Annotated in this window: 50 protein-coding genes and 8 pseudogenes (1 of these 58 running past the window's edge); 23 read left to right on the top strand and 35 right to left on the bottom strand. The window is 63.8% G+C overall.

Annotated features, from left to right (window positions below; translation table 11 throughout):
• Window positions 1-200 precede the first annotated feature (200 nt).
• Window positions 201-887 carry a L,D-transpeptidase gene (locus ACQ86E_RS22760; protein WP_431201897.1) on the top strand — a complete coding sequence of 229 codons (687 nt, stop codon included), beginning with the start codon at window positions 201-203 and terminating at the stop codon, window positions 885-887.
• A gap of 46 nt (window positions 888-933) precedes the next feature.
• Here the strand turns inward: ACQ86E_RS22760 and ACQ86E_RS22755 are convergent.
• Window positions 934-1,997, bottom strand: a pseudogene (locus ACQ86E_RS22755) (extensin family protein); the annotation flags it as partial.
• A gap of 64 nt (window positions 1,998-2,061) precedes the next feature.
• On the opposite strand from ACQ86E_RS22755, the gene ACQ86E_RS22750 reads away from it, so the two are divergent.
• Together ACQ86E_RS22750 and ACQ86E_RS22745 are read left to right on the top strand one after the other, a co-directional pair.
• Complete coding sequence (locus tag ACQ86E_RS22750) at window positions 2,062-3,690, top strand: fatty-acid--CoA ligase (RefSeq protein ID WP_431201896.1); 1,629 nt, start codon at window positions 2,062-2,064, stop codon at window positions 3,688-3,690.
• A 246-nt stretch (window positions 3,691-3,936) separates the two neighbouring features.
• Entirely contained in the window at window positions 3,937-4,791 is an 855-nt protein-coding gene (locus ACQ86E_RS22745; RefSeq protein ID WP_431201895.1) for a DUF1499 domain-containing protein, read from the top strand.
• A 114-nt stretch (window positions 4,792-4,905) separates the two neighbouring features.
• Here the strand turns inward: ACQ86E_RS22745 and ACQ86E_RS22740 are convergent, their stop codons facing one another.
• The 4 genes from ACQ86E_RS22740 to ACQ86E_RS22725 form a co-directional block, all read right to left on the bottom strand.
• Window positions 4,906-5,826, bottom strand: a complete 921-nt coding sequence (locus tag ACQ86E_RS22740; RefSeq protein WP_431201894.1) for an MBL fold metallo-hydrolase — start codon at window positions 5,824-5,826, stop codon at window positions 4,906-4,908.
• Window positions 5,827-5,970: 144 nt separating this feature from the next.
• A complete protein-coding gene (locus ACQ86E_RS22735; RefSeq protein ID WP_431201893.1) occupies window positions 5,971-7,185 on the bottom strand; it encodes an acyl-CoA dehydrogenase in 1,215 nt (404 codons plus the stop codon).
• A 138-nt stretch (window positions 7,186-7,323) separates the two neighbouring features.
• Window positions 7,324-8,400 (bottom strand): 3,4-dihydroxy-2-butanone-4-phosphate synthase, encoded by a 1,077-nt coding sequence (gene ribB / locus ACQ86E_RS22730; protein WP_151643068.1) that lies wholly within the window; start codon window positions 8,398-8,400, stop codon window positions 7,324-7,326.
• A gap of 177 nt (window positions 8,401-8,577) precedes the next feature.
• Window positions 8,578-10,308 carry a cation:proton antiporter gene (locus ACQ86E_RS22725; protein ID WP_431201892.1) on the bottom strand — a complete coding sequence of 577 codons (1,731 nt, stop codon included), beginning with the start codon at window positions 10,306-10,308 and terminating at the stop codon, window positions 8,578-8,580.
• Between the two features lie 67 nt (window positions 10,309-10,375).
• Between ACQ86E_RS22725 and ACQ86E_RS22720 the strand changes: the two are divergent.
• Window positions 10,376-10,902: pseudogene (locus tag ACQ86E_RS22720) on the top strand (DUF3124 domain-containing protein).
• Window positions 10,903-11,175: 273 nt separating this feature from the next.
• Window positions 11,176-12,407: pseudogene (locus ACQ86E_RS22715) on the top strand (PLP-dependent aminotransferase family protein).
• A gap of 6 nt (window positions 12,408-12,413) precedes the next feature.
• On the opposite strand, the gene ACQ86E_RS22710 reads toward ACQ86E_RS22715, so the two are convergent.
• A complete protein-coding gene (locus ACQ86E_RS22710; protein WP_431201891.1) occupies window positions 12,414-12,686 on the bottom strand; it encodes a helix-turn-helix domain-containing protein in 273 nt (90 codons plus the stop codon).
• A 158-nt stretch (window positions 12,687-12,844) separates the two neighbouring features.
• Here ACQ86E_RS22710 and ACQ86E_RS22705 point away from each other — a divergent pair, with 158 nt between their 5' ends.
• The 4 genes from ACQ86E_RS22705 (at window position 12,845) to ACQ86E_RS22690 (ending at window position 14,982) form a co-directional block, all read left to right on the top strand.
• A complete protein-coding gene (locus ACQ86E_RS22705; RefSeq protein ID WP_431201890.1) occupies window positions 12,845-13,297 on the top strand; it encodes a hypothetical protein in 453 nt (150 codons plus the stop codon).
• Between the two features lie 96 nt (window positions 13,298-13,393).
• Window positions 13,394-13,609 carry a hypothetical protein gene (locus tag ACQ86E_RS22700; protein WP_431201889.1) on the top strand — a complete coding sequence of 72 codons (216 nt, stop codon included), beginning with the start codon at window positions 13,394-13,396 and terminating at the stop codon, window positions 13,607-13,609.
• Window positions 13,610-13,902: 293 nt separating this feature from the next.
• A complete protein-coding gene (locus tag ACQ86E_RS22695) occupies window positions 13,903-14,544 on the top strand; it encodes a hypothetical protein (RefSeq protein WP_431201888.1) in 642 nt (213 codons plus the stop codon).
• 159 nt (window positions 14,545-14,703) lie between these two features.
• Complete coding sequence (locus tag ACQ86E_RS22690) at window positions 14,704-14,982, top strand: hypothetical protein (protein ID WP_431201887.1); 279 nt, start codon at window positions 14,704-14,706, stop codon at window positions 14,980-14,982.
• Window positions 14,983-15,110: 128 nt separating this feature from the next.
• On the opposite strand, the pseudogene ACQ86E_RS22685 reads toward ACQ86E_RS22690, so the two are convergent.
• From ACQ86E_RS22685 to ACQ86E_RS22665, 5 genes and pseudogenes are all read right to left on the bottom strand, one after another.
• Window positions 15,111-15,928, bottom strand: a pseudogene (locus ACQ86E_RS22685) (aldo/keto reductase).
• Window positions 15,929-16,156: 228 nt separating this feature from the next.
• Window positions 16,157-17,722 (bottom strand): alkaline phosphatase D family protein, encoded by a 1,566-nt coding sequence (locus tag ACQ86E_RS22680; protein ID WP_431201886.1) that lies wholly within the window; start codon window positions 17,720-17,722, stop codon window positions 16,157-16,159.
• A 119-nt stretch (window positions 17,723-17,841) separates the two neighbouring features.
• Entirely contained in the window at window positions 17,842-18,261 is a 420-nt protein-coding gene (locus ACQ86E_RS22675; RefSeq protein WP_431201885.1) for a hypothetical protein, read from the bottom strand.
• Between the two features lie 109 nt (window positions 18,262-18,370).
• Entirely contained in the window at window positions 18,371-19,372 is a 1,002-nt protein-coding gene (locus tag ACQ86E_RS22670; RefSeq protein ID WP_431201884.1) for an NAD(P)H-dependent flavin oxidoreductase, read from the bottom strand.
• 62 nt (window positions 19,373-19,434) lie between these two features.
• A pseudogene (locus ACQ86E_RS22665) lies at window positions 19,435-20,173 on the bottom strand (SDR family oxidoreductase).
• A gap of 159 nt (window positions 20,174-20,332) precedes the next feature.
• Between ACQ86E_RS22665 and ACQ86E_RS22660 the strand changes: the two are divergent.
• Complete coding sequence (locus ACQ86E_RS22660) at window positions 20,333-20,800, top strand: winged helix-turn-helix transcriptional regulator (RefSeq protein ID WP_431201883.1); 468 nt, start codon at window positions 20,333-20,335, stop codon at window positions 20,798-20,800.
• Here ACQ86E_RS22660 and ACQ86E_RS22655 read toward each other — a convergent pair.
• The 4 genes and pseudogenes from ACQ86E_RS22655 to ACQ86E_RS22640 form a co-directional block, all read right to left on the bottom strand.
• Window positions 20,797-22,301, bottom strand: a pseudogene (locus ACQ86E_RS22655) (DHA2 family efflux MFS transporter permease subunit). The gene ACQ86E_RS22660 and the pseudogene ACQ86E_RS22655 sit on opposite strands and share 4 nt — an antisense overlap.
• A 104-nt stretch (window positions 22,302-22,405) precedes the next feature.
• Entirely contained in the window at window positions 22,406-23,566 is a 1,161-nt protein-coding gene (locus ACQ86E_RS22650; protein WP_431201882.1) for a biotin/lipoyl-binding protein, read from the bottom strand.
• A 188-nt stretch (window positions 23,567-23,754) separates the two neighbouring features.
• Complete coding sequence (locus tag ACQ86E_RS22645) at window positions 23,755-23,913, bottom strand: hypothetical protein (RefSeq protein WP_431201881.1); 159 nt, start codon at window positions 23,911-23,913, stop codon at window positions 23,755-23,757.
• A gap of 27 nt (window positions 23,914-23,940) precedes the next feature.
• On the bottom strand, window positions 23,941-24,315 hold the full coding sequence (locus ACQ86E_RS22640) for a PRC-barrel domain-containing protein (RefSeq protein ID WP_431201880.1): 375 nt from the start codon (window positions 24,313-24,315) through the stop codon (window positions 23,941-23,943).
• Window positions 24,316-24,482: 167 nt separating this feature from the next.
• Between ACQ86E_RS22640 and ACQ86E_RS22635 the strand changes: the two genes are divergently transcribed.
• Window positions 24,483-25,034, top strand: coding sequence for a DUF4142 domain-containing protein (locus ACQ86E_RS22635; RefSeq protein WP_015687834.1), 552 nt, complete (start codon window positions 24,483-24,485; stop codon window positions 25,032-25,034).
• A gap of 94 nt (window positions 25,035-25,128) precedes the next feature.
• On the top strand, window positions 25,129-26,127 hold the full coding sequence (locus ACQ86E_RS22630; protein WP_431201879.1) for an SDR family oxidoreductase: 999 nt from the start codon (window positions 25,129-25,131) through the stop codon (window positions 26,125-26,127).
• A gap of 16 nt (window positions 26,128-26,143) precedes the next feature.
• Here ACQ86E_RS22630 and ACQ86E_RS22625 read toward each other — a convergent pair whose 3' ends face one another.
• Together ACQ86E_RS22625 and ACQ86E_RS22620 are read right to left on the bottom strand one after the other, a co-directional pair.
• Window positions 26,144-26,266, bottom strand: coding sequence for a hypothetical protein (locus ACQ86E_RS22625; protein ID WP_431201878.1), 123 nt, complete (start codon window positions 26,264-26,266; stop codon window positions 26,144-26,146).
• A gap of 55 nt (window positions 26,267-26,321) precedes the next feature.
• Window positions 26,322-26,480, bottom strand: a complete 159-nt coding sequence (locus ACQ86E_RS22620; RefSeq protein ID WP_431201877.1) for a hypothetical protein — start codon at window positions 26,478-26,480, stop codon at window positions 26,322-26,324.
• Window positions 26,481-26,654: 174 nt separating this feature from the next.
• Between ACQ86E_RS22620 and ACQ86E_RS22615 the strand changes: the two genes are divergently transcribed.
• A complete protein-coding gene (locus ACQ86E_RS22615; protein ID WP_431201876.1) occupies window positions 26,655-26,909 on the top strand; it encodes a hypothetical protein in 255 nt (84 codons plus the stop codon).
• A 174-nt stretch (window positions 26,910-27,083) separates the two neighbouring features.
• Here the strand turns inward: ACQ86E_RS22615 and ACQ86E_RS22610 are convergent, their stop codons facing one another.
• Window positions 27,084-27,290, bottom strand: coding sequence for a hypothetical protein (locus ACQ86E_RS22610; RefSeq protein WP_431201875.1), 207 nt, complete (start codon window positions 27,288-27,290; stop codon window positions 27,084-27,086).
• 321 nt (window positions 27,291-27,611) lie between these two features.
• Window positions 27,612-27,806 carry a hypothetical protein gene (locus ACQ86E_RS22605; RefSeq protein ID WP_431201874.1) on the bottom strand — a complete coding sequence of 65 codons (195 nt, stop codon included), beginning with the start codon at window positions 27,804-27,806 and terminating at the stop codon, window positions 27,612-27,614.
• A 95-nt stretch (window positions 27,807-27,901) separates the two neighbouring features.
• Here ACQ86E_RS22605 and ACQ86E_RS22600 point away from each other — a divergent pair.
• From ACQ86E_RS22600 to ACQ86E_RS22590, 3 genes and pseudogenes are all read left to right on the top strand, one after another.
• Window positions 27,902-28,412 (top strand): annotated as a pseudogene (locus tag ACQ86E_RS22600) (DUF4142 domain-containing protein).
• Between the two features lie 213 nt (window positions 28,413-28,625).
• A complete protein-coding gene (locus tag ACQ86E_RS22595; RefSeq protein WP_431201873.1) occupies window positions 28,626-34,919 on the top strand; it encodes a HAMP domain-containing protein in 6,294 nt (2,097 codons plus the stop codon).
• A 14-nt stretch (window positions 34,920-34,933) separates the two neighbouring features.
• Complete coding sequence (locus ACQ86E_RS22590) at window positions 34,934-36,424, top strand: sensor histidine kinase (protein WP_431201872.1); 1,491 nt, start codon at window positions 34,934-34,936, stop codon at window positions 36,422-36,424.
• On the opposite strand, the gene ACQ86E_RS22585 is transcribed toward ACQ86E_RS22590, so the two are convergent.
• On the bottom strand, window positions 36,421-36,642 hold the full coding sequence (locus tag ACQ86E_RS22585; RefSeq protein WP_431201871.1) for a hypothetical protein: 222 nt from the start codon (window positions 36,640-36,642) through the stop codon (window positions 36,421-36,423). The genes ACQ86E_RS22590 and ACQ86E_RS22585 overlap by 4 nt on opposite strands.
• Before the next feature lie 192 nt (window positions 36,643-36,834).
• On the opposite strand from ACQ86E_RS22585, the gene ACQ86E_RS22580 reads away from it, so the two are divergent.
• A complete protein-coding gene (locus ACQ86E_RS22580) occupies window positions 36,835-37,038 on the top strand; it encodes a hypothetical protein (protein ID WP_431201870.1) in 204 nt (67 codons plus the stop codon).
• A gap of 77 nt (window positions 37,039-37,115) precedes the next feature.
• Here the strand turns inward: ACQ86E_RS22580 and ACQ86E_RS22575 are convergent, their stop codons facing one another.
• Window positions 37,116-37,337: a hypothetical protein gene (locus tag ACQ86E_RS22575; RefSeq protein WP_431201869.1), complete on the bottom strand. Its 222-nt coding sequence runs from the start codon at window positions 37,335-37,337 to the stop codon at window positions 37,116-37,118.
• Between the two features lie 115 nt (window positions 37,338-37,452).
• Between ACQ86E_RS22575 and ACQ86E_RS22570 the strand changes: the two genes are divergently transcribed.
• Window positions 37,453-37,647, top strand: a complete 195-nt coding sequence (locus tag ACQ86E_RS22570; RefSeq protein WP_431201868.1) for a DUF3072 domain-containing protein — start codon at window positions 37,453-37,455, stop codon at window positions 37,645-37,647.
• 69 nt (window positions 37,648-37,716) lie between these two features.
• Complete coding sequence (locus ACQ86E_RS22565; RefSeq protein ID WP_431201867.1) at window positions 37,717-38,019, top strand: DUF6496 domain-containing protein; 303 nt, start codon at window positions 37,717-37,719, stop codon at window positions 38,017-38,019.
• 7 nt (window positions 38,020-38,026) lie between these two features.
• On the opposite strand, the gene ACQ86E_RS22560 is transcribed toward ACQ86E_RS22565, so the two are convergent.
• Together ACQ86E_RS22560 and ACQ86E_RS22555 are read right to left on the bottom strand one after the other, a co-directional pair.
• The gene (locus ACQ86E_RS22560) at window positions 38,027-38,389 is read right to left on the bottom strand and encodes a hypothetical protein (RefSeq protein WP_431201866.1); all 363 of its coding nucleotides are present in this window, start codon (window positions 38,387-38,389) and stop codon (window positions 38,027-38,029) included.
• A gap of 269 nt (window positions 38,390-38,658) precedes the next feature.
• Entirely contained in the window at window positions 38,659-40,194 is a 1,536-nt protein-coding gene (locus ACQ86E_RS22555) for a Do family serine endopeptidase (protein WP_431201865.1), read from the bottom strand.
• Between the two features lie 210 nt (window positions 40,195-40,404).
• Between ACQ86E_RS22555 and ACQ86E_RS22550 the strand changes: the two genes are divergently transcribed.
• Window positions 40,405-41,241: a universal stress protein gene (locus ACQ86E_RS22550; RefSeq protein WP_431201864.1), complete on the top strand. Its 837-nt coding sequence runs from the start codon at window positions 40,405-40,407 to the stop codon at window positions 41,239-41,241.
• A 25-nt stretch (window positions 41,242-41,266) separates the two neighbouring features.
• On the opposite strand, the gene ACQ86E_RS22545 is transcribed toward ACQ86E_RS22550, so the two are convergent.
• Window positions 41,267-42,154 carry a transporter substrate-binding domain-containing protein gene (locus tag ACQ86E_RS22545; RefSeq protein ID WP_431201863.1) on the bottom strand — a complete coding sequence of 296 codons (888 nt, stop codon included), beginning with the start codon at window positions 42,152-42,154 and terminating at the stop codon, window positions 41,267-41,269.
• Window positions 42,155-42,264: 110 nt separating this feature from the next.
• Here ACQ86E_RS22545 and ACQ86E_RS22540 point away from each other — a divergent pair, with 110 nt between their 5' ends.
• From ACQ86E_RS22540 to ACQ86E_RS22530, 3 genes are read left to right on the top strand one after another with little or no spacing between them, the layout of a single operon-like run.
• Window positions 42,265-42,954: a GntR family transcriptional regulator gene (locus ACQ86E_RS22540; protein ID WP_431201862.1), complete on the top strand. Its 690-nt coding sequence runs from the start codon at window positions 42,265-42,267 to the stop codon at window positions 42,952-42,954.
• Between the two features lie 41 nt (window positions 42,955-42,995).
• Complete coding sequence (locus ACQ86E_RS22535) at window positions 42,996-43,451, top strand: FAD-dependent oxidoreductase (RefSeq protein ID WP_431201861.1); 456 nt, start codon at window positions 42,996-42,998, stop codon at window positions 43,449-43,451.
• Window positions 43,448-44,362, top strand: a complete 915-nt coding sequence (locus tag ACQ86E_RS22530) for an NAD(P)/FAD-dependent oxidoreductase (RefSeq protein ID WP_431201860.1) — start codon at window positions 43,448-43,450, stop codon at window positions 44,360-44,362. Before ACQ86E_RS22535 ends, ACQ86E_RS22530 begins: the two co-directional genes overlap by 4 nt.
• 20 nt (window positions 44,363-44,382) lie before the next feature.
• Here ACQ86E_RS22530 and ACQ86E_RS22525 read toward each other — a convergent pair whose 3' ends face one another.
• The 11 genes and pseudogenes from ACQ86E_RS22525 to ACQ86E_RS22475 form a co-directional block, all read right to left on the bottom strand.
• Entirely contained in the window at window positions 44,383-44,595 is a 213-nt protein-coding gene (locus tag ACQ86E_RS22525) for a hypothetical protein (RefSeq protein ID WP_431201859.1), read from the bottom strand.
• Window positions 44,596-44,780: 185 nt separating this feature from the next.
• Window positions 44,781-45,701 carry a putative bifunctional diguanylate cyclase/phosphodiesterase gene (locus tag ACQ86E_RS22520; protein WP_431201858.1) on the bottom strand — a complete coding sequence of 307 codons (921 nt, stop codon included), beginning with the start codon at window positions 45,699-45,701 and terminating at the stop codon, window positions 44,781-44,783.
• Window positions 45,670-46,638, bottom strand: coding sequence for a diguanylate cyclase domain-containing protein (locus ACQ86E_RS22515; RefSeq protein ID WP_431201857.1), 969 nt, complete (start codon window positions 46,636-46,638; stop codon window positions 45,670-45,672). The genes ACQ86E_RS22520 and ACQ86E_RS22515 overlap by 32 nt, the downstream gene beginning before the upstream one ends.
• Window positions 46,639-46,903: 265 nt before the next feature.
• Window positions 46,904-47,641 (bottom strand): ribulose-phosphate 3-epimerase, encoded by a 738-nt coding sequence (rpe, locus tag ACQ86E_RS22510; RefSeq protein WP_431201856.1) that lies wholly within the window; start codon window positions 47,639-47,641, stop codon window positions 46,904-46,906.
• Window positions 47,638-48,552, bottom strand: coding sequence for a CbbX protein (gene cbbX / locus ACQ86E_RS22505; RefSeq protein ID WP_431201855.1), 915 nt, complete (start codon window positions 48,550-48,552; stop codon window positions 47,638-47,640). The genes rpe and cbbX overlap by 4 nt, the downstream gene beginning before the upstream one ends.
• A 96-nt stretch (window positions 48,553-48,648) precedes the next feature.
• Window positions 48,649-49,056 carry a ribulose bisphosphate carboxylase small subunit gene (locus tag ACQ86E_RS22500; RefSeq protein WP_431201854.1) on the bottom strand — a complete coding sequence of 136 codons (408 nt, stop codon included), beginning with the start codon at window positions 49,054-49,056 and terminating at the stop codon, window positions 48,649-48,651.
• 11 nt (window positions 49,057-49,067) lie between these two features.
• Window positions 49,068-50,528 (bottom strand): form I ribulose bisphosphate carboxylase large subunit, encoded by a 1,461-nt coding sequence (locus ACQ86E_RS22495; RefSeq protein ID WP_431201853.1) that lies wholly within the window; start codon window positions 50,526-50,528, stop codon window positions 49,068-49,070.
• Window positions 50,529-50,577: 49 nt separating this feature from the next.
• Window positions 50,578-51,664 (bottom strand): annotated as a pseudogene (fba, locus tag ACQ86E_RS22490) (class II fructose-bisphosphate aldolase).
• A gap of 14 nt (window positions 51,665-51,678) precedes the next feature.
• Window positions 51,679-53,700, bottom strand: a complete 2,022-nt coding sequence (tkt, locus tag ACQ86E_RS22485) for a transketolase (protein ID WP_431201852.1) — start codon at window positions 53,698-53,700, stop codon at window positions 51,679-51,681.
• Window positions 53,701-53,714: 14 nt separating this feature from the next.
• Window positions 53,715-54,590, bottom strand: a complete 876-nt coding sequence (locus ACQ86E_RS22480; protein ID WP_431201851.1) for a phosphoribulokinase — start codon at window positions 54,588-54,590, stop codon at window positions 53,715-53,717.
• Between the two features lie 11 nt (window positions 54,591-54,601).
• Window positions 54,602-55,537, bottom strand: the 3' portion of a protein-coding gene (locus ACQ86E_RS22475) for a class 1 fructose-bisphosphatase (protein WP_431201850.1). Its footprint extends 102 nt past the window's final position; only the last 936 of its 1,038 coding nucleotides appear in the window; its start codon lies off the right edge, out of view; the stop codon is at window positions 54,602-54,604.

Below are 55,537 nucleotides of genomic sequence, written 5' to 3'. Positions count from 1 at the left end.
AATCGACAGTCCGCTCGAAAACCGGCCCAAGGCCGCGAAACTTGCGGCATAAAAGCCACAGCTGGGACCTCGCAGCGCGGGAAAAGGTCCGAGACGCTGGAATTGTGGCAGATTTCAACGATAATAGGGACCAACGGAGTCGTGGCTTGGGCTTGGCTCAAGCTCCGCGAAAGCTTGTTATTGTCGATTGGAACCAAATCATGTCGTCGCTGAAAGTTATGCTGGGTGTTTTGGCCGCTGGCCTGATGCTGTCGGGCTGCATGCAGGCCACGCGTTACGAAGCGACCGACACCAAGGCGTTCAAGCCGAAGGACAAGGAACTCCTCGCCAAGGTCAGGTACGAGAATACTGCGGTCGCAGAGCCGTTCCGCCGCGCCATTGTCGACTACCACCGCAAGGAATCGCCGGGCTCGATCGTGGTCGATTCCGACAACCACTACCTCTATTACGTTCTGGATGGCGGCAAGGCGATCCGCTACGGCATCACCGTCGGCGAAGAGGCCATGGCCTGGTCGGGTATCGCCAAGGTGGGCAGCAAGACCGAGTGGCCGGCCTGGCACCCCACCCCCGGCGAAATTTCGCGCCTGGGCGTACCGACCTATGTCGCCCCCGGCCCGGACAATCCGATGGGCTCCCGCGCGATGTATCTCTACTCCGGCGGCAAGGACACGCTGTTCCGTATCCACGGCACCAACCAGCCGGAATATATCGGAGCCTCGATCTCGTCGGGCTGCATCCGCCTGACCAACGAGGACGCGATCGATCTCTATGACCGCGTCAAGGTCGGCACCCTCGTCGTGGTGCTCGAGCCGAAGCATGGCGACTCGCCCTACAATTCGCGCCTTGCGCTCGGCAGCAGCCAAACTGGCCAAGCGGGCAGCTTCTGATCGCTCCCTGATACCTGACATTCAAAGCGCCGGTTTCACCGGCGCTTTTTGTGGCGGGCTTGCCTTTGCCGCCCGCAGCCGCCGGCTCGTCGGCGGGCGCAGCGGGCTTCGGAAGTGCCTGATCGTCGGACTCCTCCGTCGCCTGCGGCTTGGCCGCGACCACGCGCGGGGAGCTTCTTCCGGCCGTTCCGCCGGCAGCAGCGGAGCGACCTGCGGCAGGGGATCCCAGACGTTCCACTGGCAGATCCGGTAGTCGTTGCGCCGCTGCGCGAGGTCGAGGTGGATATGGTCCTCGTGGTACCAGTCCGAGCCCGGCCCGAGCACGGTGGAAAAGCGCGCGCAAACCGAATGCAGCACACGTTCGCGGATGTCGCGGGACATCGCGCGGTCGGTGAGGCCGATCGACTGTCCATTGGCAAGCTTGATGGCACGGACGTCGAGCGCGTTGGCCTTGCCGTGCTCGGACAGCCGCGCACCGGCGACGCGGTTGCGGCCGCGGCACTCGAAGCTATCGAAATTGTCGAGATCGCTGATCGCCGAGCCGAGGCTGCCGGCCAGCGGCACCATGTCCTTGCGGATCCAGTCGGCGATCGCTGAAGCCATGGTGCAGCGGAGGATCGCCGCGGGCTTGACCGCCACCGTGCGCCTGTCCGGCAGCACGATGGCCTCCAGCCGCACCAGATCCTCGCCGCCGCAGGCGCCGGGGCCGCGGATATCCGGAATGGACGGGGCCACCGCGATCTCCTCGGTCAGCGCGAGGCGGCAGGCCGAAGCCTGCTTCTCGGGCGGCGGCGCGGCCTCCGCGGGCTTGCTGGCGTTGGACTTGTCGGGGGCAGGTGTCCCTTCGGCCTCCGGAGCAGGCTCGTCCGATGCCTTGGGGGCCTCTGCAGGACGGGGTTTCGGTAGCGGGATCCTGGAGGAATGAATCGTCGGGCGCGGTCGTGGTGTACCAAGGCCGAAGATATCCAGCGGCGCAGCATATTTCCGCGCCTCTGCCCGCTCCGGCAGCACGATCGACAGCCCGATCGCAGCGGTAACCATTGCCGCGCCGGCGGACATATAGCCGCGACAAGACCATTTGCGGCGAAAGTCCAGCAGGCTAAAACCCATGACAATTCTTTGGCCCAGCGCTGAGAGCGATAACAAGTCCAGCCCATCTCGGAGGAACGACGGAATGCTTGGTTTGATGCAAGATTGGCCCCTGCTCTGCCACCGGATCATCGAGCACGCAGCCAAAATTCATGGCAAGCAGGAGGTCGTCACGCGATCGGTCGAGGGACCGATCCATCGCACCACCTATGGCGAAATCCACCAGCGTGCCCTCAAGGTCTCGCAGATGCTGGACCGCGACGGCATCAAGTTCGGCGACCGCGTCGCAACGATCGCCTGGAACACCTGGCGCCATCTCGAAGTCTGGTACGGCATCATGGGGATCGGCGCCATCTGCCATACCGTCAATCCCCGCCTTTTCCCCGAGCAGATCGCCTGGATCGTCAACCATGCTCAGGACCGCATCGTGATGACCGACATCACCTTCGTTCCGATCCTGGAGAAGATCGCCGACAAGCTCCCGAGCGTGGAGCGCTACGTCGTGCTCACCGACAAGGCGCATATGCCCAAGACCACGCTCAAGAACGTCGTCGCCTACGAAGACTGGATCGCGGAGGCCGACGGCCAATTCAAATGGAAGGACTTTGACGAGAACACGGCAGCCGCGATGTGCTACACGTCCGGCACCACGGGCGATCCGAAGGGTGTGCTGTACTCGCATCGCTCCAACGTGCTGCACGCGCTGATGGCCAACAATGTCGATGCGCTCGGCACCAGCGCCTCCGAGACAATGCTTCCGGTGGTTCCGTTGTTCCATGCCAATAGCTGGGGCATCGCCTTCTCCGCACCCTCGCAGGGTACCAAGCTCGTGATGCCCGGCGCCAAGCTTGACGGCGCCTCGGTCTACGAACTGCTCTCGACCGAGAAGGTGACGCATACCGCGGGCGTGCCAACGGTGTGGCTGATGTTGCTGCAGCACATGGCCGCCAACAATCTGAAGCTGCCGGACCTGAAGATGGTGATCTGCGGCGGCTCTGCGATGCCGCGCTCGATGATCAAGGCCTTCCTCGACATGGGCTCGAACGTGCGCCATGCCTGGGGCATGACCGAGATGAGCCCGATCGGCAGCGTCGCGGCGTTGAAGCCGCCATTCACCGACGCGACCGGCGAGGCGCGGCTCGACGTGCTGCAGATGCAGGGCTATGCGCCCTTCGCGGTGGAGATGAAGATCACCGACGATGCCGGCAAGGAGCTGCCCTGGGACGGCAAGACCTTCGGTCGCCTCAAGGTCTCGGGCCCAGCAGTCGCCAAGGCCTATTACCGGGTCGACAGCAACATCCTCGACGAGGACGGCTTCTTCGACACCGGCGACGTCGCGACCATCGACGAGGCCGGCTACATGCGGATCACCGACCGCTCCAAGGACGTGATCAAGTCCGGCGGCGAGTGGATCTCCTCGATCGACCTCGAAAACCTCGCTGTGGGCCATCCGGCGGTGGCCGAGGCTGCCGTGATCGGGGTCTATCATCCCAAATGGGACGAGCGTCCGCTGCTGATCGTGCAGCTCAAGCAGGGCCAGCAGACCACGCGCGAGGACATCCTCAAATACATGGACGGCAAGATCGCCAAATGGTGGATGCCCGACGACGTCGCCTTCGTCGAGGGCATCCCGCACACGGCGACCGGCAAGATCCTGAAGACGGCACTCCGCGACCAGTTCAAGGACTATCGCTTCCCGAACGCGGCGGCGTAGGGCTCCGTGCCTCCCCAGGGGGCCGCGAGCGTCGAATGCACTGAAGCCTCCACACCGTCATGGCCGGGCTTGTCCCGGCCATCCACGCCTTGCTCCGCGGCACAGAGAACGTGGATGCCCGGGACAAGCCCGGGCATGACGAACTGGGCACTGCGGAACTCTTGAATTTGCCTCCGGGCCGTGGTCTCAACGGCCCTTCGTCGCGCCGTTTCGCGCGGCACCGTCTCAAAACCAGAGCTCCACCCGATGGCCCGCAGGTTTTCCGCTCCCTATCAGACGGAGCCCGTGTCCAGCCTCGCGAGCTGGGCACGCAACCTCGCCGTGTTCGCGGTGGTGGCGGTGGTGGTGTCGATCCTCATCGTCCGCTTCGGCTTCCTGGAGCCGAAGCCGGCGCTCGTCACCTTCTTCGGGGGTCTCGCAATCGCCGCACTCTCGATCCTGTTCGGGCTCGCTGGCTTTGCGGCGATCTGGCAGAACGGCTCGCGTGGCATGGCGCGCATCCTGCTCGCCTTCCTGATCGACGGGACGATCCTCGCCTACCCCGCCTATCTCGGCCTGCAATATCGCAAGCTGCCGGCGATCCACGACATCACCACCGACCCGATCGACCCACCCCGCTTCGACGCGCTGGCGCGTCTGCGCACCGGCGACGGCGCCAACAGCGCGGTCTATGCCGGCCTCTATTCGGCCGAACAGCAGCGCCAGTTCTATCCTGATATCGAGCCGATCGAGCTCGAGATTCCGGTCGACCGCGCCTATGCGATCGCGCTCCGGCTCGTCAACAAGCGCAAATGGCTCGTCATCGACGAGCGCGCGCCGCAGCCGCCGCGCCGCATCGGCCGCATCGAGGCGGTGGCGCGCTCGCCGATCATGGGGTTGCGTGAAGACGTTTCCATCAGGATTGCACCCGATGGCGAGGATTCCCGCGTCGATATCCGCTCGGCCTCGCGCTATTTCGACAGCGACCTCGGCAGCAACGCCGCGCGCGTGACCAAATTCATCGACGATCTCAACACCGCCGCGGACGCCGATGCGCTGAAGCCGGTGAAGAAGACTCCGGTGACGCCGCCGAAGGCCCCGGCGAAGACGGTGAAGAAGTAGCCCGACTGTCATTCCGGGGCGCCCACAGGGCGAGCCCGGAATCCATTGATCCATTAACGCCGCCGCCCGATGGATTCCGGGTTCGCGCTACGCGCGCCCCGGAATGACGAGAGGTTAGCCCGCCATCCGGTACGTCCCGCCGATCACGGGATCGCCGTCCGTCGCCACCACGCCGCGCCCGACAAGGTCTTCCAGATGCGCCAGCACGGAATAGCCCGCCGCCGTCGCCAGCCTCGGATCGATGCCGATATAGATCGCGCGCACCATGGTCGGAATGTCAGTCTCGCCCTTGGCGAGACGGTGCAGGATCGAGGCCTCGCGCGCCTTGCGGTGACGGATCAGGAAGCGCACGAAGCGCGGACCGTCCGGAATCTCGGGACCGTGGCCTGAGAAATACAGATCCTCCTCGCGCCCCGCCAATCGATCGAGCGACTCCATGTAGTCGATCATCGAGCCGTCGGGCGGCGCCACGATCGAGGTCGACCAGCCCATCACGTGATCACCGACGAAGTTGACCTTCCGTTCGGGCCAGGCGAACGCGAGATGATTGGCGGTGTGGCCGGGCGTCGCCACGGCCTCCAGACGCCAGCCGTCACCCTCGACGATATCGCCATGGGCGATTCTGACATCGGGCACGAAGTCGCGGTCAGAACCGGATTCCGGATTGTGCTTCTCGCTCTCGAAGCGCGGTCGCGAGGCCCGGTGCGGGCCCTCGGCATACACCGGCGCGCCGGTCGCCTGCTTGATCCGCGCGGTGTTCGGCGAATGGTCGCGGTGGGTGTGGGTGACGAAGATATGGCTCACCGTCTCGCCGCGCACGGCATCGAGCAGAGCAGCGGCATGCGCCGCATCGTCCGGGCCGGGATCGATGATCGCGACGTTGCCGGTGCCTACGATGTAGCTGACGGTGCCGGTGAAGGTGAAGGGGCTCGGATTGTTACACAGCACGCGCCGCACGCCGGGGCGGACTTCCTCGACGAGGCCGGGCTGAAGCGGAAAATTGCGGTTGAACGGGACGTCGTCGTTGTCGGACATGGCTTGCTCATACCTTGCTGACTTCGTCATGCCCGGCCTTGTGCCGGGCATCCACGTTCTTCGCTGGAGCTAGAACGTGGATGGCCGGGACGAGCCCGGCCATGACGGAGTTGGAGAGTTCTGTCGCCTCGTACCCGTGCGCGCTCAGAAGAACGCCTGAATGCCCGTGATCGCGCGGCCGAGGATCAGGGCGTGGACGTCGTGGGTGCCCTCGTAGGTGTTGACCGTCTCGAGGTTATGGACGTGGCGCATCACGTGGTACTCGGCCGAGATGCCGTTGCCGCCATGCATGTCGCGCGAGACGCGGGCGATGTCGAGGGCCTTGCCGCAATTGTTGCGCTTCATGATCGAGATCATCTCGGGGGCGAACTTGCCCTCGTCCATCAATCGGCCGACGCGAAGCGAGCCCTGAAGGCCGAGCGCGATCTCGGTCTGCATGTCGGCGAGCTTCTTCTGTACCAGCTGGGTCGCGGCGAGCGGCCTGCCGAACTGCTTGCGGTCGAGCGTGTACTGGCGGGCCCGGTGCATGCAGTCCTCGGCGGCGCCGAGCACGCCCCACGAGATGCCGTAGCGCGCACGGTTGAGGCAGCCGAACGGGCCCTTCAGGCCGGAGACGTTCGGCAGCAGCGCGCTTTCCGGAACCACAACGCCGTCCATCACGACTTCGCCGGTGATGGAGGCACGAAGCGAGAGCTTGCCGCCGATCTTCGGCGCGGACAGGCCCTTCATGCCCTTCTCCAGCACGAAGCCGCGGATCTGGTTGTCGTGCTCGGCCGACTTGGCCCAGACCACGAACACGTCCGCGATCGGCGCATTCGAGATCCACATCTTGCTGCCGGTCAGGCGGTAACCGTCCGAGACCTTCTCGGCGCGGGTCTTCATGCCGGCCGGATCGGAGCCGGCGTCCGGCTCGGTCAGGCCGAAACAGCCGACCCACTCGCCGCTGGCGAGCTTGGGCAGGTACTTCTTGCGCTGGTTCTCGTCGCCATAGGCGTAGATCGGGTACATCACCAGCGAGGACTGCACCGAGTTCATCGAGCGGTAGCCGGAATCGACCCGCTCGATCTCGCGCGCCACGAGGCCATAGGCGACGTAGCTCGCATTGGCGCAGCCATATTCTTCCGGCAGCGTGATGCCGATCAGGCCGAGTTCGCCCATCTCGTTGAATATCTCGCGGTCGGTCTTCTCTTCGAGATAGGCCTTGGTGACGCGCGGCAGCAGCTTGTCCTGGGCGTAGGCGCGGGCGGTGTCACGCACCATGCGCTCGTCTTCGGTGAGTTGCTCGTCGAGCAGGAACGGATCGTCCCACTGGAAAGAAGCCGCAGCCGGCTTGTCCTTGGCCTGGGGGCGCGCGCTCATGAAACGTCCTTTCGCATCTGGTTCCGTCAAGAATTGCCCGACAAACTAAAGCGCCGCGGCAACAAGTGCAATTGCGTTGCAGATGTACGGGTCTGCGTGAATCCCGGGGATGCGCTTCGCGCACCCCGAATGACAGCGCTAGCTCTCAAGCTGCTCGTTGGCGACGATCTCGATGCCGAAGCCCGACAGGCCCTTGTAATCGTGCACCGACGAGGTGAGATGGCGGATCGAGGTCACGCCGAGATCGCGCAGGATCTGCGCCCCGACACCGACCTCGCGCCACTGGCGGTTGCGGTCAGCCTCCGTCGCGCTCTCATCAGGCAGTGCCGCAACAGGCACACCAGCCGCGCCGTCGCGCAGGTAAACCAGAACGCCGCGGCCGGATTTCTTGAAATGTTCGAGCACGGCCGCCATCCGCTTGTGGCCGGTGAAGATGTCCTTGACGATGTTCGGCTTGTGAAAGCGCGTCAACACGTTCTTGCCGTCGCCGACCCCATTGTAGACGAAGGCGACGTGGGCGATGGAATCGAACGGCGAGCGATACGCATAGCCCTGCAAGGGGCCGATCGGGCTCTCGGTGACGAAGGTCGAAACACGCTCGATCAGCTTTTCCCGCGCCTGGCGATAGGCGATCATGTCTGCAATCGTGACATGCTTCAGCTTGTGCTGGGCCGCGAAGCGGGCGACCTGCTCGCCCTTCATCACGCTGCCATCGTCGTTCATCAACTCGCTGATGACGCCGACCGGCGGCAGGCCGGAGAGCTTGCAGAGGTCGACCGCGGCTTCCGTGTGGCCGGAGCGCAGCAGCACGCCGCCGTCCTTGGCGATCAGCGGGAAGATGTGGCCCGGACGGGCGAAGTCGTTGGCGCCGGCATTGGGATTGGACAGCGCGCGGCAGCACGAGGCGCGTTCCTCGGCCGAGATGCCGGTGCCGCCATCGGGCTTGTAGTCGATCGAGACCGTGAACGCGGTGGTGTGCGCGGAATCATTGTGGGCGACCATCGGGTCGAGCCGCAGCCGGCGCGCATCCTCAGTCGTGATCGGGGCACAGACGATTCCGGAGGTATGGCGGATGATGAACGCCATCTTCTCCGCGGTGCAGAGCGAGGCGGCGACGATCAGATCGCCCTCGCCCTCGCGATCGTCGTCGTCGGTGACGACGACGAGCTCACCCCGGGCAAAGGCCTGCAAGACTTCCTGAACGCTATCGGGCATTTCCCAATCTCTATCGGTTATGAGCGGGAGGCTTAGCCGGACTTGGGGCCAAGCGCTAGTCTCCCCGGCGCAACCACATATGCCGGACCGCCGGCCTGCCCGTGGGGATCAGGCTTGCACCGGGCATACCAGGGATATAGGCGCGGATGGGTTCTGGAAGAAGGCCACCGGGTGCCGTCAGGGCAGCACTTCGCGCCGCTCGCCAAGCCGCCGATCGAGTTCAGCGCGCTTGTCGGGCAGCAGACCGGCCTGGGCGGCCTCGATCACGGTAAACAGCTCATGAGCGTCGCTGAGCCGGGTCACCGTGACGTAGCTGGCGCCGGCCGCATAGAGCTCGCTCACATCCGACAAAAGATCGGCCGTGGCAACGATCATGGCGGTCGGGTTGAGGGTGCGGACGTGGCGGACCAGCTTCTCGTTGCTGGCACCCTTCAGCAGCGCGTCGGGCACGCTGAGGATGATCATCTCGGACTTGCCGACACCGGCATGGAGCAGCGTATCGGCGCTGCTGATGTCGCCATAGATGACGTGCAAGCCGCGCGACAGCAACGTCTGGTACACATGGGGATTGAAGTCGATCACGGTGATCTGCTCGAGCAGTACCGGGGCTTGCCGCTCGATCTCCGCGAGCAGTGCGCTCGCCGCGCGGAAAAAGCCGAGAATGACGATGCGGCGGGCCTCGCCATGGTCGCCTCCGTGCCTTTCCTCGCCGTGGCCGTTGCCATGGTCGAGATCGCGCAGGCCGATCCGCTTCAGCGGGCCGATCGCCCAGCGGGTGATCTCGTCGCTGCGGCTCATCGCGAAGGTCGAGAGCACGGCGAGCACCACGAAGGCAAAGGAGGCCGCATTGGCCGTCTCGGCCGCGATGTGGTGGTCGGAGACTCCGGTCTGGATCACCACCAGCGAGAACTCGGAGATCTGCGCGAGGTTGAGGGCCGGCAACAGGCTGGCGCGCAGGCCCTGCTTCATCAGATAGAGCGGGGTGAAGGTCGTGACGAGACGGCTCACCACCGTGAAGGCCGCGATCATCAGCGCCAGCCCGATCACGGACAGGCCTGGCACGGGAATGGTCATGCCGAGCGCGACGAAGAACAGCGTGATGAAGAAGTCGCGGAGCGTGGTGACCTTGGCGGTGACGTCGAGCGCGTAAGGAAAGGTCGAGAGCGAGACGCCGGCAATCAGCGCGCCCATCTCGCGCGACAGCGACAGTCGCTCGGCGGTCTCGGCGACGAGGAAGCACCAGGCGAGCGCGCCGAGCAGGATCAGCTCGGGGCGGCGGGCGATCTGGTGAAACACGCGCGGCAGCACGTAGCGGCTGACCAGCAGCGCCGCGGCGACCAGCACCGCGACGCGGCCGATCGAGAGCAGGATGACGCTGACTTCCAGATTGGCGAGGCTGGGCTGCACCGCCAGGAACAGGATGGCGAAGATGTCCTGGAGCACCAGCACGCCGAGGGTGACGCGGCCAGGCAGCGTGTCGAGCTCGCGCTTCTCGTAGAGCACCTTGACGATGATGACCGTGCTCGACAACGCGCAGGCGACGCAGAGATAGACCGCATCGAAGTGCCCGCCGCCGAGCGACAGGCCGATTCCGATGAAGAACAGCACCCCGAGCAGGCAGCCCCCGATCAGCTGGGCGCCGGCGGCGAACAGGATCACCTTTCCCGCCCGCACGATTTTCTTCAGGTCGATCTCGAGCCCGATCATGAACAGCATGAAGATCAGCCCGAGCTCGGAGATGACGCTGATCGATTCCTGCGAATGGACCCAGCCGGCGCCGAATGGACCTATGCAGAAGCCGGCGATAAGATAGGCCAGGATCAGCGGTTGCCGGGAGAAATGGGCGAGCAGGCCCAGCATCCAGGCAAACAGAATACAGAGAGTGATGTCGCGAATGAGCTCGTGCATACCAAATTGGTCCGTTTTGCCGCACCCTAGAGACAGGTTGCGGCGCGGCAAGCGAGCAATTCGTCACATGCGAACGGCGCTTTTCGCAGCAATGCTGCTATGCCCCATCGCCTCTGCCGTGCCCGCAGTCGCGCAATCCAAGGTCAATATCGAACAGAACTTTGCCGATTCGCTCGCCGCTCTGCCGAAGGAGGAACTCGCCGTCTCCGGGGGTTCTACGTGCCCGCCTATTCCAGTGTTGCGATGAGCCAGGGCAAGTTGCGCGTCGACTTCTCGGTGACCTTGAGCGTGCACAACGCCTCCGAGACCCTGCCGCTGGTGGTCAAACGCATCGCCTATTTCGACACCGCAGGCAAGCAGGTCGAGACCTATCTGAAGGCGCCGGTCGCCTTGAAGCCGCTGGCCACCGTCTCGATCTTCGTTCCGACCGACGACGTGCGCGGCGGGACCGGAGCCAATTTCCTCGTCGACTGGGCCTCAACCGGCGAGATCGCCGAGCCGGTGGTGGAAGCCTTGATGGTTGGCGGCGTCGCCAATGCGCATTACGCTTTCATCAGCCAGGGCCGCCCGACCCGGACGGCCGGCAAGAAGTAAGGCCGGTTCAAGCGGTCCGGATCAAGGACGGCGATCGGAAGCTGCTTGGCGCGAGGGCTGCTGCGACCGCAGATCGAAATCATGAAAACAACCCCATGCACAGTAGCGGGCCCCAGCGAAATCAAGGCCTTGCCAGCGCGCATCATGAAAATGCTGATTTTACGAATTTCGTTTGACCCGTCGGGCAAAACACTGGCATGATGACATCATCGACATTGCGGTAACCCGGTCGGCAGCAAGCCGGCCGCTGAATAAAAAACGAGGAACGCTCCCATGACGTCCAGCTTCGATTTCGGGCCCCTGTTTCCCGCAGGGCTGCCGGCCCCTCCGCACGCTGGACGGGCCTCGCCAAATACAGCTTCGTGGGCGGCAATAACGATTCCGAGCAATTGCCGCTCGAAGGCCTGATCGAGGCGACCAACTCCGCCCTGCAAAAGGAAGGTCGATCGCTCGCCACTTACGGGCTGGCGCATGGTCCGCAGGGCTATCTGCCACTGCGCGAATTCCTGGTGACAAAATTGAAGCGCGATGCCGGCATCAATTGCACGGTCGACGATCTCATGATCGTCTCGGGATCACTGCAGGCGCTCGACCTCGTCAACGCGACGCTGCTGACGCGCGGCGATACCGTGATCTTCGAGCAGGACAGCTATCAGGGCTCCCTGACCCGCCTGGCGCGGCTGGGCGTCAACGTCGTCGGTATCCCCCTCGACGAGGACGGCATGCGCATGGACGTGCTTGCCTCGACGCTGGCCGACCTGAAAGGCCGCGGCATCCGGCCGAAATACATCTACACCATCCCGACCGTGCAGAACCCGACCGGCAGCATCATGCCGGAGAGCCGCCGCACTGAGCTGGTGCGGCTCGCGTCCGAATACGGCGTGCCCATCTTCGAGGACGATTGCTATGCCGACCTGGTCTGGTCCGGTCACCGGCCGCCCGCGATTTACGCGATGAGCCCGAGCGGCGGCGTGATCCATATCGGCTCGTTCTCGAAGTCGATCGCGCCGGCGCTGCGCGTCGGCTTCATCGTCGCGCCCTGGGATGTGATGTCGCGGATGCTGGCGCTGAAGACGGATGCCGGCTCCGGCGCGCTGGAGCAGATGGTGCTTGCCGCCTATTGCAAGCCGCATTTCGCAAGCCATGTGCCAGCGCTGACCAAGGCGCTACGCACCAAGCTCGATACGCTGATGGAGGCTCTCAACGAGCAGTTTGGCACCGCGGCGGAATTCGAGGAACCCAAGGGCGGCATCTTCCTCTGGGTCAAGCTGCCCGACCAGGTCGATACGCTCAAGCTGTATCAGAATGCGCTCGCCGCCGGCGTCTCGATCAATCCGGGGCCGGAATGGTCCACCGACAAGAGCCATTCCCGCTCGCGCCTCAGGCTCTGCTTCGCGAGCCCGTCGCATCAGCAAATCCGCGAGGGTGTCGCCGTGCTGGCCGAGGTGTGCCGAAAGGAGTTCGGCGTGCCGGCCCGCAGCGCCAATGTCGAGAAGCAGGTCTAGCGGTTATCACGCCGCCCGGGGCTGGCTGCCGTGAATGGCGGACGCCAGCCGCAGCAACAGCACGATCGAGACGTTGCCCTTGCCGGCCTCGATCTGCGCGATGTAGCGCTCGGAAATCCCGGAGCGGCGGGCCAGTTCCCGGCGCGACAGCTCGCAGCGGGCGCGCGACGATTTCAAGCGCTCGCCCAGCTCGGCCAGAAACGCGGTCTCGGAATGAGGCGGCAGGGCACGGCTCCCCGGCAGCACTTCACCCGCAAAATCCATGACTTGATTCAGCATCGGTCCATCCACGCATAGCCTTCGGGAGCGCCATCCTACCCTTGCTACGACCGGCCTCATTGACGCGGATCAAATTCGCGCGCGATTGGCACCTGGCGTGGACGGCGGCGTGCGGAATGCTACAGTTTGAAATGGTTCGAGGCGGGGTTTTGCAAGCCATGACACGTTGTTTGAGCCGCTGCACGACAGCGGCGCTGCTGTGGGTCGCGTTCACGCCTGCGGCCGGCGCCGAGACGCTTGTCGCGACGGTCGAGCAATGGGGTCTGCTCGGCTCATGGGCGGTCGATTGTGCCGTCAGGCCCGACCGCGACAAGGGCGCTCTCCTGACTTACGAAATCCGGAAGGACGGCAGGGTGATGTACCGGCGCAATTTCGGCGACGCCAGGGACGAGAGCGAAGTGGTGTCCGCCACGGTCAATGCCGAAGGCGTGCTCAATGTGATGGTGTACTTCCCCTCGCTGAAGCAGACGCGTGAGTTCGGCCTGCTGCTCTCGAAGCAAGGTAGCCTGCGCGCGATCTACAATCGCAGCGAGCGCGGCGAGTACACGATCAAGGACGGCAAATACGTCGCCACCGGCGCGCCGACGCCGGCGCAGCAACGTTGCGATTAACCACCCTGAACAAGCGTTCAGAATTCTCTTTCCATTCCTCCGGAACGTTCCCGCCGATGCGCGGTTCTCATTGGCATTGAATTGGAGGAGGACATCATGAAGAAGCTTGCTTATGTGGTTGCGGCTCTCGGCGCGCTCGCGATCGTTGCGCCGACGATGGCGAGTGCCGAGACGATCGTCATCAAGCGCGGTCATCACGGCTACGGTGCCCGCGCAGAAATGCGCGAGCATCGCGATCACGGCTGGCATCGCGGCTGGCACCATCGCGACCGGGTCGTGGTGGTCAAGCGCGGTCACCGTCACCACTGGTGATGAATACACAACGCATCGTGGAAATGGCCCCTCGCGGGGCCATTTCTTTGCGCGGAACAGCAGCCGGGGAAACCAGGGCGTGTACTCATAAAAGGCTGGATTGGAGGTCCGCTTTCCGGGGCAACGCGGACCAGATGGGCTCATAGCGAGTATTTCAGCTTTTGACCGGAGCGGACTCGCCTCGTTTTGTACCGGCAAATCGACGGGCCGACTTGTTGCAAGCTCTTCGTAGGTAGAGAGTTGCCTGACCGGCTGTGTGGATGCGATAAACAGAACTCTGGGATCGTCGCCGCATGAAAGACGTGGAAATCGTTTCGGAAGACCATTGGCACGCTGATTGGCGGCAGGAACGCCGGTTGACGCTGCTGTTTGAACCGTCGATCAAGGAGGATGCCTGGTGTGGACCGCTCGTCGAAGAGTTCTGGATGCCCCATTGGCAGAATCGGCTCGATTTCGTCACGCAGGCCGCTGATTTCTGTGCCAATGAAGACGAGTATAGATTGAGGGACCTGGACAACATCGTAATCCAGCGACGTGGGGGAAATGCCGAGTTGGAAGGCAGCGCCTTCGATCTCTGCGAGCTCAACGAGGCCCGAGAGCTTGGAATGCAGCATTATTCGAGCCATACCCCCGTCTTCGCCGATATCCGCCTCACCGCAATCACATTCGATCATCTTAGGGAACAGTTGCAAGCGGCTGTAATCGACAAACCCGAAGCGGATCGCGTGCTCTTGGCATGCGGTTTCATGGCCGGCGACGTAGCCATTCCGCGTCCGCGGCCCGTCAGGCCACATCAGAAGCTTCCCAACGCGATCTCTATCGCCAGGAAGACGCCGCGCATCTGGTTCGAAATCGCTCGCGCCAGTGAGACGAAGTCGCGCTGGGTGCCGCTTGAAATGAAAAGTCTCGGACGCTGGATGGCGATTGAGCGGTAAGCAGCGCTTGAACGCTCCACAAAACCACCCGCCTCGAATAATCCCAAACCCGTCGAGAGGCAGGTCTGTTGTTGGCCCATAGGCGACATCGGGAGAACTGCGATGCATTTTCCATCGCGCGTTGAGAAATCCTAAATCCTGTAATGGTAGCTCAATCGCATGGCATGGTTTTTCGCCTTCGCAGCTCTAGCTTTTCTATACCGTCGCACGACGCGCGCTGGCGACCGGCTCGCGGAACTGAAGCCAACGGGAATGCTTCGGTCGCCGCTATTCTACGCGCAAGGGGTTCTTCTCTGCGTGCTCTTGCTGCTCATGTTAGCGCCGGGTTACCTGCCGCACGAGCAGTGGGCGGCTGCCGTTTATCTCGTCGTCTTGGTCATCGTGCTCGTGGCGCTCCTGTTTGTACGGCGCGCGTTGAAATGGCGCTATCCAATCTAAGAACATCACTTCCGCATCTGGCCCTTAGCTGACCTGCCGACGGCCCCGAGGAACGTCAGCTTGCGGGGGCAAAGCTGACGGCGCGGCTCGCACGAATGGATGATCCCCCAATTTGATGAGTTTACGCCCTAATCCCACGCCGGCGCAAAGCCGGATTGACGCAGCGCATATCCTTGGGCAGCGCTGCGATCTTGCGGCGATCGGCGTCGTCGAGCGTGATCTTCAGTGCATCGAGATTGGCCTGCTGGCTCTCGCGGCGCGAGGCTTTGGGGATCGCAGCCACTCCGTCCTGGTCAAGCAGCCATTTCAGCGCAACCTGGGCAGCAGTCGCGTTGTGCCTGGCGCCGATCTCGGCCAGCACCGGATCCGAGGCAACTCGCCCCTGCGCGAGCGGACAATAGGCAACCAGTGGAATCGACTTCGCATTGAGATAGGCCAGCACCTTCGACTGATCGAGCATGGCGTGATATTCGATCTGGTTGCAGGCGATCGGCGCCTGGATCTCCTCGACCGCGATCCTCAGCAGCTCGGTGGTGAAATTGGCAACGCCAATCGCCCGCGTGCGCCCCTCCTCTTTCAGCTTCATCAGAGTCTCGAAGACAGCGCCCCAGTTCGCGGACTTCGAGGGCCAATGCACGAGATAGAGATCGACATGGTCGAGCCGCAGCTTCTGCAGACTGGCATCGAAAGCGCGGCGGATCGCCTCGGGCGCCAGGTTCTCGTGCCAGACCTTGGTCGTGACGTGCAGTTCGCCGCGCGGCAGCCGCGCCGCTGCCAGCGCTGCGCCGATCGATTCTTCATTGGCATACATCTCGGCCGTGTCGATGTGGCGATAGCCGATCGACAGCGCGCTCTCGACGGCGGCGCGGCAGGCATCGCCTTGCATGCGGAAGGTGCCGAGGCCGAGCCTGGGCATGCTGATGCCCTGTGTCTTCAGATCGTCCATGAGGAGCTCCTGACGTATTTCAGTCCCTGGATGCGCGGTGGCGCGGGAACGCTTCGGTGATGGAAATAACGTGGCGGGAGGAAAACATATCGCGCCGGGCGCGCGGAGGCCAATCAAGATCGGGTTAGATTCATGCCACGACGATGGCTACCGACGTCATGGCCGGGCTTGTCCCGGCCGTCCCCGGACAAGCCCGGCCATGACGATTGTTGTAAGGACCATCGGCCATCAAGAATGCTGCGCCACGACCGCCGGGCGCGGCTGCTGTTGCGGCTCGATATCGACCGACCAGAGGTCGCGATTGTCGACGTCCTTCAAGGTGACGGTCATGACGCCGCTGGTGCCGTCGATATCGACGCGGCCGAAGAACTGCAGGCCGAAGCAGGGTGCGAGGTTCTCGCCCTGCGCTCGGCTGCATCCATTCTGGTACATCGCGACCGGGCCGAAGGTATCGTCGAGCTCGCCCGGTCCCCAGGTGCCGGCATGCAGGGGCCCGGAGACGAACTCCCAGAACGGTTCGAAATCCTGGAATTGCGCCTTGTTCGGATCGTAGTAATGCGCCGCGGTGTAATGCATGTCAGCGGTGAGCCAGACGATGTTGCGGATGCCGGCTCGCTTGATGGAGCTGAGCAGATCGGCGATCTCATGCTCGCGCCGGTCGGGCGGCCCATCGCCGAGCGCCACCGCATCCATGCTGACGAGGCCGATCGGCAGATCGGCCGCGATCACCTTCCAGGTCGCGCGCGAGGCGGCAAGCTCCCGCTTCAGCCAGGCAAGCTGCGCATCGCCCAGGATCCAGCCGCGATGGTCATCTCCCTTGTTCCAGCGGTCATCGCGATAGCTGCGCATGTCGATCAGGAAGACGTCGAGCAGCGGACCGTAAGCGATCTTGCGATAGACCCGGCCCTGTTGCGGGCCGATGTCGCGGATCGGCATGAAGTCGAAGAATGCCCGGCGGGCGCGCGCGACCAGACGGGGCGTGCCGTCGTCCTCATAACCGGCGGCGTCATAACTGGCCGTCGGCGACCAGTCGTTGGTGACCTCGTGGTCGTCCCATTGCGCGAACATCGGGACTTCCGCGTGGAAGGCGCGAAAATGCTCGTCGAGATGGTTGTATTTGTAGTTGCCGCGGAACTGCGCCAGCGTATGCGCGACCTCCGCCTTTTCCTCGGTGACGATGTTGCGCCAAACCTCGCCGTTCGGCAGTTTCTGCTCGGAAGGAATCGTGCAGTCGGCGTAGATGTGATCGCCGGAGTGAATGAAGAAATCCGGGCGGTTGTCGAGCATGGTGCGATAGCTGCGATAGCCGCCACGCGCGATATCGATGCCCCAGCCCTGCCCTGCGACATCACCGGACCAAACGAAAGAAATCGATTGCCCCGCGGCCGGTGCAGTCCGGAAATGGCCGACGCGGCTTTCGCCGGTGATGCCGGTGGCGATGTCGTCGAAGCGCACGCGGTAGAAGATGTCCTGCCCGGGCGGCAGGTCGCTCAGCAGCAGCTTTGACGTGAAATCAGCATCCGGCAACGCATCGCGCGACGCTGAGGCAATGATGGTCCTGAAACTCTCGACGGTCGAGCATTCCACCTGCATGCGCGCCGGCCGATCGGCGCGTGCCCAGATCACCGCTGAGCCGTTCGAAACGTCGCCGGACTGGATGCCGCCGGCGATCTGCGGACGGTCGGCGGCTCGACTGATCGAGGGTTTCGCAAGCGCAGCGATGGCGAGGCTCGAGGTGGAGCGGACCAGGAACTGCCGCCGGGTCCAGGCGCGCGGTGCGCGGAGCGTTGCCATTCAGGGAACCTTCGTCGAGATCGTGACGGAAGGTGCCTGCGCTCCTTGACTCCCAGCTTACGGTTTTTTGACCCCGGGCCTACGGTTTTGCGACGCGGGGATGACGGCCTCAGGCCCGACTAGCGCTTCCAGCTGCAGATGCCGCCGGAACGACACGGCCAGGTCTGGATCCGGGTGTCCATCGCCTGCGCGTCGAGCGGATTGCCATGGCGACGCGCGAGCCTGGCGCGCGCTGCGCCGCGCGGCTGGGCGGTTCTGGCATGCGCGACCTTCGGCTGGGACACACGCACGCGCTCGGCGGCAACCTTCTTCGGCACGTCGACCGGCTCGGCGCGCGCTTGCGCGTCGTTGCCGCCGCGCGCCTCGAGTGCGACCGGTGCGAATTGCGTCTCGGGCCCGAGCCGCTTCGGCGACAGCACCGCCCTGGAGAGATCGAGGCCGAGATATTCATTGGGCTTGTAGTCGTCTGCACGCGCGACGCCGCTGCCCGCGAGGACGAGGGCAACGGCAGCAGCAAGATAAACGCTCTTCAGGACCACGGACGCCTCCTGAAATTGATTTATGAACGGCTCAATTTACCCCTATTTAGGATGCGTCGCGCGCAATTCCAGCGGTCAAGTGCCGCCGTGGTTAAGAAGTTTGACGGTGTCAGGCGACCTTTCGCGTGGCCCCTGTCCCGTCCAGGAACCCCATCAGGCGGCTGCGGATGATCTGTTCCGCCTCTGCCATGATGCGGTCGACGAGTTCCTTGCAGGAGGGGATGTCGTGGATGAGGCCGGCGACCATGCCGCAGCTCCAGGCGCCCGCGTCCATCTGGCCGTCCAGCATGATTTTTGGATAGACGCCCGCGACCTGGTCGTGAATGTCGTCGATCTTCAGCTTGTCGCCCTTCTCGCGCTCGATCTCGATGAGGCGATCGACATTGGCGTTCTTCAGCACGCGCTCGGTGTTGCGCAAGCTCCGCATGATCAGACGGGTGTCGAGCTCGGTCGCGGCGACCAGCGCATTCTTCACGTTCTGATGCACGGGCGCTTCCCTGGTGGCGATGAAGCGCGTGCCCATGTTCATGCCGGCCGCACCGAGCGAGAGCGCGGCGACGAGGCTGCGTCCGTCGACCATACCGCCGGAGGCGACGAACGGGATCTTCAATTCCTCCGCCGCGCGCGGCAGCAGGATCATGTTGGGAATATCGTCTTCGCCCGGATGACCGCCGCATTCAAAGCCATCGACGCTGACGGCGTCACAGCCGATCCGCTCGGCCTTCAGCGAATGCCGGACCGAAGTGCACTTATGGATCACCTTGATGCCGGCCGCCTTCAGCGCGGGCATGTAAGCTTCCGGACTGCGGCCGGCGGTCTCCACCGATTTGACGCCACCTTCGACGATGGCCGCGATGTATTCCGGATAGGGCGGCGCCGCGAAGGTCGGCAGGAACGTGAGGTTCACGCCGAAAGGCTTGTCGGTCATGTCGCGGCAGCGCGCGATTTCCTTGGCAAGCAGCTCCGGCGTCTTCTGCGTGAGGCCGGTGATGATGCCGAGCCCTCCGGCATTGGAGACGGCAGCGGCCAGCTCCGCAAAGCCGACGAAATGCATGCCGCCCTGGATGATGGGATGCTCGATGCCGAACAGTTCGGTGATCGCGGTCTTCACTTCAATACCTCCCGGAATTTTGCTCAGGTTGGGATCACTCTAGCCGGACTTTTGTGCCGCGGTCACCACTTCTCGCCGAAGGGGCGGATCTCCATCTCGAAAGTCCAGGCGCTCTTCGGCTGCTGATAGAGCTGCCAATAGGAGTCCGCCACCGCCGACGGCGGCATCAGCAGGTCGGGGTTGTCGAGCGCATTCGGCCCGAGCGCCTCGAGCTCGGCGCTGCCGCACCCATTCGGTATCGACGCCGGAATCGATGATGAGATGGGCGACGTGGATGTTCTTCGGACCGAGTTCGCGCGCCATCGCCTGCGCCACCGCGCGGAGCCCGAACTTGGCACTGGCAAAGGCGGCAAACCCGCTGCCGCCGCGCAAACTTGCGGTCGCACCGGTGAAGAAGATCTTGCCGCCGCCGCGCGCCAGCATCAGCCGCGCAGCCTCACGTCCCGCCAGGAAGCCGGAATAGCACGCCATCTCCCACACCTTGCGGAAGACGCGCTCGGTGGTGTCGAGGATCGGGAAATTGACGTTGGCACCGACGTTGAAGATGCAGACCTCCAGCGGTGCATGCGCGTCGGCGTCGTTCAGGAAGGAGATGACCTCGTCTTCCTTGCGCGCATCAAGCGAGCGGGCGTGGATCTCGCCGCCGGCGGCCTCGATGTCCTTCACCAGCGGCGCCAGCTTGTCGCCGTTGCGGCGGCCGGCGAAGATCGAAAAACCTTCGGCGGCGAATTTCCTGGCGATCTCGGAGCCGATGAAATCGCCGGCCCCGATCACGGCGGCTGTCGCGTTTCGTTTGGGCAAGGACGCCTCCTCCGGAGAGAGTATTGATTGAGAAAGAGGCTATAGTTCTAAATTAGAACTGTCAAATCTGGAGGCCGTCCGCTAAATTCCGGCTGGAATATCGCTGACCGTTCAAGTCAGTTCCTTTTTCTGACTTACTACGAGGCCGGAGATTGGACCATGAAGTGGGACACACTGGACGAAGAACCCTGCTCGCTTTCCCGCGCCGTCGCTGTGATCGGCGATCGCTGGACGCTGCTGATCCTGCGTGAATGCTTCTTGCGCGTGCGCCGGTTCGAACAATTTCAGTCCTCGCTCCAGATCACCCGGCATCTGCTCTCGGAGCGGCTGAAGAAGCTGGTCCGCTTCGGCATCCTGCGCCGCGTGCCCTATTCCGAGGCGCCCAAGCGCTACGAATACATCCTGACGCAGAAGGGGCTCGACCTCTACCCGATCATCATGGCGATGGTGCATTGGGGCGACGCCCACATGGGCGACGAGCGCGGCCGCCCGCTGCTGCACGAGCACAAGAGCTGCGGCAAGCTGTTCGATCCCGTGATGGTGTGCTCCGAATGCGGCGAGCCGCTGCACGCCAAGCAGGTGCATGTGCATGCAGGGCCGGGGCGGAGAGAAGCCGCCGGGCCCTAATGCCCTCGCGCCGGCGCACCGAGATTGATCGGACGCAACACAGCGGCCGTCGGGATCATCAGCATTGCGACGATCGCGAGCGTCCAGAACACATCGATATAGGCGAGGAAATCGATCTGCTGCTGCAAGGTCCGGCCGACCCAGGCAACCGCTTGTGACGCCGCATCGCTTGCGTTCGAGCCCTGGCCCTGAAAGTAGCGCGTCAGGGCATCGATGGTCTGCCGATAGCCGACATCGGACGGCGCAGCATGCTCGATCAGGCGGCTCTGGTGGAATTGCTGCCGCTGCGCCAGAACCGTCTGCGCGAGCGCGACGCCCATGGATCCCCCGATGTTGCGCGCAACGTTGATCAGCGCGGACGCTTGGTTGGTCTTGTCCGGCGGCACGCCGTCATAGGACGCGGTCGTCACCGGCAGGAACAGGAATGGCAGGCCGAGCGCGAGGAAGATGCGCGACAGCGCCGCATAGCCATAGGTGATGTCAGCGTTGATCCCTGTCAGATGCCACATCGAGAAAGCGACGATGGCAGCGCCGAACATGATGAGGTATTTCGGCTGCACCGTGCTGACGAGCTTTCCGACCACCGGCATCAGGATCAGCGTCGCGATGCCCCCGGGGACAATGCAAGTCCCGCCAGCAGTGCCGTGTAGTTCAATTCGGTCTGGAGCAGTTGCGGCAGGAGCTGTGTCGTCGAGATCAGCACCGCGCCCGTGCCGAGCATGACCAGGAAGCAGGCGGCGAATTGCCTGCGGCCGAGCAGGCGCAGGTCGACGATCGGGTCTTCCCGCGTCAGCTCCCACGGAATCAGCGCGAGCAGGGAAGCGGCCGCGAGCACCGCGAAGAAGACGATCATGTTCGAGCCGAACCAGTCGTTGCGCTGGCCTTCGTCGAGCACATACTCCAGAGAGCCGAGTCCGATCGCGACGAGAAGGAAGCCGATGTAGTCGACGCGCAGGCCCTTGCTCAGCAGCCTCGCCCTCTCCTCCTCCGCTCCCGACGGCTCCTTGACCAGCGTACCGACCAGAAACAGCGACAGCAGTCCCATGGGAACGTTGATCAGGAACACCCAGTGCCACGTATAGGTGTCGGTGATCCAGCCGCCGAGCGTGGGGCCGATCACCGGCGCGACGACGACGGCGACGCCGTAGATCGCAAAGGCCTGTCCGCGCTTCTCCGGCGGGAAGGAATCGGCGAGGATCGCCTGCTCGCTGGTCGCCATGCCGCCGCCACCGAGGCCTTGCAGAATGCGAAACAGTACCAGCGACTGCAGATTCCAGGCGAAACCGCACAACAGCGACGAGATCGTGAAGATCCCGACGCAGATCATGTAGAAGCGCTTACGCCCTATCACGGTCGAGAGCCATCCGGAGATCGACAGCACGATCGCATTGGCGACGAGGTAGCTGGTGATGACGTAGGTGCTCTCGTCGATGCCGACCGCCAGCCCGCCCGCGATGTGACGCAGCGCGACGTTGGCGATGGTGGTATCGAGCACTTCCATGAAGGTCGCAATCGAGACCACGAAAGCGATCAGATAGGGATTGTGCCCGCCGGCCGCCGAGCGCTCCGGCGACCAGCCGGACGCGCTTCTTTGCGCCGCGTCCGTCATCGCACCCTGATCCACGGCACGACCGACATGCCGGGGCCAACCGGCAGATCCGCCGGCCAGTTGTCGACCACGATCTTCACCGGCACGCGCTGAACCACCTTGACGTAATTGCCGGTGGCGTTCTCCGCCGGCAGCAGGCTGAATGCGGTGCCCGAGCCTCGCTGCACGGAATCGACGTGGCCGGTCAGCTTGCGGCCGGGATAGGCATCGATACAGATCTCGACGGGCTGGCCCGGACGCACATCGTTGAGCTGGGTTTCCTTGTAGTTCGCGACGATCCAGGCCTCGTCCGGCACGAACATCATCAGGCTCTGTCCTGCCGTGACGAAAGTGCCCTTTGCGCCCGAGAGCTTGGTGACGCGACCGGACTGCGCGGCGACGACGCTGGTGTATTGCAGGTTCAAGTTCGCCTGATCGAGCTGCGATTGCGATTGATCGAGTTGCGCCCGGGCGCCTTCGAGCTGGGCCTGAAGCGTCTTGATGCCGACCTGGGCCGCCGTCACCGCGGTCTTCGCACGTTCAGTGTTGGCTTGCTGCGCCTGCAGATCGGAGCGCGTCTGCTGCTGCCGCTGCACGGTGCCGGCGCCCTTCTCGACGAGATCTTCCGCGCGCTTGAACTCCTCTTGCGCAAACTGAAGTTGCGCCTGGGCCTGCTCGAGCTGCGCCTGGGCCTGCTTGATCTGTTCCTGCTGGGACACGATCTGCGCCTCGACATTGGCGATGTTGGCCTTCGACACCGCCACCTGCGCAGCCGCCTGCTCGATGGCGATCCGGTAGTCGCGGTCGTCGATCTTCGCCAGGATGTCGCCGGCATTGACATGCTGATTGTCGGTGACCGGAATGTCGGTCACGTATCCACCCACCTTCGAGGCCACGGAGAAGCTGCGTGCGGCAATGAAGGCGTCATCGGTGGATTCGTAGTGGCGGACCTCCAGCCAGTAGAGCAGACCTCCGACCAGCGCCGCGATGAGCACCACGGCGCCGACGGTCGCAATCAGCCAATGCTCGCGAAGTCGATCGCGCAACGAGGGCGTTTGCGCCGGCGTCGGCTCCTTGGTGTCTCGGTTCTGATTCTGATCAGGAGAAGGTCTTGGAGCTTCTTTCGCCTTCTGCGGTTGCTCCGCGGACGGCCCACGCTCCCGGGTTTGAGCATCCACGTGACTACCTCGATCGGGACTGAGATGGCGTCAAGTCGGGCCATCCCGCCACGCCGGACTCCCAACCGCAACGCCAAAACATGGTTCCGGCCCGTCCGTGCACCGCTGTCATTCGGTAAGCACAACCCAAAAAACAGGCGCGACACCGATAGTGTCGCGCCTGATTGTTCGCTGTCAGCGCACCTTATTCAATGCGTCTTGGTTTCATGCCATTTTTCGAGATCCGGCTTTGTCTCGCCGGACTTCTGCTCTTTCTCCGGATTGCCCTTCCAGGGCTCGTCGGTCTGCTTATGCGATCCCCAGTCCGTCTGATGCCTGGGATCGTCGGTCGGCCGTTCCTTGCTCATCAGATCTCCGTTGGGTTGAAACAATGCCTACGCGAAAGGAACGCCATAGTAGGAGTTGATACCGCGAACGGCGGCATCATCGCCCCAGTTCCATTCGCTGCGGTCTCCGTATTTCGGTGCACCTTCCAACGACTTGGCCGTGATGCCAGTCAGGTAGCCGCCAAGCTCGGTGTCATATTTGAGGGACTGCCAAGGCAGAGGATAGTGATCGTTTCCGAGGCCCAGGAAGCCTCCAAAGCCGAGCACAGCGTAGGACACCTTGCCGCTGACCTTGTCGATCATCACGCGCTCGATCGAACCAATCTTGTTGCGATCGGCACCAAAGACCGATGTTCCCTCGACCTTGTCGCTGCCGATCAACCGACCCATCTCGTTCCGGTCCAGCTCACCTTGGTTCATCATCTGAATTCTCCGATCAGCTCATGCCCAAATCAACCGACTGACGAAGCGATCGTTCCTTGTTGCTGCTCGAAACGCACGCAGGACGGTTTGGAACAAGGACATTGGGGCCGTGTTGGTCGGCTCGAACGCGCGGGCCCGTCGGCCGCGCCACTTCGGAGGGACCAGTCATGAAACGAACCATCATTGCCTTAAGCTGCGTGCTTCTCGCAGGCCCCGCACTCGCCCAGTCGCTCGGCGAGAAGACCGGCATCAACTCCACACTTGGAGTGGCGCCGACCACCGCCGACTTCGTCAAGGAAGTTGCCGTCAGCGACATGTTCGAGATCGAATCGAGCAAGCTGGCGGTACAGAAGGGCAATGCGCAGGAAAAGACCTTCGGGCAGCAGATGGTCACCGATCATACCAAGACCAGCAGCGAACTGAAGGAACTCGTCAGCGGCGGCAAGGTCGAGGCAACTCTGCCGACCGCGCTCGACAGCTCGCATCAGAGCAAGCTCGACAAGCTGAAGAACGCCTCAGGCAAGGACTTCAGCTCGGACTACAACTCCTATCAGGTCAGTGCGCATGAGGATGCGGTCTCGCTGTTCGAGCGCTATTCCAAGGGCGGGGACAATTCCACGCTGAAGGACTGGGCCGGCAAGACGCTGCCTGCGCTGAAGCATCATCTCGACATGGCCAAGGAGCTTGGCAAGGCGCCGAGCGTCGGCCAGTCGAAGTAGCATTCGCCTGGGGGCGCCGGCCCGTCCGGCGTCTCTCGCCTCCTAGCAACGAAGCCCATCTGCGCGCGTTGATCCGCAAATTGCGGAGCCAGCCATGACGCATCGAACCGACACCCCGCTATCCCGCCGCCACGTTATTCACGCAGCAAGCGCGACGCTCGCTGCGTCGTCGCTGGCGTCTTCAACGGCGAAAGGAGATACGACAGTGGCCGATGAGCTGATCGATCCCGTCAACCGATATCCGAAGCCGCCGTTCAAGAAGCAGTCGCAGCCCTGGCCGGGCCTTGCCGGCAAGATGGAGCCGCGGCCGGACCATGGCGAGACCAGCTACAGGGGTTCCGGACGCCTCGCTGGTCGCAAGGCGCTGATCACCGGCGGCGATTCCGGGATGGGTCGCGCCGCCGCGATCGCCTATGCGCGCGAAGGCGCCGACGTCGCCATCAATTATCTGCCCGCGGAGGAGCCGGACGCCCAGGAGGTGATCGCGCTCATCAAGAAGGAAGGGCGCACCGGCCTCGCCATTCCCGGCGACCTCAAGGACGAAGCCTTTTGCAGAAAACTGGTGGAGCAGGCCGTGCAAGGCCTCGGTGGTCTCGACATCCTCATCAACAATGCGGCACGGCAGCAGACCCGTGCGTCCATCCTCGATGTCTCGTCGGAGGACTTCGACGCGACGATGAAGACCAACGTCTATGCGCCGTTCTGGACCATCAAGGCTGCGTTGCCGCACTTGAAGCCGGGCTCCTGCATCATCGGCACGACCTCCGAGCAGGCTTACGATCCTTCCCCCGATCTCTACGACTATGCGCAGACCAAGGCTGCAACGATGAACTATGTGAAGTCGCTGGCCAAGCAGCTCGCCTCGAAGGGCATCCGCGTCAACGGCGTCGCCCCCGGTCCGATCTGGACGCCACTTCAGGTCTCCGGCGGCGCGACGATGGAGAAGCTGGAGAAGTTCGGCGGCATGACACCGTTCGGCCGTCCCGGCCAGCCCGTTGAGCTCGCCTCGATCTACGTGCAGCTCGCAGCAGCGGACGCAAGCTACTCGACCGGCCAGGTATATGGTGCCGCGGGCGGATCCGGTCAGCCGTAAGCACGGCGTCTATTAATCAACGAAGCCCAGAAGCTTCTTCACGTTGCCTGAGAAAATCGTGCATCTCGGCGGCGGCCTGTAGCTGATCAATGCGCACGCTGATGGCGTCCCGCTGCTTTCCGCTGGGCAGGTTCGCCATCTCCTGCTCCAGTCGCAGCCGCTGCGCGTCGATACGTTGTTCGAATGTGTGGGGCTCAGAACGTCTTCGCATCGTCAATCCTCGGGGGTTGCAGGCCCGGGCTGTTGACCCAGCGCTCGACTTGTTCGATCACCTTCTGATGGCTCGGACGCACCGGCTGCGGCGGTTCGGGCTGTTCGGAAAGCTTGCGGGGTATCCTGACTTCGTCTGTCACGGGCTGTCTCCCTTTTTCCAAATATGCGCTTGAGCCCACCCCATTTCAAGGTATAACTTATTGATTTTATTATAGTATTTTACTCAATCGACACCTTTTCGGACTCCGAGGGAACTCGCAGCAAATGAGCGCGTTTAGCAAATTGCTCAACTTACTCACCCTGCGTGATCGACCATGAACGACCTCCGCGCCGAGCGGCTTCAAGTGATGCTTTCCCCGGACGAGCTGGCCGCGGTTGATGATTTCCGGTTCAAGCACCGCATGCCGACGCGCGCCGCTGCGGTTCGCGAGCTGCTCAAATTCGGACTCGCATCCGTGGGCATCGAGACCGACATCGGCTCGTCAACGGGTATCAAATCCAGCGAGTTCGGTGTGTTTGGCCGAGGTCCGGAGGGACACGCGCCGGGAAAGCCCGACGCCGAGGACTGATTGTTCTCTCATAAGCAAACGGCCCCGGCACGGTGAGTGCCAGGGCCGTCCTTGGAGATTGCTTCCGGCTCACCGGGGGCATGATAACCGCAAGCAATCTGTCGACTCTTCGCGTGAGGATTCGTTCCCCGCGCTATTTGTGAGAAAGCCGCTTCACGCTTCCCGGATCATGCTCTAGCCGCTCGGCGCGGCGCCGGAATCATCCGGCGTCATGCCGGAGCCCGGCGTCTTGCTGTCGTCGTTCAGCTTGGGATCGCGCGTCGCTTCACGCGACGGCGAGCTCTTGTCGTCAGTCTTGTGCACGGTCTGCGCACGCTGCTTGTCGCGCGGCTGATCTTCCGCCCGCTTGTCACTGACGATGCCGTGGTCGGAATGGGCCATGGTGTCCTCTCGCGTCTATGGATTGCGTCCAAGTGCTTACGCGCGGACGCGTCGAATGTTCCGGACGCGGGAGAAGCTTCGTTAGCTGTGCACGGCGTGGGTCGTTGCAGATGCATTTTCCTGATGCACCTGACGGACCGTTGTCACCGTCGCGAACGCGACCGAGACGCCAAAGGCGAGAATAAAAGAGAGAACAGCCAAACGTGGAGCCATTGCAAACCTCCTTCTGGAAAAGCAATGAGATCGACTATTCCCGGATGATCCTAAGTTGCTCGATTGCAGTCCGTGAGCAGTCTCACACGCAGAGTCACGAGGACGAGATCAGGTACCCTGCATTTGGAGGACGCGAACCTTGACGGGCGGGATTTCGCCGTCGAGCCAGTCCTGCTCGTTGGCAAGCGCCATCCACGCCTCCGCCATCCGCGAATAGCGCTTGTGGGTGGGCTGGCCCTCGGCTCGCTCGGCGAGATGCAGGCAGTTGTCGGCGTTGTCTCTGAAGATGTCAGACTGTTTCATGATGAACAATTGGGGACGGAACCCTCGCGTCGCAACCGCCCTTACCGCATCGTAACGTAAAGGGAACCTCGCGGGCCTTCGATCATTGCATATCGATGAGGATTTTTGTCGCAGTCATCCTGCTATTCGTCAGCACCGCGGCGTTCGCGGACAGCTCCGGTGAGCCAACAGATGGCCAGCGCCCGCCGACCGCAACGGATGTCATCGTCGGCCTCTATACGTTCGGCCGCTTCCAGCAAGGCCTGCTGGAGAGTGCCGACCTGAAGGGCAATGCGGAGGTGAAGAACCTCGCCGCCCTGCGCGCCGACGAGGCAGCCAGGCGCGACAAGGCTCTGAAGGACATTCAGTCGACGATCGGTGCCGAGCCACAATTCGGCAAGACCACGGCTGGCACAAGCCTCGCTGAGCCCGACGATTCGGAAGGACCTGCGTACGTTCGCACCTTCTTCGCCGCGCAAATTCCGGAATACGAGACCGCGATCGGCCTGCTCGAGCCGCTATCTGAAGGCGCCCGACAATGCGGCGCTTGCCGCCTTCGCTCGCGAGCAACTGCCGATGCTGCGATCGCAAGTGAAGGACGCCGAGCGTACGATGGCCGACAAGTAATCGGCAGTCCGGGAACCCTGCTAAGGGCCGGAATTTTTTCTGGAATTGGATGGAACCAATCATAGTCCCCCTGGTTGTTTTGACCGGGCTGAGCAAAGCAGGTTCCAATTTCTCGCGCCGCCGCCTTGGTGCTTGATTTCGAATTTGGCTACCGCTCTAGTTTGATCAATCGCGTCACGCCGTGGATTCGGCCGACGCCGCGGGGGAATTAATATGAGCGACCTCGATCCCGGAACTGCATCACGCTCCGGTCGTCGCGTCCCAAAGCCAAAAAATAACGGTACGTCGGAGCCGGATTCCCGGCCGGAATTGCTGCTCGCCTTGCAGGCGATGCGCAGCGGCGATTTCTCGGTGCGGATGAGCGGCGACCATCTCGGCATCGACGGCAAGATCGCCGACACGCTGAACGAAATCATAGCCGCCAACCAGCGCATGGCGCAGCAGCTCGAACTGGTCGGCCAGGTCGTCGGACGCGAGGGCAAGACGCGCCAGCGCGTCAAGTTCGGCCTCGCCAGCGGCTCGTGGGCCGACATGGAAGGCTCGGTGAACACGCTGATCGACGATCTGTTGTGGCCGACGCGCGAGGTCACGCGTGCGGTCGCCGCCGTGGCGCAAGGCGACCTGCTCCAGACCGTCAAGCTCGACGTCGACGGTCGTCCGCTGCGCGGCGAATTCCTGCAGTCGGCGACCATCGTCAACACCATGATCAAGCAGCTCGGCGTGTTCACCTCCGAGGTGACGCGCGTGGCGCGCGAGGTCGGCACCGAGGGCAAGCTCGGCGGCCAGGCCCAGGTGCCGGAAGTGACCGGCGTCTGGAAGGACCTCACCGAGAGCGTCAACTCGATGGCGAACAATCTGACCAACCAGGTTCGCAACATCGCCGAGGTGACGATCGCGGTCGCGAACGGCGACTTGTCCAAGAAGATCACCGTGGACGTTCGCGGCGAAATTCTCCAGCTCAAGGAAGCCATCAACACGATGGTGGACCAGCTGCGCTCCTTTGCCTCCGAAGTGACGCGCGTGGCGCGCGAAGTCGGCACCGACGGCAAGCTCGGCGGCCAGGCGATCGTGCCCGGCGTGGCCGGTACCTGGAAGGACCTCACGGACTCCGTCAACGCGATGTGCGGCAACCTCACCGCCCAGGTGCGCAACATCGCCAACGTGACCACCGCCGTGGCGCGCGGCGACCTGTCGCGCAAGATCACGGTGGACGTGCGCGGCGAAATCCTGGAGCTGAAGGACACCATCAACACGATGGTGGACCAGCTCAACTCGTTCGCCTCGGAAGTGACGCGCGTCGCGCGCGAGGTCGGCACCGAAGGCAAGCTCGGCGGCCAGGCCCAGGTGCCGGGTGTCGCAGGCACCTGGAAGGACCTCACCGACAACGTCAACTTCATGGCGTCGAACCTGACCGCGCAAGTCCGCAACATCGCGGACGTCGCCACCGCGATCGCAGGCGGCGACCTCTCGAAGAAGATCACGGTGAACGTCTCGGGCGAAATCCTTCAGCTCAAGGAAACGCTCAACACCTGCGTGGACCAGCTCAATGCGTTCGCCGGCGAAGTGACGCGCGTGGCGCGCGAGGTCGGCACGGAGGGCCGACTCGGCGGCCAGGCCAACGTGCTCGGCGTCGCCGGCACCTGGAAGGATCTCACGGAAAGCGTCAACTCGATGGCGTCGAACCTGACCGCGCAGGTCCGCAACATCGCCGAAGTGACGACCGCCGTTGCCGGCGGCGACCTCTCCAAGAAGATCACCGTGGACACGCGCGGCGAGATCCTGGAGCTGAAGGACACCATCAACACCATGGTGGATCAGCTCAACGCCTTCGCCGGCGAAGTCACGCGCGTCGCGCGCGAGGTCGGCACCGAAGGCAAGCTGGGCGGTCAGGCCGTCGTGCGCGGCGTCGGCGGAACGTGGAAGGATCTGACCGACTCCGTCAACTCGATGGCCTCGAACCTGACCGGCCAGGTCCGCAACATCGCCGAAGTCGCGACCGCGGTCGCCAAGGGCGACCTGTCCAAGAAGATCACAGTGAACGTCTCGGGCGAAATCCTTCAACTGAAGGAAACGCTCAACACCATGGTCGACCAGCTCAATGCGTTTGCCGGCGAAGTCACGCGCGTCGCGCGCGAGGTCGGCACCGACGGCAAGCTCGGCGGCCAGGCCGACGTGCCCGGCGTCGCCGGCACCTGGAAGGACTTGACCGACTCCGTCAACTCGATGGCCGGCAACCTCACCGCCCAGGTCCGCAACATCGCCGAGGTCGCGACCGCGATCGCCGGCGGCGACCTGTCGCGCAAGATCACGGTGGACGTGCGCGGCGAGATTCTTCAGCTCAAGGACACGCTGAACACGATGGTCGACCAGCTCAACCGCTTCGCGGGCGAGGTGACGCGCGTCGCGCGCGAGGTCGGCACCGAAGGACGGCTGGGCGGCCAGGCCAACGTGCCCGGCGTCGCCGGCACCTGGAAGGACCTCACCGACAGCGTGAACTCGATGGCGGGCAACCTCACCGCCCAGGTCCGCAACATCGCCGAAGTGACCACCGCCGTCGCACGCGGCGACTTGTCCCGCAAGATCACCGTCGACGTGAAGGGCGAAATCCTCGAGCTGAAGAACACCATCAACACCATGGTGGACCAGCTCAACGCCTTCGCCGGCGAAGTCACGCGCGTGGCGCGCGAGGTCGGCACCGAAGGCAAGCTCGGCGGCCAGGCCGAGGTGTCCGGCGTGGCCGGCACCTGGAAAGACCTCACCGACAACGTCAACTTCATGGCCTCGAACCTCACGGCTCAGGTCCGCAACATTGCCGAGGTCGCCACCGCGATCGCAGGCGGCGACCTCTCGAAGAAGATCACGGTGGACGTGCGCGGCGAGATCCTGCTGCTCAAGGACACCCTGAACACCATGGTCGAGCAGTTGCGCTCATTCGCCGCCGAAGTGACTCGCGTGGCCCGCGAGGTCGGCACCGAAGGCCGCCTCGGCGGTCAGGCCGTCGTGCCCGGCGTCGGCGGCACCTGGAAGGACCTCACCGACAACGTCAACCTGCTGGCCGCGAACCTCACCACGCAGGTCCGCAACATCGCCGAGGTCACCACCGCCGTCGCGCGCGGCGACTTGTCCCGCAAGATCACCGTCGACGTGAAGGGCGAAATCCTCGAGCTGAAGAACACCATCAACACCATGGTGGACCAGCTCAACGCCTTCGCCGGCGAGGTGACGCGCGTGGCGCGCGAGGTCGGGACCGAAGGCGAGCTCGGCGGCCAGGCCCAGGTGCCAGGCGTGGCCGGCACCTGGAAGGACCTCACCGACACCGTCAACTTCATGGCGGCGAACCTGACCGAGCAGGTCCGCGGCATCGTCAAGGTGGTGACCGCTGTTGCGAACGGCGATTTGAAGCAGAATCTCACCGTGAAATCGAAGGGTGAGGTCGCGGCGCTCGCCGACACCATCAACAACATGACCGAGACGCTTGCGACCTTCGCCGACCAGGTGACGTCGGTGGCACGCGAGGTCGGCGTCGAGGGACGGCTCGGCGGCCAAGCCGACGTGCCGGGCGCGGCAGGCACCTGGAAGGACCTCACCGGCAACGTCAACCTGCTGGCGGCCAACCTCACCTCGCAGGTGCGCGCGATCGCCGAAGTGGCAACCGCCGTGACCAAGGGCGATTTGACACGGTCGATCCAGGTCGATGCCCGCGGCGAGGTCGCCGAGTTGAAGGACAACATCAACACGATGATCACGAACCTCCGTCTCACGACGGACGTGAACACCGAGCAGGACTGGCTGAAGACCAACCTTGCGAAATTCACCAACATGCTTCAGGGCCAGCGCGACCTCGCCACCGTCGGCCGGCTGCTGCTCACTGAACTGTCGCCGCTGGTGAACGCTCATACCGGCGTGATCTACCAGGTCGAGAACGAGGACAATCCGCAGCTCCTGCTGCTGGCCTCCTATGCCGGCGACGGCGTCTACCCGTACCAGCGCGTGCTGCCATTCGGCGACGGCCTGATCGGCCAGTGCGCGCTCGACAAGCGGCCGCGCGTCATCGCCGACATTCCGCCCGACGTGGTGCCGATCAACTCGGCGCTGCTCCGCGTCGCGCCGAAGAACCTCGTCGTGCTGCCGGTGCTGTTCGAAGGCCAGGTCAAGGCCGTGATCGAGCTTGCCTCGCTCACCTCGTTCACGACCTCGCAGATGACCTTCCTCGAGCAGCTCACCGATTCCATCGGCATCGTGCTGAACTCGATCGAGGCGACGATGCAGACCGAAGGCCTGCTCAAGCAGTCGCAGCAGCTCGCCGGCGAGCTTCAGACCCAGCAGCGCGAATTGCAGCAGACCAACGACCAGCTCGAACAGAAAGCGCAGCAGCTCGCCGAGCGCAACGTCGAGGTCGAGCGCAAGAACCAGGAGATCGAGCAGGCCCGGCGCGCGCTGGAGGAAAAGGCGACCGAGCTCGCACTGACCTCGAAATACAAGTCCGAATTCCTCGCCAATATGAGCCACGAGCTGCGCACGCCGCTGAACTCGATCCTGATCCTGGGTCAGCAGCTCACCGATAACCCGGACGGCAACCTCACCGGCAAGCAGGTCGAATTCGCCCGCACCATCCACGGCGCCGGCACCGACCTGCTCAACCTCATCAGCGACATTCTCGATCTCTCCAAGATCGAGTCAGGCACGGTGACTGTCGACGCCGAGGAGATTTTGACCGCGAACCTGCTCGAAACCGTCGGACGGCCATTCCGGCACGAGGCGGAAAATCGCAGTCTGTCGTTCAAGATCGACGTCGATCCGAACCTCGCGCGCAGCATCGTCACCGACTCCAAGCGGTTGCAGCAGGTCCTGAAGAACCTGCTCTCCAACGCCTTCAAGTTCACCGCCGAGGGCGAGGTGCGCCTCAAGGTCGCCGCCGCGGTCGGCGGCTGGGGCACGGATCATCCGGTGCTGAACTCGGCCCCGGCCGTGATCGCGTTCGAAGTGTCCGACACCGGCATCGGTATTCCCCTGGAGAAGCAGAAGCTGATCTTCGAGGCGTTCCAGCAGGCCGACGCCGGCACCAGCCGCAAATACGGCGGCACCGGCCTCGGTCTTGCCATCAGCCGCGAGCTCGCAGGCCTGCTCGGCGGCGAAATCCATCTGCGCAGCGCGCCCGGCAAGGGCTCGTCCTTTACGCTGTATCTGCCGTTGAAATATTCCGGCCCGACGCAGGCGCCGCGTCCGACTGCGCAGCAGCAGCACATTCAACCACCGGCATTGCAGCCGGCCGCGCAAGACCTGCCGCGCGTGATCGAGCAATTACCCGACGATCGACTCAACCTCGAGCCCGGCGACAGCATCCTGCTCATCGTCGAGGATGATCCGCACTATGCGCGCATTCTGGTCGACCTCGCCCGCGACAAGGGATTCAAGGTTCTGGTCGCCGCGCGGGGCGCGGAAGCGCTGGAGCTTGCCAAGCAGTACCAGCCGCGTGCCGTCTCGCTCGACGTGTTCCTGCCGGACATGCTTGGCTGGACGGTGCTGAGCCAGCTCAAGCACAATCCGCTGACCCGCCACATTCCCGTGCAGATCATCACGCTCGACGAGGACCGCCAGCACGCCCTGGCGCGCGGCGCCTTCTCCTTCGTCAACAAGCCCACCACGACCGAAGGGGTCTCCGCCGCACTGTCGCAGATCAAAGAATATGCGCGGCCGCGGCGCAAGCGGCTCTTGATCGTCGAGGACAACGAGGCCGAACGGATGTCGATCCGCGAGCTGCTGCATCACGACGACATCGAGATCGTGACGAGCGATACCGGCGCCGGCGCGCTATCGACGCTGCGCGAGGTTCCTTGCGATTGCGTCGTGCTCGACCTGCGGCTTCCGGATATGAGCGGCTTCGAGGTGCTCGACCAGATCCGCAACGACGAGGCGCTCTCGAATGTTCCGGTCGTTGTCTTCACCGGCCGCGAGCTTTCGGCGGAGGAAGACGCGGAACTCCACACCATGGCGCGCAGCATCGTGGTCAAGGGCGTGGAATCGCCGGAGCGCCTACTCGACGAGACCGCGCTGTTCCTGCATCGCGTGATCACGGAACTGCCGGTCGAGAAGCAGCGCATGCTGGAAAAGCTGAACAGTTCCGACGAGGATCTGGTCGGCAAGACCGCCCTGCTCGTCGACGACGACGCCCGCAACATCTTCGCGCTGTCGAGCGTGCTGGAACGGCGCGGCATGAAGGTGCTCACCGCCACGACCGGCCGCGAAGCGGTCACACTGGTGGAGTCCAATCCGGAGATCGCGATCGTGCTGATGGACATCATGATGCCGCAGATGGATGGCTACCAGACCATCGGCGTCATTCGCGAAAACCCGGCCTTCGCCCGCCTGCCGATCATTGCGCTGACCGCCAAGGCGATGAAGGGCGACCGCGAGAAATGCCTGGAGGCCGGCGCGTCCGACTACCTCGCCAAACCCGTCAACACCGATCAATTGCTGCTTGCGATCCGCATGTGGCTGCACCGTTGAGTTTGGATCTGCGAATGGACCACGAAAAGGTCAACATCCTCCTCGTCGACGACCAGCCGGCCAAGCTGCTCGCCTATGAGGTGATCCTGAAGGAGCTCGGCGAGAATCTCGTGACCGCCTCGTCGGGCCGCGAGGCGCTCGAGGTGCTGCTCAAGACCGAGATCGCGGTGATTCTGGTCGACGTCTGCATGCCTGAGCTCGACGGCTTCGAGCTCGCCGCGATGATCCGCGAGCATCCGCGCTTCCAGAAGACCGCGATGATCTTCATCTCGGCCATCCAGGTCAGCGACATCGATCGGTTGCGCGGCTACGAAATGGGCGCGGTCGACTACGTTCCGGTCCCGGTCGTGCCGGAGGTGCTGCGCGCCAAGGTCAAGGTATTCGCCGAGCTCTATCGCAAGACCCGCGAGCTCGAACGGTTGAACCAGGATCTCGAGGACCGCGTGCGCGCCCGCACGGCGGAGCTGGAGAACTCCACTGCAAAGCTGCGTGAAAGCGAAGAGCGGCGCAGCATGGCGATTGCCGCCGGCAAGATGGGGTCCTGGGACTGGGACTGGGTCAACGGCGACTGGATGTGGGACGATGGCCAGTATCGCATTTTTGGCGTGACGCCCGAAACCTTCAACGTCACCTCGGCGAACATCCAGGCACTGCTGCACCCCGATGATGCCGACCAGTTCAGCCAGGCCATCGCGGCGTTCAATACGGGGGTGCACGCCCATGAAGGCGAGTTTCGCGTCAGCCGTCCCGACGGCGAGGTGCGCTGGTGCGTCGGCACGGCGGCCGCCACGCTGGACCCCAGCGGCCGCGTCGTGCGAGTGAGCGGCGTGACCGTGGACATCACCGAACGCAAGCGCGCGGAGGAGAGACAGAATCTGCTGGCGCGCGAGGTCGACCACCGCGCCAAAAATGCGTTGGCGCTGGCGCAGTCGATCGTGCGCCTCACCCGTGCCGACGAGGTCAAGGCTTACGTCAACGCCGTCGAAGGACGCATCAATGCGCTGGCGCGCGTCCACACGATCCTGTCGCTGTCGAGCTGGCAAGGCGCGGAGCTCTCCAGGCTGATCGAGGAGGAAGTTGCACCCTATTCGCTCGGAGGCCAGATCAAGCTGGCGGGTCCCGAGGTTCAGTTGCTGCCGGCGACCGCGCAGACGCTGGCGCTGGCGCTGCACGAGCTTTTCACCAACTCGGCGAAGTATGGCGCGTTGTCGGCGCGGTCGGGTCGGCTTGCGATCGACTGGCAGGTCGAGGACGACCACCTCACATTGACCTGGGACGAAACCGGTGGTCCGCTGGTCGGGCCGCCGAAGTCCCGCGGCTTCGGCACACGGAGCCTTCTTGCCAGCGTCGAATCCCAGCTCGGCGGACAGGCGGAGTTCAACTGGCGGCCCGAAGGCCTGTTGTGCCGTCTTGCGGTGCCGCTGACGCCAAAGGGCGCAGCGCCGACCAGCGCGGGAAAGTTCGACCCGGTTCCCTCCGAGGCTCTTCAGCGGGCTTCAGGTTAGCGCGACGCGACGACCCTGATACGCGTCATCGGCCGAGATTCGTCAGCCAAACGTCCTTCCAGCCATGCTTCCGTTTGCGAGAGATCGCGCAGCGCCCGCGCGTAGCGTCGGGCTGCGCTCCGCTCGGCGCCGCGCGGCAGCTTGCGTGCCTTGCGCAGCATGTCCGCGGCCGCGTTGCGATAGGCGAGCGAGCGATAGAGAAAGACGACCTTACCCATATCGGAGTTCCCGTGTTGATGCCGTTCATCCTCGCAAGAGCGGCATGAACGTCGGATGAAGCCGCGAGTGACAAATTTTTGATGAAGATGGAACCCGCAATCATAGCTCGCGTTTCTCGCCATATTCAGAGGCGGTCCATGCGCCCGAGGAAGTCGCCGAGGCTCATCTCTTCCACTTGCATCATCAGGCTGATGACGCATGCGCTCATGGGCGCCGCGCTCGGCCTCGCCTTCGGTCTTGCTCTCATCCTGTCCAATGCGGCGGTCGGGAACTTGTTGAGCCACGGCGGGAGATCCGCGGCCGTCGTCTTCGTCGTCACGCTGGTGACCACCTTCGCGATCGGCGCGACGCTCACGGGGATCGTGTTCATGATCGCCGAGGACAACGAATTTTGAAGCACGCGTGAAGCGTATGGGCGCAGTTTTAGAATCCGGTACGTGTCCGGGTCTTCCTCCGCACGCCTTCAAAGGTCTCAGCGGCGCGCGATCACACGAAGGGGATTGCTGGCTGTCTTGACGGGACGAAGGCGAACCCGGTCGCGGACGTCAGGCAGGACATCACCGCCGCCGGCAGCCTTCCATTCGCCGATCAACAGGCTGACCTTCCGGCGCAGATCCATCTGCGCCAGGGCCTTTTCGGTGCAGTCACGATCGCGATCGACGAGGTCGCGCACAGACGCCTCGATATCGGCCATTTCCAGCCTCAAGGCACTGATTTTGCGTCGAGTTTCATTAATTCTGTTGTCCATGGCTTGTTAGAACAAAATAAGAACATATAGTCAAGCGGCGATTCCAGAACGGAGAGGTCAGATGCAGGTTCAGGGTAAATATGACGCTAGGGCTTTCCTCGCGGAGCAGATGACGCGGGCGCAAGGCCTGAGGCTGAAGCGGCTGAGCGAGGAGGCTTATCAGCCCGCGCAATACAATCGGGATCTGTCCTCCGCCGAGGCCGCGCGCCGCATCCAGGTGCTGGAGGCGGAGATCGAACTGGCGAACTCGTTCTGACGCACGCACCCGCGCCTGGAACGTTGCGTCAGCGCTACGGTTCTTTCCCGATGCCAAGGGAGAGAGTCGATGGCACGCAAGGCAACGAAACGCCGTTATTCCCGCAGCGCCGGCGATGATGTCGAGCGCGAGATGCGTCGTTACAAGAAGGGCACCGCGAAAAGCGGCCCGGGCGGCCGTGGTGGACGGGTGAAGAGCCGCAAGCAGGCGATCGCAATCGCCCTGTCGGAAGCGCGCGCGAAGGGCAAGAAAGTCCCGAAGAAGGCGTCGAAGCGAAAGACGACCAGGAAAACGGCCAAGAAGAAAACAACCAAAAAGAAGACAACCAAGAAGACGAAGAAGAGCTCGACGCGCAAACCCAGCAAGCGGTGACGCGGCGTCAGATCATGCTGCCCGGCATGAAGCAGCGGATCGATATCCCGAACGCGGTTTTGACCGGCCACACCATGGTGCGGCCGGCACGGTTCGGCTCGGTGATGACGGCCTCGTCCGGCACGTCGATCCACTGCCCGTCGAGCCGCACGCGATAGTGCCCGTCATGCGATTCCCAATCGGGATCTGACACCGCAAATCCGTCCGCATCCGAGCAACAGGGGCCGAGATGGCTGCGAAGGCTGTCGAACCAGGGTTTTAGGGCTGAATTGGCGTAGCGGCCGTCGTCGCGCCCGAGGGCGCTTCCAGTTGTCACCACGATTGGCGCTGCGAGCAGCGCACACCTCAGCGAGAGCTTCAATCGATCCATGTCGGCACCGATCAATGCAAACGTCAGGTCCCACAAGACGGCCCGACGTTTGGAGTTCCGCTCCTGGCCTTTGCCTTGGCGCCGTCATTGGCGCCGAAGCGCAACACGCACTTCCGGACAGTGACGAGCGAACGCGGCTTTTTCGGACGAACCCGTCATCATCGCTGCCGTTAACGCGAATGTTATCGGCGGCCTGTGGGTATCTCGGATGCGAACGAGAAAAGGCGGCCCGAAGGCCGCCTTTTTGAATTCGCCCGGAACGGCTCGACTTAGGCGAGCGGCACCGCGACGAACCGGGTCGCCTCCGCACTCTTCACCTGCAGCAACACGCTTTTCTTGCCGGACGATTTGGCCTGCGCCAGTTCGGAGCGGACTTCGCCGACATTGGCGACCGGCTTGCCGCCGACATTGAGGATGACGTCACCGGTCTGGATGCCACGTTGCGCGGCCGGCCCCTCCGGATCGATCTCGGTGACGACAACGCCCTTCTGGCCTGCGCCCTGAACGTCGCCGGCCGGAGCCAGGCTGAGCCCGAGGCGTGGCGTTCCGGCGCCTGGCTGCGCCTTACCCTCACCGGCCTTCGCATGCTGCTCATTTGGCAACTCGCCAAGCGCCAGCGTCATGGTCTTGCTGTCGCCCTTGTGGAAGACATCGAGCTTCACCGAGCTCCCCGGCGCCAGGGTGGCGATGGTGCGGGCTAGGTCACGGGAATCCTTGACGGAGGTGCCGTTGACGGCGGTGATGACATCACCCGCCTCGATGCCGGCCTTCGCCGCCGGACTTCCATCCTGCGGAGTGTCGACAATCGCGCCGCGCGCCTCCTTCAGGCCAAGGCTGTCGGCGATGTCGGCGGTCACCGGCTGCACCTGCACGCCGAGCCAGCCGCGGGTGACCGCACCCTTGTCCTTCAGCTGCGCGACGACGAGCTTTGCGGTTGACGCTGGAATGTCGAAGCCGATACCGACCGATCCGCCGGAGGGCGAATAGATCGCGGTGTTCACGCCGATCACGTTGCCGTTCATGTCGAAGGCCGGACCGCCGGAATTACCCTTGTTGATCGGCGCGTCGATCTGGATGAAATCGTCATAGGGACCGTTGCCGATGTCGCGGCCGCTGGCCGAGACAATGCCGGCCGTCACAGTGCCGCCAAGGCCGAAGGGATTGCCGACCGCGACCACCCAGTCGCCGATCCGCGGCTTCTGGTCGGAGAATTTGACGAACGGAAAGTCCTTCTTGCCATCGACCTTGATCAGCGCGAGATCGGTCTTGGGATCGGTGCCGACCACCTTCGCGGTGTAGACAGTGCCGTCATCCATCGTCACCTGCACCGACGTAGCGTGATCGACGACATGATTGTTGGTCACGGCATAGCCGTCGGCTGAGATGAAGAAGCCGGAGCCCTCACCCGTGATCGTCTGGTGGCGCTGACGTGGCATGCCGTTCATGCCGCCCGGACCGCGGAAGCCGAACTGCCGCGAGAACTGGTCGAACGGCGAATCCTCGTCGGAGTCCATCCGGTTCTGTTGCAGCATTGCGCTCTTGTCGTTGTCCTCGTCGATCTTGACCCGCACCGAGATGACGGCGGGTTTCACCTTGCTGACGAGATCGCCGAAGCCCGGCAGCGTCGCGGGCGCCTCCGCGGCGTGGGCCGGCGCGATGAAGGGTGCCATCCCAAGCGGCGAGGAACCGGGAGAACTGGCAAGCACGGCCAGGCCAAACGCGGCGACGGTGCCGAGCAGCGCAAGCCTGCGCGGCTTCAGAATCCTTCGGGACGAGGTGGTGTCGGAATTGGCGTGGTCGTTCATGTCGAAATGTCCATGCTGTGGGGTAAGTCGCCTTGCCCCCAACATGGACGTCGTCACCTTACGGGGCTCCGTCCATCCGATTAAATCTTGGCAAAGTTGCTGCGACCAGTGGCACGGCCAGAAATCGTAGATGCACATTTGATGCAGCTCAACACAGGCCCCGCGCGACGTGAAACATTGCGACCGGATGATGTCCATCGGAGGCGAGCCATGTACAAAGATATTCTCGTTCACGTCCCAACCGAACGCCCGATGCGCCCTGTGATCGACGGATCGATTTCGCTGGCTGCGCAGCTCAACGCCCACGTCGACGCGGTCGCCGTCGGCTATGTCGCAACGAGCGCGGCTTACGTGATGGAAGGCGGCGCCGCAGTGGCGGCCGTGTTCGAGATGGAACGTGAGCGCGCGGTGGAGCGGGCCGAAGCGGCGCTGACGGTGTTCAAGAGCGAGGCGACAAACGCCGGCGTTTCCTTTGCATGCCACCCACTCGGCGCGATCCCGGCGGACGCAGCCGGCTCGCTGGGTGAGATGGCGCGGCTGCACGATCTCAGCATCGTGCTGCAGCCCGAACCAGCGCAAGGCTCATTCGACAACGACGTGCCCAGCGAGATCCTGTTCCAGGCGGGCGGCCCGGTGCTGTTCCTGCCGTACAATTTCCGTGGCGCATTCAAGCCGAAACGGATCGGCATCTGCTGGGACGGCAGCCGCCTCGCCGCCCGCGCGATGCGCGATGCCGCCCCGTTCCTGGCTCGCGCCGAGGAGATCGTGATCATCACCATCAACGAGGCCGACGCGGTTCCCGACGACGTCTCGGCGCGCAATTTGGCAAAGCATCTCGGCCGACGCGGATTGTCGACCCGTACGGCCAGCCTGTCGGCCGCGCGCGCCGACATTCAGCCGACCATCCTGTCACTGGCGGCCGACGAGAATCTCGATCTCCTCGTGATGGGCGGTTACGGCCATTCGCGACTGCAGGAACGCCTGCTCGGCGGCGTCACCCGCGCCATGCTCGAAGCGATGACCGTCCCGACGCTGATGTCGCATTGATCACGGATCAACCGCGGAAATCCGATCACACGCCCTTGTCGTTCGGATTGGCAATCACGTCCTTCAGCGGCACAGGCATCGGGAAGTTCAGGTTTACGTTCTTGGGCGGAATGGGCTTTGTGAACCATTTCGCGTAGAGTTCTGCGAACAGGCCGCTCTTCATCGCGGCGACCAGCGTCTTGTCGACCAGAGCTTTGAACTCCGGATCGCCCTTCCGGATGATCAGCCCGTAAGGCTCGGTCCGCAGGCTGTCGTCGATGATCCGCCAGCTATCCGGCGTCTGGCTGTTGGCGATGAGGCCGGCGAGCAGGATGTCGTCCATGACGAAGGCGTCGCTGCGGCCGGTCGTGAGCGCAAGGAACGACGCGGCGTGATCCGGCGACAGCACCTGCTTGACCTCGAACTTCTTCTCCTGGCTGCGCGCCAGCAGCAGGGTGATTGACGTCGAGCCAGTGGTCAGCGCGACCGGCTTGTCCTTCAGATCCTCGAACGTCTTGATAGGCGCATCCTTTCGGACCACCGCGCGAATGCTCGACACGAAGATGGTGTTGCTGAACGCCACCACCTTCTGGCGCTCCAGCGTGTTGGTGGCGGGACCGCAGACGATGTCGATGGTGCCGTTCTCGATCAGTGGGATTTGCGTGCTGAGCTGGATCGGCTGGAGCTTGGTCTGAAGCGCCGGGAGTTTCAACTCGTCCTTCACCGCATCGGCGATGCGCGCGCAGAGATCCATCGCGAAACCGACCGGCTTCTGACTGCCATCGAGATAAGAAAACGGCACCGAGACATCGCGATGACCGAGGCGTATCTCGCCGGCATCCTTGATCTTGGCCAACGTCCCGCCCGGGGTTTGAGCCTGTGCAGGCGCCGCGACTGCAATCAAAAACGCGAGCAAATACAACAGCGCCTTCATGGTCCCTACTCCAGTTTGGATACAATCACTCAATATTTTATACACACGATTGCATAATTCACAAACTGATTTTATACAATCTGCATCGGCCCAACCGCGACGGATGCCTCATGAAATCGGGAGCAACAGCAAAGCAACGGAGTGGCGGCGTTCACGGCTCCGCGCCTGACGCCGTTCGCGAGGCGCTGCGGCGCGCGATCAGCGCGGGCGAGCTGGCGCCCGGCATTCAGCTCCGGCAGGACGAACTCGCCGAAAAATTCGGGACCAGCCGCATTCCTGTCAGAGAGGCGCTCCGGCAGTTGGAGGCCGAGGGCTTCGTGACGTTCCTGCCCAACCGCGGGGCGGTCGTCTCGGATCTCTCAATCGACGAGGTCGTCGAGCTGCTCGAGATTCGCATCGCGCTCGAATGCCACGCGCTGCGCCTCGCGATTCCCGCTATGGGCGACATCGATATCGATGATGCCAGGGCGATCCTCCGCTCCTACGACGAGGAGCCGGATCCGGAAAAATGGGGCGCGTTCAATTGGCGATTCCACAAGGCGCTCTACGCGCCCTGCAATCGCCCGCGCCTGCTTGCGATGATCGAGGCGAATTATGGTCACGTCGGTCGCTTCACCCGTGCCCTCGTGTCGCGCGCGACCGGCAAGGATCGGCCGCAGCGAGAGCATTACCAGTTGCTCGAATATTGCCGCGATGGCGAGGTGGAGAAGGCCGTGCGCTTGCTACGGGAGCACATCGTGCAGACCCAGAAAACGCTGCGATCTGCTCAACGTCATGCATCGCGGGATGGGACAGGCTGATCTGGGAACCGATCGCCGCCATTGTGTCGAGGAGAGTGCGTTTGAAGACGAACGATGTTGAAATCCTTGTTATCGGCGCGGGCATCGCAGGCCTCGCCACGGCCTATTACCTTGCCGTCGAGCACAGGCGCTCGCGCCTGCTGATCGTGGATGAGGGGCAGCCGATGACGCTGACATCGGCGCAGTCGGGCGAGAACTATCGCAACTGGTGGCCGCATCCGACCATGGCGGCCTTCACCGATCACAGCACGGACCTGATGGAGGACATCGCACGCCGCACGGACAACCGCATCCACATGACGCGGCGCGGATACCTGCTCGTGACGCGCGAGGAGAAACCGGAAGAGTTGCTGCGGCAGTTGCATGCCGGCTACGGCGCCTCGGCCTCGAGGCTGATCCGCCAGCACGAGGGCACGAGCCTGAACTATTCGCCCCGCTGTCGGCGGACTGGCAAATTGCGCCCGATGGCGTCGATGTGCTGCTTGGCCGAGACTTGATTCAGCGCACTTATCCAGCTTTCGACAAGGAGGTCGCCACCGCGCTTCACATCCGCAGGGCCGGCGACATCAGCGGTCAGCAACTCGGCCAGTACATGCTGGAAATGATGCGCCCGCTCGGTGCGCAGTTTCGGCAAGCGCGGGTGGTCGGAATCGCCAGGGCTGACCGATTCCAGGTTGACGTCGTCGCTGACGGCGAGCGCCAGACGATCAAGGCCGATATCATCGTCAATGCGGCGGGCCCCTTTGCGGCGCACATCGCGGCGATGCATGGCGAAAAGCTGCCGATGCTGAACGTACTTCAGCAGAAAATCGCCTTCGTCGATCGCAATCGTGCGGTGGACCGCAAGATGCCGTTTGCCATCGATCTCGACGGCCAGACGCTCGCGTGGTCTCCCGAGGAGCGGGAGGCGCTGGCCGCCGCTCCCGAGTTGGCACGCCTGCTGGAACCGATGCCGGGCAGCATTCACCGCCGGCCCGACGGCGGCGATCACGGGCAATGGATCAAGCTTGGCTGGGCCTTCAACTCGGAGCCGTCAGAGCCTTCGCGCGACCCCGAACTCACGCCTCATTTTCCAGAGGTCGTGCTTCGCGCCGCAAGCAGGCTCCAGCCCGCACTCGGGCAATATCTCGGTGCCCTTCCGCGGGATCGGGTGCATTACGGCGGTTTCTATCCCATGACCAGGGAAAACTGGCCGCTGATCGGCGCGGCGAAGACCCCGGGCGTGTTCCTGACGGCTGCCTTGTCGGGCTATGGAACCATGTCGACCTGTGCCGCGGGCGATCTCTGCGCGCGTGCCGTGGTCGGCGCGGCCTCGCCCTCTTTCGCGGAGGCGCTCTCGCTGGCGCGGTACGAGAACAGGACGCTCATGGGCGAACTCGAGAGCGCCGAAAGCCGCGGCCTGCTCTGATTATCTCCACATCGACGCCTTCACGCGGCGGCGGGCGTCTCCCAAACCGCGGCTGCTGCGGCGTCGTCTTTGCAGTGGGCATTGCACGCGACGAAATGCGCCTTCAGCGCAATTTCGGCGAGATGTTCGAAATGTTCGGCTTGGCCAAGGAGTTGCCAGTTCTGGAGCGGCCGGTAGGCCGCCTGCTGACGACAGAGGGACGCCAGCGCCCGGTAGCGACGTACGTTCTCCATGAGAGCCTCCCTCGCATTCACAGGCTTATCGCCCTTATTTGCGTCAGGCGGATGGCGGTTGTGCAAAACATTTGCTGCATGCACCGCGCGCCTGACCGCGGCCAATTTGAAAAATGCGCAGGCGGGTATTGGTTCCTATCGCCACCGAAGGCGCGTGGAACCGGTCTTGTCCGGCAAGCTGCTGGCTAAGCGGAAAGGCGTTGTTCCACGGTCACCCCGATCAGATCGAGATACCGTTCGATCGGTTCAGGCCGGCCAATGAGATAGCCCTGCATCTCCTCGCAGGCCTCGCGCGCGAGGAACACCCGCTGCGCTTCGGTCTCCACCCCTTCCGCGACCACCGGAATCTTCAGGGCGTGCGCAAGGCTCAAGACCGCGCGGACGATCTCCGCCGATTGCGGCGTCGCTTCGAGATCGGAGATGAAGCTGCGGTCGATCTTGATCTTGTCGAACGGGAACGACTGGAGATAGGACAGCGAGGAATAGCCGGTGCCGAAATCGTCCATCGCGATGCGGATGCCCAGCGCCTTCAACCGGCGCAGCAGGGTGAGCGCGCGGGTGAAATCGCCGATCAGAACGCCCTCGGTGATCTCGACCTCGAGCCGCGTCGGCGCCAGCCCCGTCTCCAGCAGGATCTGGTGAATCGAACGTTCGAGGTCGCCGGCCTGGAACTGGACCGGCGACAGATTGACCGCCACCTGCAGCGGCCGTGGCCAGGACGCAGCCTCGCGGCATGCCTCGCGCAAGACCCATTCACCGATCTGGATGATCAGTCCGTTCTCCTCGGCGAGAGGAATGAACTGGTCCGGCGGCACGAAGCCGCGGGTCGGGTGGTTCCAGCGCACCAGCGCCTCGAAACCGATGATCTCACCGTCGATCCGCGCCTGCGGCTGGAAGTAGACCAGAAGCTGGTTCTGCTCCACCGCCTGCCGCAGATCGTGCAAAAGCAGCCTGCGATCGCGCAGCTCGCGGTCCATCTCGGATTCGAAGAAGCAGACCCGGCCCCGGCCCTCGCGCTTGGCGCGATAGAGCGCTGAATCGGCATTGGCGAGCAGCGTTGCCGCATCCACGCCGTCATCCGGATAGATCGCGATACCTACGCTCAAGCCGACATGGGAGAGATAATCGTCGACCTCGAGTCTCGTTGCCGATCGCCTCGACCAGACGTTCGCCGAGCGCCAGCACATCTTCACGGCAGACATCGTCCGGCATGAGTATCATGAACTCATCGCCGCCGATACGGGCGACGAAGCCGCCGTCGGATTCCGCGGCAAGGCGCCCGGCCGCCGCCCGCATCAACATGTCGCCGACGGGGTGGCCGAACACATCGTTCACTTCCTTGAAGCGATCGAGATCGAGACTGAGCACAGCAAAGCTGGTCGATGCCTTCTGGGCGCGCTCCAGCCGCTCGCTCAGTGCCGCATTGAACGCGCTTCGGTTGGGCAGGTCGGTCAGCGCATCGTGATGTGCGAGGTGGCTGATGCGTTCCTGGGTGGTGATGCGCTCGGTGACGTCCTCGATCACGCCGACCAGATATTGCGGCTCGCCCGCGGCGTCCGTGATCAGCATCTTGCGTGAGTTGATGACGCGGTCATGCCCCTTGACGCCGACTTCAAGCAGATGCTCCTCGAGGAACATCGGCATACCGCTGGCAACGACCCGTCGGTCCTGTTCGTTGACCATGCGGGCGACATCCGCCGGAAAGACTTCCTCGGGCGTCCTGCCCAGCATCTGCTCGCGCGGCAGGCCGTAATAATCCTCGCCGGCGCGGTTGAGCAGGATGTAGCGCGAATCCTTCGCGCACTTTGCGAACACGGCGATCGGGATGTTGTCCACGATGGTGTCGAGGAACTCGCGCGTTCGCAGCAGATCTTCTTCCACCTGCCCGTGCGTGTTCGCGCGCGCCTCGGTCATCCGCTGGCGATCACGGTCGCTCGCCTCATAGGCGGCGCTGACGAGTTCGCCCAGCTTGGCGAGCTGGACCTGTCCGTTCGCGTCGGTGGCGCAGCGAAGCTGCTCGGCGAACAAGCGATGCATGCTCATGCCGTCGCTCCCCGCCGCGTGCAGGCGACGTGCCTGCAATTCTCTGCGATCCGCATCCCCGCGCTCTCTTGCATTCCTAAACCGCAGATTGCGGCGGTTAGCATTGCGCGGGCGTTAATCGAATTCTCGTGCCAGGCGCGTTGGTTACCCCGGCCTGAAGGAGTTGATCGACTTGCGCGGCATCCTCCGTAGAACCCCGGAGAAAAGTGGCACGCCTTGGTACAACCAGTGCCGGGACATCCTCTTCATGCGCCCCATCCGTAGTCTACCGGATGAGCGCGCCCTCTCGGTGCTGCATCGGTCGCGCGGGACTATCCCGCAGGATGGACGCCCGTGCGGCCTCTGCCGCGACCCGAATGGCCGCGATGTTGCCGGTATAATCGGCGCTGCTCTTGCCACGAAACACGGCGGAGCCTGCCACGAGCGTATCGGCGCCCGCGGCGGCGACAGCAGCGGCATTGTCCCGCGTGATGCCGCCGTCGACCTCCAGCCGGATCGGCCGTTCGCCGATCATCTGTCGAATGCGCCTGATCTTCTCGATCTGGGAGTCGAGGAAGGATTGGCCGCCAAAGCCGGGATTGACGGTCATGACCAGCACGAGATCGAGACGATCGAGCACATACTCGATCGTACCCTCGGGCGTTGCCGGACACAGGCTGACGCCGGCTTTCTTGCCGAGCGCACGGATCGCCTGCAGCGAGCGGTCGAGATGCGGCCCGGCCTCGGCATGGACCGTGATGACGTCGGCACCCGCCTTTGCTAAGGCATCCAGATAGGGATCGACAGGCGCAATCATCAAATGGACGTCCAATATCTTCGACGTCACCGGCCGGATCGCCTTGATGATGTCGGCGCCGAAGCTGATGTTCGGAACGAAATGGCCGTCCATGACGTCACAATGGATCCAGTCGGCGCCGGCCGCGTCGATCGCCGCGATTTCCTCGCCGAGGCGCGCGAAATCGGCGGCCAGGATCGACGGGGCAATGATGATCTCCCTGGTCATGACTTGGCACTTCGCGCGTCGGCGCCGCCGCTGAAGACGCGGCTCGCCAGCACGTCCGCCGGGTCGATCGTTTCCAGATCGGCGACATCGAGCATGCGATCGAGATCGGACACCAGTCGATCGGCCTGCCGCAGGCGGATGCGATCGACCGCGTTGCGGATCGAGCGCGCGTTGGAGAAGAACGGCTGGGTCCGTCGCAGTGCGATGTACCTTTCGAAGGCCTCGCGCGCAGACGCCGAGAAGCGATAGCCGCGCTCCCTGAGCATCAGCTCGGCGATGACCAGCAACTCGGCTTCCGCATAGTCCGGGAAGTCGATGTGGTGGGCGATCCGCGAGCGGAATCCTGGATTTGACGCGAAGAAGCTCGTCATCCGCTCGCCATAGCCGGCCAGGATGACGACGAGATCCTCGCGCTGGTTCTCCATCACCTGGAGCAGGATCTCGATCGCCTCCTGGCCGTAGTCGCGCTCGTTGTCAGGGCGGTGCAGGTAATAGGCCTCGTCGATGAAGAGAACGCCGCCCATCGCCTTCTTCAGGATCTCCTTGGTCTTCGGCGCGGTGTGCCCGATATATTGCCCGACGAGATCGTCGCGCGTCACCGAGATCACCTGCCCGCGCCGGACGAAGCCGAGCCCGTGCAGGATCTTGGCCATGCGCAGCGCTACCGTGGTCTTGCCGGTGCCGGGATTGCCCGTGAACGACATGTGTAGCGTCGGCGGCGCGGAGGCGAGGCCCGCACGCTGCCGGATACGCTCGATCAGCAGCAACGACGCGATCTGGCGCACGCGGCTCTTGACCGGCCGGAGGCCGATCAGCTCCTGCTCGAGCTGTTGCAACGTGTCGGTGATCCCGGCAGCTTCGGCCTCCTTGCGAAGATCGAACGCGGTTTCGGTGGTCGGCAAATCAAGCATCGTCGCCTCGAATAAAATAGCTTCGCCGCGGGGCGGCGGCGAAGCAGTTGTCCGCCAAGGATCTGGAGCAACAAGGCTCCGCGCGGAGACGAATGGCTATCGCGGCGCGTGCGCGATGGTCTTTCTGACGGTGCTGTAGCGGATCGCACGGCCGCCAACCTCCTGCCGCACCAGCTCGAACTCGGCCTCCTGCGGTGGCCGGTTGACCAGGAACGAAATCCGCACCGATTCCCAGCCATGGCTGGAATCGAACCCGCTGATGCGGATGTAACGATCGCCGTACACCCTGCGGCATTCGGCGAGTTCCATCATCACGCCGGCGGCGTCCTGGAGATCGAACATCGGCAGGCCCCACATCTCCCAATAAGTGTTGCGGGGATGCGGATCGTCGGTGAACTCGATATTCACCGCCCAGCCGTTGGCGAGGCAGTATTGCACCTGCTTGGTGATCTGGTCGTCGGTCAGATCAGGCAGGAACGAGAAGCAGCCCTGGGTCAGTTTCATGTTCTGTCTCCTCAAACGGTTTCCAGCGCGGTCGGCACGAAGTCCGGCGTGTCGGTGGATTGGTAATTGAAGCTGACGTCCTTCCAGACCTCCAGCGCGGCCTTCAGCGGCGTGCAGGTCTCGGCCGCCCTCGCCAGGATTTCCGGGCCTTCATGGACGTAATCGCGCCCCTCGTTGCGGGCGAGGATCATCGCCTCCAGCGCCACGCGGTTGGCGATCGCGCCAGCCGCAATGCCCATGGGATGGCCGATCGTGCCGCCGCCGAATTGCAGCACGACGTCCTCGCCAAGCAAATTGAGCAACTGATGCATCTGGCCGGCATGGATGCCACCGGAGGCGACCGGCATCATCTTGTTCAGGCTCGCCCAGGACTGGTCGAAGAACAGGCCGTGCTCGAGCATGGTCGGGTTGAAGTCCTCGCGGCAGACGTCGTAGTAACCGCGCGTGGTGTTGGGATCGCCTTCGAGCTTGCCGACCACCGTGCCGGCGTGGATGTGGTCGACGCCCGCCAGACGCATCCATTTCGCGATGACACGGAACGACACGCCGTGGCTCTTCTGCCGCGTATAGGTCGAGTGGCCGGCGCGATGCAGATGCAGGATCATGTCGTTGCGGCGCGCCCACTTCGCCATGGACTGGATCGCGGTGTAGCCGATCACGAGGTCGATCATGACGATGACCGAGCCGAGTTCCTTGGCGAATTCCGCGCGCTCGTACATGTCCTCCATCGTCCCGGCGGTGACGTTCAGATAGGTGCCCTTCACCTCGCCAGAAGCCGCCTGCGCGCGGTTCACCGCCTCCATGCAGTAGAGGAAGCGGTCGCGCCAATGCATGAAGGGCTGCGAGTTGATGTTCTCGTCGTCCTTGGTGAAGTCGAGCCCGCCCTTCAGCGCCTCGTAGACGACGCGGCCGTAGTTGCGGCCGGAAAGCCCCAGCTTCGGCTTGACCGTTGCGCCGAGCAACGGCCGACCGAACTTGTCGAGGCGCTCGCGCTCGACCACGATGCCGGTCGCCGGCCCCTGGAAGGTCTTCACATAGGCGACGGGGAAGCGCATGTCCTCGAGCCGCAACGCCTTGAGCGGCTTGAAGCCGAATACATTGCCGATGATCGAGGCCGAGAGGTTGGCGATCGAGCCCGGCTCGAACAGGTCGAGATCGTAGGCGATATAAGCGAAATAGGAGCCCGGCGTGTTAGGCACCGGATCGACGCGATAGCACTTGGCGCGATATTTCTCCGCAGCAGTCAGACGGTCGGTCCACACCACGGTCCAGGTCGCAGTCGAGGACTCGCCGGCGACGGCTGCGGATGCCTCGATCGGGTCAACGCCTTCCTGCGGCGTCACACGGAAAAGCGCGATGACGTCGGTGTCCTTCGGGACATAGTCGGGCTCCCAATAGCCCATGCGTGCGTATTCCATAGTGCCCGAGCGATAGCGCTCTTTGCCGCGGACCGTGCCGGTGTGTAGATTCATATCAGCCTCCTTAAGGCGCTTTCTCGCTTCGCTGCTCTGTGTATTTTGCTCAGGCCGCAACCGACGCGCGGGCATCGATCCGCGGGTCGAGGTCGCCACCACGGTAGCGCCGCGCCATCTCGCTCATCGGCACCACCTTGATCCTGCTTGCGTGGCCGGCAGTACCGAATTGCTCGAACCGTTCACGGCAGAGGTCGCGCATCGCGTCCATCGCCGGCTTGAGGAACTTGCGCGGATCGAACTCGGAGGGCGACTGCGCGGCGATTTTTCGGAACACCGCGGTCATCGCCAGGCGGCAATCGGTGTCGATGTTGACCTTGCGCACGCCGCTCTTGATGCCGCGGACGATCTCCTCCACCGGCACGCCCCATGTCTGCGGCATCTCGCCGCCGAACTGGTTGAACATGTCCTGGAGCGGCTGCGGCACCGAGGAGGAGCCGTGCATCACGAGATGCGTGTTCGGCAGCCGGCGGTGGATCTCCTCGACCACCCGCATCGCCAGGATGTCGCCATCCGGCTTGCGGCTGAACTTGTAGGCGCCGTGCGAAGTGCCCATCGCGATGGCGAGCGCATCGACCTTGGTGGCGCGAACGAAATCGACGGCCTGATCGGGATCAGTCAGCAGTTGGTCGTGGCCGACCTTGCCCTCGACGCCGTGACCGTCTTCCTGCTCGCCGCCGCCGTGCTCGAGCCGAGCCGAGCACGCCGAGTTCGCCTTCGACGGATGCTCCGACCCAGTGGGCGAGATCGACGACCCGACGGGTGATGGCGACGTTGTAGTCATAGTCGGCAGCAGTCTTGGCATCGGCCTTCAGCGAGCCATCCATCATCACGGAGGTGAAGCCGTGGGCGATAGCGGATGCACAGGTCGCCTCGTCATTGCCGTGGTCCTGGTGCATGCACAGTGGGATGTCCGGATAGGTCCGCTCCAGCGCGTCGATCATGTGCGAGAGCATGATGTCACCGGCGTAGCTGCGGGCGCCGCGCGAGGCCTGCATGATGACGGGCGCATCGACCTCAGCCGCCGCCTGCATGATCGCGATGCCCTGCTCCATGTTGTTGATGTTGAACGCCGGTACCGCGTAACCGTGACCGGCGGCGTGGTCGAGCAGTTGGCGAAGGGTGATACGTGCCACGGACTGTCCTCCTGTTATTGCTTGCGGGCGCGGGCGATCGCCCGTCGGGCGGCTTCCGCAATGCTTTGCGGCGTGATGCCGAATTCGCGGTAGAGCACCGGCGCCGGCGCCGAGGCCCCGAAGCCGCGCATCCCGACGAATTCGCCGTCGGCGCCGATCCAGCGATGCCAATCGCCGACGATGGCCGCCTCGACGCCGACGCGCGGCGCGGCGCCGAGCACGGAGCCGCGATAATCCTCCGGCTGCTCCTCGAACAGTGCGAAGCAAGGCGCGGAAACCACGGCCGCACGGATGTGCTCGGTCGCCAACAACCGGGCGGCTTCCAGCGCGATCGACACTTCCGAGCCGGTCGCCATCAAGGTCACGTCACGACCGCCATCCGGCGAAACGACGAGATAGGCACCGCGCGTCACACGATTTTTGCCGCGTGCGTCGCTGCGAAAGGTCGGCAAGGCTTGCCGCGACAGGCACAGCACGGACGGGCGATCTTCGCTCGCGAGCGCGCAATCCCAGGCTTCCAGCGTCTCCACCGCGTCTGCGGGACGGAATACGAGCAGGTTCGGAATGACCCGAAGCGCTGCGAGATGTTCGACCGGCTGGTGCGTCGGGCCGTCTTCGCCGAGCCCGATGGAATCGTGGGTCATCACGTGGATGACGCGCAACCGCATCAGGGCCGCAAGGCGGATCGCCGGCCGGCTGTAGTCGGAGAAGGCGAGGAACGTGCCGCCATAGGGAATGAAGCCGCCATGCAGCGCCAGGCCGTTCATCGCAGCGGCCATGCCGTGCTCGCGAATGCCATAATGGATGTAGTCGCCGGCGAATGCCTCTCGCTTCACGGGCGCCTGCGCCTTGGCGTGCGTGAGGTTCGAATGCGTCAGGTCCGCCGAGCCGCCGACAAGCCCGGGAATCGTTCCGGCGATGGCGTCGAGCACCTGTTGCGAGGCCTGCCGCGTCGCGAGCTTCGGGCGGTCGCTGGCAAAGCGTTCGCGCAGCTTCGCCGCCGCCAGCGCATAGGCGGCAGGCAAGGCAACAGCCTTGCCCTCGACGAACAGGTCGCGCTGCTCAGGTGACGCGCCTTCGTAGCGATCGAGCCAGGCGAGACGTTCGACCTGTCCGCGCTGACCGATCATCCGCCATGCCTTCGCGACGGGAATCGGCACCACGAAGGGCTGATAGTCCCAGCCGAGCGTCCGGCGCGCCGCCGCCGTCTGCTCGGTGCCGAGCGGGGCGCCATGCGCCTTCTCGGTCCCCTGCCGGTCCGGCGCGCCATAGCCGATGATGGTGCGGCAGGCGATCAGCGACGGTTTTGTCGTCTCCCGCTCTTCGGCGATCGCTTGCGCAACCGCCTCGGGATCGTGCCCGTCGACACGGCGCACCGACCAGCCGGATGCGGCGAAGCGCGCGAGCTGGTCATCGGACGTCGCAAGCGACGTCGGCCCGTCGATGGAGATGCCGTTGTCGTCGAACAGCACGATCAGCCGGCCGAGTTGGAGATGTCCGGCCAGCGAGATCGCCTCCTGGCTGATGCCTTCCATCAGGCAGCCGTCACCGGCGATCACATAGGTGAAGTGATCGACCAGGCCGTCGCCATGCCGCGCATTGGCCATGCGCTCGGCGAGCGCCATGCCGACCGCGGTGGCTATCCCCTGCCCCAGCGGTCCCGTCGTGGTCTCCACGCCCGGCGTATGTCCATATTCGGGATGGCCTGGCGTCTTCGAGCCCCATTGCCGGAAGGCCTTGATGTCGTCGAGGCTGACGTCGCCGCCGGTCAGGTGCAGCAGCGCGTAGAGCAGCATCGAGCCGTGGCCGGCCGAGAGGACGAAGCGGTCGCGATCCGGCCAGTTGGGATGCGCCGAGTCGAATTTCAGGAAGCGCGAGAACAGCACGGTCGCGACATCGGCCATGCCCATGGGAAGGCCGGGATGGCCGGACTGAGATTTCTCTATGGCATCGACCGCGAGGAAGCGGACGGCGTTGGCGAGATCGCTGTGCGCGACCGTAGTGAGGTCGGCTTCGGCGTGGACGGAGATATTCATCTCGCTCTCCTCGTTCACTTCAGGTTTCGCTTGCGCTCGATCAGCTGCATGATCAGCGGCGTCAGGATGAGCTGCATCGCCAGATCAAGCTTTGCGCCGGGACACACGATGGAGTTCGCACGGGACATCCAGCTTTGCGGAAGCATCGAGAGCAGATATGGAAAGTCGATGCCGCGCGGATTCTTGAAGCGGATCACGACCATCGATTCATCCGGCGTCGGGATCCAGCGCGCGACGAAGGGATTGGAGGTATCCACCGTCGGCACCCGCTGGAAGTTGATGTCGGTCTCGGAAAATTGCGGGCAGATGTAGTGGATGTAGTCGGGCATCCGCCGCAGAATGGTGTCGGTGACGGCCTCGGTCGAATAGCCGCGCGCGCTGCGGTCGCGATGCAGCTTCTGGATCCATTCGAGATTGATGACGGGCACGACACCGATCTTGAGATCGGCATAGCGCGCGACATTGACCTTGTCGGTGACGACGGCACCGTGCAGGCCCTCGTAGAACAGCAGGTCCGAATTCTCCGGCAGCCGTTCCCATTCGGTGAAGGTGCCGGGAGCCGCGCCGTGCAGCGCGGACTCCTCGACGTCGTGGACGTAATGCCGCGTCGTCGCAGTGCCGGTCTCGCCATAATCGCGGAACGCCCGCTCGAGCTCCTCGAACAGATTGGTCTCGGGGCTGAAATGGCTGAAATGCTTGTTGCCACGCTCGGCCTCCGTGGCCATCTGCGTACGCATCTCGGTGCGGTCATAGCGGTGAAAGGCGTCGCCTTCGATGTAGGCGGCGTTGACCTTCTCGCGGAAGAATATCTGCTCGAAGGTCTTCTTCACCGAGGTCGTGCCGGCGCCGGACGACCCGGTGATGGAAATGATCGGATGCTTCCTGGACATGCGCCGCCCTCTCACACGCGGAAGAAGCCGCGACGCGCGAACAGCGGCGCGGAGCCGCTCGCCACCAGCAGCGGATCGCAGTGCAGTTCCTCGACGCGGCGCACCTCGCTGCTGGAACCCATGACGAGGGGCACGCGCTGGTGCAGACTTTGCGCTGCGAGGTCGAGGATGCGCTCGCGCCCTGTCGAGGCAGAGCCGCCGGCCTGCTCGATGATCATCGCCATCGGATGCGCTTCGTAGGTGAGCCGCAGGCGGCCGTCGCCATAGCCGGGGCGCGCGTCGGAGGGATAGAGGAACACGCCGCCGCGGGTGAGAATGCGATAGGCCTCGGCGACCAGCGATCCGATCCAGCGCATGTTGAAATTGCGGTTGGCGGGCCCGTCGACGCCGGCAAGACATTCGTCGACGAAGGCGCGCACCGGCGGATCCCAATGCCGGCGGTTCGATGCATTGATCGAGAACTCGTCGCACGCCTCGGCGACCTGAACGCCGCTGCGCGCGAGGCGGAAACAACCGGACCTGCGATCGAGGGTGAAGATATCGACGCCGTCGCCGAGGGTCAGCACCAACGAAGTCTGCGGACCGTAGGTGACGAAGCCCGCCGCAAGCTGCGCCGAGCCGCGCTGGTGGAAGGCGAGATCGAGGTCGTCCGGCGCCGGCAGGATCGAGAAGATCGTGCCGACAGTCATGTTGATGTCGATGTTGGAGGAGCCGTCGAGAGGATCGATCGCGATACAGATTTTTGCTTCGCGATCGGCGATCTGCGGCTCGCGCATCTCCTCCGACGCCAGCGCCGCGATCGGCAATTTGCCGAGGCAGCGGCGCAGGATCATGTCCGCCTGGACGTCGAGATCACGCTGGAGATCGCCGTCGCTGTTGCGGCCGGTGGTCAAGCCCGAGGCGTCCGCAATATCTCCGGTGGCAATGAGCTCGGCGATCTCGATCGC

This window comes from Bradyrhizobium betae (assembly GCF_050632175.1).
GTDB classification, from domain to species: domain Bacteria; phylum Pseudomonadota; class Alphaproteobacteria; order Rhizobiales; family Xanthobacteraceae; genus Bradyrhizobium; species Bradyrhizobium betae_B.
This window is presented reverse-complemented; position numbering and strand designations above follow the sequence as displayed.

Bases quoted from the DNA above. Each gene is read 5' to 3' on its own strand.
- ACQ86E_RS22760 (WP_431201897.1), top strand. From the start codon at position 201: ATGTCGTCGCTGAAAGTTATGCTGGGTGTTTTGGCCGCTGGCCTGATG.
- ACQ86E_RS22750 (WP_431201896.1), top strand. From the start codon at position 2,062: ATGCTTGGTTTGATGCAAGATTGGCCCCTGCTCTGCCACCGGATCATC.
- ACQ86E_RS22745 (WP_431201895.1), top strand. From the start codon at position 3,937: ATGGCCCGCAGGTTTTCCGCTCCCTATCAGACGGAGCCCGTGTCCAGC.
- ACQ86E_RS22740 (WP_431201894.1), bottom strand. From the start codon at position 5,826: ATGTCCGACAACGACGACGTCCCGTTCAACCGCAATTTTCCGCTTCAG.
- ACQ86E_RS22735 (WP_431201893.1), bottom strand. From the start codon at position 7,185: ATGAGCGCGCGCCCCCAGGCCAAGGACAAGCCGGCTGCGGCTTCTTTC.
- ribB (WP_151643068.1), bottom strand. From the start codon at position 8,400: ATGCCCGATAGCGTTCAGGAAGTCTTGCAGGCCTTTGCCCGGGGTGAG.
- ACQ86E_RS22725 (WP_431201892.1), bottom strand. From the start codon at position 10,308: ATGCACGAGCTCATTCGCGACATCACTCTCTGTATTCTGTTTGCCTGG.
- ACQ86E_RS22710 (WP_431201891.1), bottom strand. From the start codon at position 12,686: ATGCTGAATCAAGTCATGGATTTTGCGGGTGAAGTGCTGCCGGGGAGC.
- ACQ86E_RS22705 (WP_431201890.1), top strand. From the start codon at position 12,845: ATGACACGTTGTTTGAGCCGCTGCACGACAGCGGCGCTGCTGTGGGTC.
- ACQ86E_RS22700 (WP_431201889.1), top strand. From the start codon at position 13,394: ATGAAGAAGCTTGCTTATGTGGTTGCGGCTCTCGGCGCGCTCGCGATC.
- ACQ86E_RS22695 (WP_431201888.1), top strand. From the start codon at position 13,903: ATGAAAGACGTGGAAATCGTTTCGGAAGACCATTGGCACGCTGATTGG.
- ACQ86E_RS22690 (WP_431201887.1), top strand. From the start codon at position 14,704: ATGGCATGGTTTTTCGCCTTCGCAGCTCTAGCTTTTCTATACCGTCGC.
- ACQ86E_RS22680 (WP_431201886.1), bottom strand. From the start codon at position 17,722: ATGGCAACGCTCCGCGCACCGCGCGCCTGGACCCGGCGGCAGTTCCTG.
- ACQ86E_RS22660 (WP_431201883.1), top strand. From the start codon at position 20,333: ATGAAGTGGGACACACTGGACGAAGAACCCTGCTCGCTTTCCCGCGCC.
- ACQ86E_RS22645 (WP_431201881.1), bottom strand. From the start codon at position 23,913: ATGAGCAAGGAACGGCCGACCGACGATCCCAGGCATCAGACGGACTGG.
- ACQ86E_RS22640 (WP_431201880.1), bottom strand. From the start codon at position 24,315: ATGATGAACCAAGGTGAGCTGGACCGGAACGAGATGGGTCGGTTGATC.
- ACQ86E_RS22635 (WP_015687834.1), top strand. From the start codon at position 24,483: ATGAAACGAACCATCATTGCCTTAAGCTGCGTGCTTCTCGCAGGCCCC.
- ACQ86E_RS22630 (WP_431201879.1), top strand. From the start codon at position 25,129: ATGACGCATCGAACCGACACCCCGCTATCCCGCCGCCACGTTATTCAC.
- ACQ86E_RS22625 (WP_431201878.1), bottom strand. From the start codon at position 26,266: ATGGCGAACCTGCCCAGCGGAAAGCAGCGGGACGCCATCAGCGTGCGC.
- ACQ86E_RS22615 (WP_431201876.1), top strand. From the start codon at position 26,655: ATGAACGACCTCCGCGCCGAGCGGCTTCAAGTGATGCTTTCCCCGGAC.
- ACQ86E_RS22610 (WP_431201875.1), bottom strand. From the start codon at position 27,290: ATGGCCCATTCCGACCACGGCATCGTCAGTGACAAGCGGGCGGAAGAT.
- ACQ86E_RS22605 (WP_431201874.1), bottom strand. From the start codon at position 27,806: ATGAAACAGTCTGACATCTTCAGAGACAACGCCGACAACTGCCTGCAT.
- ACQ86E_RS22595 (WP_431201873.1), top strand. From the start codon at position 28,626: ATGAGCGACCTCGATCCCGGAACTGCATCACGCTCCGGTCGTCGCGTC.
- ACQ86E_RS22590 (WP_431201872.1), top strand. From the start codon at position 34,934: ATGGACCACGAAAAGGTCAACATCCTCCTCGTCGACGACCAGCCGGCC.
- ACQ86E_RS22585 (WP_431201871.1), bottom strand. From the start codon at position 36,642: ATGGGTAAGGTCGTCTTTCTCTATCGCTCGCTCGCCTATCGCAACGCG.
- ACQ86E_RS22580 (WP_431201870.1), top strand. From the start codon at position 36,835: ATGACGCATGCGCTCATGGGCGCCGCGCTCGGCCTCGCCTTCGGTCTT.
- ACQ86E_RS22575 (WP_431201869.1), bottom strand. From the start codon at position 37,337: ATGGCCGATATCGAGGCGTCTGTGCGCGACCTCGTCGATCGCGATCGT.
- ACQ86E_RS22570 (WP_431201868.1), top strand. From the start codon at position 37,453: ATGCAGGTTCAGGGTAAATATGACGCTAGGGCTTTCCTCGCGGAGCAG.
- ACQ86E_RS22565 (WP_431201867.1), top strand. From the start codon at position 37,717: ATGGCACGCAAGGCAACGAAACGCCGTTATTCCCGCAGCGCCGGCGAT.
- ACQ86E_RS22560 (WP_431201866.1), bottom strand. From the start codon at position 38,389: ATGGATCGATTGAAGCTCTCGCTGAGGTGTGCGCTGCTCGCAGCGCCA.
- ACQ86E_RS22555 (WP_431201865.1), bottom strand. From the start codon at position 40,194: ATGAACGACCACGCCAATTCCGACACCACCTCGTCCCGAAGGATTCTG.
- ACQ86E_RS22550 (WP_431201864.1), top strand. From the start codon at position 40,405: ATGTACAAAGATATTCTCGTTCACGTCCCAACCGAACGCCCGATGCGC.
- ACQ86E_RS22545 (WP_431201863.1), bottom strand. From the start codon at position 42,154: ATGAAGGCGCTGTTGTATTTGCTCGCGTTTTTGATTGCAGTCGCGGCG.
- ACQ86E_RS22540 (WP_431201862.1), top strand. From the start codon at position 42,265: ATGAAATCGGGAGCAACAGCAAAGCAACGGAGTGGCGGCGTTCACGGC.
- ACQ86E_RS22525 (WP_431201859.1), bottom strand. From the start codon at position 44,595: ATGGAGAACGTACGTCGCTACCGGGCGCTGGCGTCCCTCTGTCGTCAG.
- ACQ86E_RS22515 (WP_431201857.1), bottom strand. From the start codon at position 46,638: ATGAGCATGCATCGCTTGTTCGCCGAGCAGCTTCGCTGCGCCACCGAC.
- rpe (WP_431201856.1), bottom strand. From the start codon at position 47,641: ATGACCAGGGAGATCATCATTGCCCCGTCGATCCTGGCCGCCGATTTC.
- cbbX (WP_431201855.1), bottom strand. From the start codon at position 48,552: ATGCTTGATTTGCCGACCACCGAAACCGCGTTCGATCTTCGCAAGGAG.
- ACQ86E_RS22500 (WP_431201854.1), bottom strand. From the start codon at position 49,056: ATGAAACTGACCCAGGGCTGCTTCTCGTTCCTGCCTGATCTGACCGAC.
- ACQ86E_RS22495 (WP_431201853.1), bottom strand. From the start codon at position 50,528: ATGAATCTACACACCGGCACGGTCCGCGGCAAAGAGCGCTATCGCTCG.
- tkt (WP_431201852.1), bottom strand. From the start codon at position 53,700: ATGAATATCTCCGTCCACGCCGAAGCCGACCTCACTACGGTCGCGCAC.
- ACQ86E_RS22480 (WP_431201851.1), bottom strand. From the start codon at position 54,590: ATGTCCAGGAAGCATCCGATCATTTCCATCACCGGGTCGTCCGGCGCC.